At 35.7% G+C, this 57671-nt stretch carries 53 protein-coding genes and 1 other RNA gene; 31 read left to right on the plus strand and 23 right to left on the minus strand.

Annotated features, from left to right (window positions below; all coding sequences use genetic code 11):
- Positions 1-121: 121 nt before the first annotated feature.
- The 4 genes from PVA17_RS11295 (at position 122) to PVA17_RS11310 (ending at position 4619) form a co-directional block, all read left to right on the plus strand.
- Positions 122-283, plus strand: a complete 162-nt coding sequence (locus PVA17_RS11295; RefSeq protein ID WP_274067732.1) for a hypothetical protein — start codon at positions 122-124, stop codon at positions 281-283.
- Positions 284-508: 225 nt separating this feature from the next.
- On the plus strand, positions 509-1477 hold the full coding sequence (locus tag PVA17_RS11300; protein WP_274067733.1) for a quinone oxidoreductase family protein: 969 nt from the start codon (positions 509-511) through the stop codon (positions 1475-1477).
- Between the two features lie 622 nt (positions 1478-2099).
- Positions 2100-3557, plus strand: a complete 1458-nt coding sequence (locus tag PVA17_RS11305; protein ID WP_274067734.1) for an MBOAT family O-acyltransferase — start codon at positions 2100-2102, stop codon at positions 3555-3557.
- Between the two features lie 18 nt (positions 3558-3575).
- Positions 3576-4619 carry a hypothetical protein gene (locus PVA17_RS11310; protein ID WP_274067735.1) on the plus strand — a complete coding sequence of 348 codons (1044 nt, stop codon included), beginning with the start codon at positions 3576-3578 and terminating at the stop codon, positions 4617-4619.
- A 62-nt stretch (positions 4620-4681) separates the two neighbouring features.
- On the opposite strand, the gene pdxR is transcribed toward PVA17_RS11310, so the two are convergent.
- Positions 4682-6049, minus strand: a complete 1368-nt coding sequence (gene pdxR, locus PVA17_RS11315) for a MocR-like pyridoxine biosynthesis transcription factor PdxR (protein ID WP_274067736.1) — start codon at positions 6047-6049, stop codon at positions 4682-4684.
- Between the two features lie 94 nt (positions 6050-6143).
- On the opposite strand from pdxR, the gene PVA17_RS11320 reads away from it, so the two are divergent.
- The 3 genes from PVA17_RS11320 (at position 6144) to PVA17_RS11330 (ending at position 8924) form a co-directional block, all read left to right on the plus strand.
- The gene (locus PVA17_RS11320; protein ID WP_274067737.1) at positions 6144-6740 is read left to right on the plus strand and encodes a GNAT family N-acetyltransferase; all 597 of its coding nucleotides are present in this window, start codon (positions 6144-6146) and stop codon (positions 6738-6740) included.
- A gap of 264 nt (positions 6741-7004) precedes the next feature.
- Entirely contained in the window at positions 7005-7451 is a 447-nt protein-coding gene (locus PVA17_RS11325; protein ID WP_274067738.1) for a MarR family winged helix-turn-helix transcriptional regulator, read from the plus strand.
- Positions 7452-7466: 15 nt separating this feature from the next.
- Complete coding sequence (locus PVA17_RS11330; protein WP_274067739.1) at positions 7467-8924, plus strand: MDR family MFS transporter; 1458 nt, start codon at positions 7467-7469, stop codon at positions 8922-8924.
- 312 nt (positions 8925-9236) lie between these two features.
- On the opposite strand, the gene PVA17_RS11335 is transcribed toward PVA17_RS11330, so the two are convergent.
- From PVA17_RS11335 to PVA17_RS11355, 5 genes are all read right to left on the minus strand, one after another.
- Complete coding sequence (locus PVA17_RS11335) at positions 9237-9944, minus strand: ABC transporter permease (protein ID WP_274067740.1); 708 nt, start codon at positions 9942-9944, stop codon at positions 9237-9239.
- Complete coding sequence (locus tag PVA17_RS11340; RefSeq protein ID WP_274067741.1) at positions 9941-10789, minus strand: ABC transporter ATP-binding protein; 849 nt, start codon at positions 10787-10789, stop codon at positions 9941-9943. Before PVA17_RS11340 ends, PVA17_RS11335 begins: the two co-directional genes overlap by 4 nt.
- A 148-nt stretch (positions 10790-10937) precedes the next feature.
- Complete coding sequence (locus PVA17_RS11345) at positions 10938-11894, minus strand: LytTR family transcriptional regulator DNA-binding domain-containing protein (RefSeq protein ID WP_274067742.1); 957 nt, start codon at positions 11892-11894, stop codon at positions 10938-10940.
- Between the two features lie 3 nt (positions 11895-11897).
- The gene (locus PVA17_RS11350) at positions 11898-12485 is read right to left on the minus strand and encodes a dienelactone hydrolase family protein (protein ID WP_274067743.1); all 588 of its coding nucleotides are present in this window, start codon (positions 12483-12485) and stop codon (positions 11898-11900) included.
- 356 nt (positions 12486-12841) lie between these two features.
- A complete protein-coding gene (locus PVA17_RS11355) occupies positions 12842-13663 on the minus strand; it encodes a methyl-accepting chemotaxis protein (protein WP_274067744.1) in 822 nt (273 codons plus the stop codon).
- A 531-nt stretch (positions 13664-14194) separates the two neighbouring features.
- On the opposite strand from PVA17_RS11355, the gene PVA17_RS11360 reads away from it, so the two are divergent.
- Together PVA17_RS11360 and PVA17_RS11365 are read left to right on the plus strand one after the other, a co-directional pair.
- Positions 14195-15709: a DEAD/DEAH box helicase gene (locus tag PVA17_RS11360; RefSeq protein ID WP_132363775.1), complete on the plus strand. Its 1515-nt coding sequence runs from the start codon at positions 14195-14197 to the stop codon at positions 15707-15709.
- A 17-nt stretch (positions 15710-15726) separates the two neighbouring features.
- Positions 15727-16506 carry a YqhG family protein gene (locus PVA17_RS11365; RefSeq protein WP_274067745.1) on the plus strand — a complete coding sequence of 260 codons (780 nt, stop codon included), beginning with the start codon at positions 15727-15729 and terminating at the stop codon, positions 16504-16506.
- 39 nt (positions 16507-16545) lie between these two features.
- Here PVA17_RS11365 and PVA17_RS11370 read toward each other — a convergent pair whose 3' ends face one another.
- Both PVA17_RS11370 and PVA17_RS11375 read right to left on the minus strand, forming a co-directional pair.
- Entirely contained in the window at positions 16546-16866 is a 321-nt protein-coding gene (locus PVA17_RS11370) for an ArsR/SmtB family transcription factor (RefSeq protein WP_132363771.1), read from the minus strand.
- A complete protein-coding gene (locus tag PVA17_RS11375) occupies positions 16863-17288 on the minus strand; it encodes an SRPBCC family protein (RefSeq protein WP_132363769.1) in 426 nt (141 codons plus the stop codon). The genes PVA17_RS11370 and PVA17_RS11375 overlap by 4 nt, the downstream gene beginning before the upstream one ends.
- A gap of 174 nt (positions 17289-17462) precedes the next feature.
- On the opposite strand from PVA17_RS11375, the gene PVA17_RS11380 reads away from it, so the two are divergent.
- Positions 17463-18101, plus strand: a complete 639-nt coding sequence (locus PVA17_RS11380) for a LysE family translocator (protein ID WP_274067746.1) — start codon at positions 17463-17465, stop codon at positions 18099-18101.
- 556 nt (positions 18102-18657) lie between these two features.
- Positions 18658-18879 (plus strand): TM2 domain-containing protein, encoded by a 222-nt coding sequence (locus PVA17_RS11385; protein WP_132363765.1) that lies wholly within the window; start codon positions 18658-18660, stop codon positions 18877-18879.
- Between the two features lie 439 nt (positions 18880-19318).
- Here the strand turns inward: PVA17_RS11385 and PVA17_RS11390 are convergent, their stop codons facing one another.
- Positions 19319-20632: a short-chain fatty acid transporter gene (locus PVA17_RS11390; RefSeq protein WP_132363763.1), complete on the minus strand. Its 1314-nt coding sequence runs from the start codon at positions 20630-20632 to the stop codon at positions 19319-19321.
- A gap of 296 nt (positions 20633-20928) precedes the next feature.
- Between PVA17_RS11390 and PVA17_RS11395 the strand changes: the two genes are divergently transcribed.
- The 4 genes from PVA17_RS11395 (at position 20929) to PVA17_RS11410 (ending at position 24036) form a co-directional block, all read left to right on the plus strand.
- Entirely contained in the window at positions 20929-21807 is an 879-nt protein-coding gene (locus PVA17_RS11395) for a LysR family transcriptional regulator (protein ID WP_274067747.1), read from the plus strand.
- Between the two features lie 107 nt (positions 21808-21914).
- On the plus strand, positions 21915-22622 hold the full coding sequence (locus PVA17_RS11400) for a CoA transferase subunit A (RefSeq protein WP_132363759.1): 708 nt from the start codon (positions 21915-21917) through the stop codon (positions 22620-22622).
- Positions 22622-23263, plus strand: a complete 642-nt coding sequence (locus PVA17_RS11405; RefSeq protein ID WP_132363758.1) for a 3-oxoacid CoA-transferase subunit B — start codon at positions 22622-22624, stop codon at positions 23261-23263. Before PVA17_RS11400 ends, PVA17_RS11405 begins: the two co-directional genes overlap by 1 nt.
- Positions 23264-23622: 359 nt before the next feature.
- Positions 23623-24036, plus strand: a complete 414-nt coding sequence (locus tag PVA17_RS11410) for a VOC family protein (protein WP_132363756.1) — start codon at positions 23623-23625, stop codon at positions 24034-24036.
- 168 nt (positions 24037-24204) lie between these two features.
- On the opposite strand, the gene PVA17_RS11415 is transcribed toward PVA17_RS11410, so the two are convergent.
- Together PVA17_RS11415 and PVA17_RS11420 are read right to left on the minus strand one after the other, a co-directional pair.
- Positions 24205-24660 (minus strand): hypothetical protein, encoded by a 456-nt coding sequence (locus PVA17_RS11415; RefSeq protein WP_132363754.1) that lies wholly within the window; start codon positions 24658-24660, stop codon positions 24205-24207.
- A gap of 296 nt (positions 24661-24956) precedes the next feature.
- Complete coding sequence (locus PVA17_RS11420; protein ID WP_132363752.1) at positions 24957-26087, minus strand: CamS family sex pheromone protein; 1131 nt, start codon at positions 26085-26087, stop codon at positions 24957-24959.
- 328 nt (positions 26088-26415) lie between these two features.
- On the opposite strand from PVA17_RS11420, the gene PVA17_RS11425 reads away from it, so the two are divergent.
- Together PVA17_RS11425 and PVA17_RS11430 are read left to right on the plus strand one after the other, a co-directional pair.
- On the plus strand, positions 26416-26988 hold the full coding sequence (locus PVA17_RS11425; RefSeq protein WP_132363750.1) for a tetratricopeptide repeat protein: 573 nt from the start codon (positions 26416-26418) through the stop codon (positions 26986-26988).
- Positions 26989-27419: 431 nt separating this feature from the next.
- Positions 27420-28598 (plus strand): NupC/NupG family nucleoside CNT transporter, encoded by a 1179-nt coding sequence (locus PVA17_RS11430; protein WP_132363748.1) that lies wholly within the window; start codon positions 27420-27422, stop codon positions 28596-28598.
- A 208-nt stretch (positions 28599-28806) separates the two neighbouring features.
- On the opposite strand, the gene PVA17_RS11435 is transcribed toward PVA17_RS11430, so the two are convergent.
- The 3 genes from PVA17_RS11435 to PVA17_RS11445 form a co-directional block, all read right to left on the minus strand.
- Positions 28807-29055 (minus strand): DUF3923 family protein, encoded by a 249-nt coding sequence (locus PVA17_RS11435; protein WP_274067771.1) that lies wholly within the window; start codon positions 29053-29055, stop codon positions 28807-28809.
- 541 nt (positions 29056-29596) lie between these two features.
- A complete protein-coding gene (locus tag PVA17_RS11440) occupies positions 29597-29818 on the minus strand; it encodes a TM2 domain-containing protein (protein WP_132363744.1) in 222 nt (73 codons plus the stop codon).
- A 504-nt stretch (positions 29819-30322) separates the two neighbouring features.
- Positions 30323-30511 carry a DUF4177 domain-containing protein gene (locus PVA17_RS11445; protein WP_132363740.1) on the minus strand — a complete coding sequence of 63 codons (189 nt, stop codon included), beginning with the start codon at positions 30509-30511 and terminating at the stop codon, positions 30323-30325.
- Positions 30512-31162: 651 nt separating this feature from the next.
- Between PVA17_RS11445 and PVA17_RS11450 the strand changes: the two genes are divergently transcribed.
- On the plus strand, positions 31163-32731 hold the full coding sequence (locus PVA17_RS11450) for a glycoside hydrolase family 10-like protein (protein WP_132363738.1): 1569 nt from the start codon (positions 31163-31165) through the stop codon (positions 32729-32731).
- Between the two features lie 656 nt (positions 32732-33387).
- Here the strand turns inward: PVA17_RS11450 and ssrS are convergent.
- Positions 33388-33580, minus strand: a non-coding RNA gene (ssrS, locus tag PVA17_RS11455) — 6S RNA.
- A gap of 245 nt (positions 33581-33825) precedes the next feature.
- On the opposite strand from ssrS, the gene PVA17_RS11460 reads away from it, so the two are divergent.
- Positions 33826-34164: a zinc ribbon domain-containing protein YjdM gene (locus tag PVA17_RS11460; protein ID WP_132363736.1), complete on the plus strand. Its 339-nt coding sequence runs from the start codon at positions 33826-33828 to the stop codon at positions 34162-34164.
- Positions 34165-34438: 274 nt separating this feature from the next.
- On the opposite strand, the gene PVA17_RS11465 is transcribed toward PVA17_RS11460, so the two are convergent.
- Both PVA17_RS11465 and PVA17_RS11470 read right to left on the minus strand, forming a co-directional pair.
- Entirely contained in the window at positions 34439-34951 is a 513-nt protein-coding gene (locus PVA17_RS11465; RefSeq protein WP_132363734.1) for a zf-HC2 domain-containing protein, read from the minus strand.
- Positions 34952-35053: 102 nt separating this feature from the next.
- On the minus strand, positions 35054-35692 hold the full coding sequence (locus tag PVA17_RS11470) for a YfbR-like 5'-deoxynucleotidase (protein WP_132363732.1): 639 nt from the start codon (positions 35690-35692) through the stop codon (positions 35054-35056).
- A 359-nt stretch (positions 35693-36051) separates the two neighbouring features.
- Between PVA17_RS11470 and PVA17_RS11475 the strand changes: the two genes are divergently transcribed.
- Complete coding sequence (locus PVA17_RS11475; RefSeq protein WP_274067748.1) at positions 36052-36492, plus strand: hypothetical protein; 441 nt, start codon at positions 36052-36054, stop codon at positions 36490-36492.
- 192 nt (positions 36493-36684) lie between these two features.
- Here PVA17_RS11475 and PVA17_RS11480 read toward each other — a convergent pair whose 3' ends face one another.
- The 4 genes from PVA17_RS11480 to PVA17_RS11495 form a co-directional block, all read right to left on the minus strand.
- Complete coding sequence (locus PVA17_RS11480; RefSeq protein ID WP_274067749.1) at positions 36685-38520, minus strand: FtsX-like permease family protein; 1836 nt, start codon at positions 38518-38520, stop codon at positions 36685-36687.
- Positions 38510-39271, minus strand: a complete 762-nt coding sequence (locus tag PVA17_RS11485; protein WP_132363726.1) for an ABC transporter ATP-binding protein — start codon at positions 39269-39271, stop codon at positions 38510-38512. The genes PVA17_RS11480 and PVA17_RS11485 overlap by 11 nt, the downstream gene beginning before the upstream one ends.
- Before the next feature lie 116 nt (positions 39272-39387).
- Positions 39388-40368, minus strand: a complete 981-nt coding sequence (locus PVA17_RS11490) for a sensor histidine kinase (RefSeq protein ID WP_274067750.1) — start codon at positions 40366-40368, stop codon at positions 39388-39390.
- The gene (locus tag PVA17_RS11495; protein ID WP_248718699.1) at positions 40365-41054 is read right to left on the minus strand and encodes a response regulator transcription factor; all 690 of its coding nucleotides are present in this window, start codon (positions 41052-41054) and stop codon (positions 40365-40367) included. The genes PVA17_RS11490 and PVA17_RS11495 overlap by 4 nt, the downstream gene beginning before the upstream one ends.
- A gap of 971 nt (positions 41055-42025) precedes the next feature.
- Between PVA17_RS11495 and PVA17_RS11500 the strand changes: the two genes are divergently transcribed.
- Positions 42026-43048: a GGDEF domain-containing protein gene (locus tag PVA17_RS11500; RefSeq protein WP_274067751.1), complete on the plus strand. Its 1023-nt coding sequence runs from the start codon at positions 42026-42028 to the stop codon at positions 43046-43048.
- Positions 43049-43294: 246 nt separating this feature from the next.
- Here PVA17_RS11500 and PVA17_RS11505 read toward each other — a convergent pair whose 3' ends face one another.
- Entirely contained in the window at positions 43295-44410 is a 1116-nt protein-coding gene (locus PVA17_RS11505) for a response regulator (protein WP_274067752.1), read from the minus strand.
- A 559-nt stretch (positions 44411-44969) separates the two neighbouring features.
- On the opposite strand from PVA17_RS11505, the gene PVA17_RS11510 reads away from it, so the two are divergent.
- The 8 genes from PVA17_RS11510 (at position 44970) to nhaC (ending at position 54425) form a co-directional block, all read left to right on the plus strand.
- Positions 44970-45752: a 3D domain-containing protein gene (locus PVA17_RS11510; RefSeq protein ID WP_274067753.1), complete on the plus strand. Its 783-nt coding sequence runs from the start codon at positions 44970-44972 to the stop codon at positions 45750-45752.
- 186 nt (positions 45753-45938) lie between these two features.
- Positions 45939-46490, plus strand: coding sequence for a superoxide dismutase family protein (locus PVA17_RS11515; RefSeq protein WP_132363714.1), 552 nt, complete (start codon positions 45939-45941; stop codon positions 46488-46490).
- A 427-nt stretch (positions 46491-46917) separates the two neighbouring features.
- Positions 46918-47910: a TAXI family TRAP transporter solute-binding subunit gene (locus PVA17_RS11520; protein WP_274067754.1), complete on the plus strand. Its 993-nt coding sequence runs from the start codon at positions 46918-46920 to the stop codon at positions 47908-47910.
- A 405-nt stretch (positions 47911-48315) separates the two neighbouring features.
- Positions 48316-48831 (plus strand): DUF1850 domain-containing protein, encoded by a 516-nt coding sequence (locus tag PVA17_RS11525; RefSeq protein ID WP_274067755.1) that lies wholly within the window; start codon positions 48316-48318, stop codon positions 48829-48831.
- A complete protein-coding gene (locus tag PVA17_RS11530; protein WP_274067756.1) occupies positions 48828-50867 on the plus strand; it encodes a TRAP transporter permease in 2040 nt (679 codons plus the stop codon). The genes PVA17_RS11525 and PVA17_RS11530 overlap by 4 nt, the downstream gene beginning before the upstream one ends.
- Positions 50868-51161: 294 nt before the next feature.
- Positions 51162-51305 (plus strand): hypothetical protein, encoded by a 144-nt coding sequence (locus PVA17_RS11535; RefSeq protein ID WP_274067757.1) that lies wholly within the window; start codon positions 51162-51164, stop codon positions 51303-51305.
- 284 nt (positions 51306-51589) lie between these two features.
- Positions 51590-52705, plus strand: a complete 1116-nt coding sequence (locus tag PVA17_RS11540) for an amidohydrolase (RefSeq protein WP_274067758.1) — start codon at positions 51590-51592, stop codon at positions 52703-52705.
- A gap of 274 nt (positions 52706-52979) precedes the next feature.
- Positions 52980-54425 (plus strand): Na+/H+ antiporter NhaC, encoded by a 1446-nt coding sequence (gene nhaC / locus PVA17_RS11545; protein ID WP_274067759.1) that lies wholly within the window; start codon positions 52980-52982, stop codon positions 54423-54425.
- Positions 54426-54532: 107 nt separating this feature from the next.
- Here the strand turns inward: nhaC and PVA17_RS11550 are convergent, their stop codons facing one another.
- Positions 54533-55774, minus strand: a complete 1242-nt coding sequence (locus PVA17_RS11550; RefSeq protein WP_274067760.1) for a hypothetical protein — start codon at positions 55772-55774, stop codon at positions 54533-54535.
- A gap of 85 nt (positions 55775-55859) precedes the next feature.
- Here PVA17_RS11550 and PVA17_RS11555 point away from each other — a divergent pair, with 85 nt between their 5' ends.
- Together PVA17_RS11555 and PVA17_RS11560 are read left to right on the plus strand one after the other, a co-directional pair.
- A complete protein-coding gene (locus PVA17_RS11555) occupies positions 55860-56972 on the plus strand; it encodes a mandelate racemase/muconate lactonizing enzyme family protein (protein ID WP_274067761.1) in 1113 nt (370 codons plus the stop codon).
- Between the two features lie 12 nt (positions 56973-56984).
- The gene (locus PVA17_RS11560) at positions 56985-57665 is read left to right on the plus strand and encodes a GNAT family N-acetyltransferase (RefSeq protein WP_132363700.1); all 681 of its coding nucleotides are present in this window, start codon (positions 56985-56987) and stop codon (positions 57663-57665) included.
- Positions 57666-57671: the final 6 nt, after the last annotated feature.

The raw sequence follows: 57671 nt of genomic DNA on the forward strand, positions 1-57671 counted from the left end.
CGACGGAAGGAAATCAGAGTGACGGAAAGAAGAGCCCGGGCGACGGAAGGAACAGTCAGAACGACGGAAAGAAGAGCCAGAGCGACGGAAAGAGCGGTCAAAGCGACGGAAGGAAATCAGAGTGACGGAAAGAAGAGCCCAGGCGACGGAAGGAACAGTCAGAACGACGGAAAGAAGAGCCAGAGCGACGGAAAGAGCAGTCAAAGCGACGGAAGGAAATCAGAGACGGAAAGAAGAGCCCAGGCGACGGAAGGAACAGTCAGAACGACGGAAAGAAATCTGAGCTACGGAAAGAAGAGCCAAAGATAGATAGAATCGTCAAAATCGTGGATAGAGCGGTAAAATACATGGATAGAACAGCCAAAATCATGGATAGCCCCGACAAAGCGGCAGTTGGAGTATAGAGATTCTGTTGTATTGTTCTTTCACCATTTTCATTTCAATGGAAATACCTACTATTTATTCCTTTTTATTTTATAATGTAACTATAACAAGGAGGGGGAAATTTATGAAGGCTGTGATCATTAATGAGTTTGGTACTTCTGATGTTTTAAAGTATGTGGAATGTCCAAAGCCCACTATTTCAGCAGGGGAAGTATTAATACGGACGACGTATACGAGTGTGAATTTTGCTGATATTAAAAATAGAAAAGGTAATAAAGCAAAAGCAAATTTCCCAATGATACTCGGCTTAGATGTAGCTGGTGTAGTTGAGGAGGTTTTTGATGGGAACAGTAATTTTAAAAGGGGAGACCAAGTTATTGCATTCCCGAAAAATGGAGCATATGCAGAATATGTGGTGGCCAAAGAGCAGCTAGTCTTTAAAGTTCCGAATGATGTTCCTTTGGAAAAGGCAGCCGCTGTGCCAACGGTTTTGTTTCTATCCTATCTTTTGGCACATCAAATCGCTCCAATTAGCTCAGAAGATAGCGTATTAATTCATGCTGCATCTGGTGGGGTAGGAACGATGCTCATTCAAATGGCAAAAAAGCTAGGTGCCAAGAAGATTATTGGTACTGTTGGTGATATGAGGAAAGCGACAATTGCCCTTGAACTAGGTGCCCATCATGTACTGACATACGATAATTTTAGTGCGAAAGTGAATGAATATACGGATGGTCATGGTGTTAACATTATTTTTGACTCCATTGCCGGGGATATTACGGAAGAGAGTTTTAACTGTTTAGCTCCGTATGGTACGCTAGTGCAATTTGGAAATAGCGGTGGTAAAGCCGGGAATATAAAAACATCTGACTTGCATAGTAGCTGCCGCAATGTGAAAGGCTTTAGTCTTGGAACGACTCGAGCTTCTAACCCTGAAATGCTACAACAAGTTGCACAGGAGATGTTTACCTTATTGAAGGATGAAAGTTTCCAAGTACCAATTGCTAATATCTTTGCATTAGAAGATATGCAGAAAGCGCATGATTTGATGGAAAGTCGTCAGCATCAAGGGAAGATTTTAATTAAAATATAAATAAAAGTAACCTCTGTATAGTGATCAACACGCTATACAGAGGTTATGTTTGTTTTAGATCTTTTAGCTTTAAAAAAGCATGGTTGTGAATCAAACCCACCCATTAATAGAATGAATGCAAACTAGTAAAAACCCTATTAGGAATCACCACATTATTTGTAGGTATTATTCTAACTTTCATTTTTCGACTACAAACAAGAATTTCCTTTAAACAATTGTTAAAATGAGGTATTATTATATAGGTTTTTGTCTTTCTCTACCTTATTTTGAAATCGTTATTTGTTTTAGCTTAACTTTTTAGTATAATATAATATTTGGCCTCTTTAAATACATAATGAATATAACAATGGTATTTATTTCATTTAGATTTTGCGAGTGTATCAATGTTAAAGTGTTATATGGCTAATTTAAGTGATGTAAATATAATATTAAAACATTAAATTTGATAGGCTCTTCACTAAATATTTGTTTAACGTGTGTCGTGTTTTTAGGTTGATTTGTTGGTCCTTTGGATGATCCCTGAGCGCAAGCGAACGCCTTCAGATAAGCGCGGAACGGAAATGTTGTGGTGAGGGGTCTTAAATTTTGAATATAAAGGAATGGCAATTAGGGGAGTGGTGCAATGCTTTTTAATTCCTTTGAATTTATTTTCTTGTTTTTACCTATAACATTTATTATCTATTTTTTATTAAATCGTTTCAGAAACCAGCAATATGCGATCTATTGGTTGGTACTGAGCTCTTTGATTTTTTACGGCTATTTTAAGTTAACTTATTTAGCAATCATCACAATCTCAATAGTTGTGAACTTTGCTTTAAGTCGGATAATTAGTCGTACCAATAGTCGTTGGAGAAAAACGTATATGATAATTGGCGTTATCTTCAATATTATCATTCTCTGTTACTATAAATATACCGATTTCTTTATTGGTAATATAAATAGTTTATTTGGTACAAATTTTGCACTGTTGCACTTATTGCTACCATTAGGACTTAGTTTTATTACATTCCAACAAATTGCTTTTATTGTTGATAGTTATCGTGATGGAACAGCTCATTATAAATTTAGCCATTATGCGCTGTTTATTTTGTTTTTCCCGCAGTTAATTGCAGGACCAATTGTTCAGCATGATGAAATGCTTCCGCAGTATGATACTAAGGGAAATCGTAAAATTATTCATGAACATGTTGCACGAGGTTTATTTATTTTTGCAATTGGTTTAGTCAAGAAGGTTGTTATTGCTGATACGGTAGGCATATGGGCGAATGAAGGCTTTGCCAATTATAGTAACTTAAGTTTTATAGAAGCTTGGATTACCTCATTATCGTATACAGTGCAACTTTATTATGATTTTAGTGGATATTCTGATATGGCGATCGGTTTAGCATTATTATTTAATATTAAACTGCCAGTAAATTTCTACTCTCCTTATAAAGCACGTAATATTCAGGAGTTTTGGAAAAAGTGGCATATGACGTTGAACCGGTTTTTAACTACATATGTCTATTTTCCATTAGGTGGTAGTCGTAAAGGGGCATATAGAACCTATCTAAATATATTAATTATTTTCTTCATCAGTGGATTTTGGCATGGTGCAGGATGGAATTTCATTTTGTGGGGACTGATGCATGGCTTTGCGTCTGTAGTTGTGAGACTTTTTAGTAAAACACGTATTAAGCTTCCGTATTTACTTTCATGGTTTATGACTTTCCAATTTGTTAATATCGCTTGGGTATATTTCCGTGCAACAAGTATTGAGCAAGCAAATACTATTATAGCCAAAATGTTTACGCCAAACATGACAGCTATTACTAATTTCTTTACGGAGCCGCACACGAATTTTGCGCAAGCGGAAGCTTTTAATATTTTGGGACTATCATTCAGTGATCCAATAGTGATTGTTGTAGGACTCTTAATCACACTTGTTATTGCATTTACGGCATTAAATTCTATTCAATTAATGGATAAGATGAAATTTAATTGGGGAGCAATTATTTATACGCAATTTATGATTGCACTAGTGCTAGTATCCATTTACTATATGCAAAAAAATAGTATATTCTTATATTTTAATTTCTAAATAAAGGTGTGAATGAACTTGGATCCGAAAAAATGGTTAGTAAAATTATTTGCCACATCTTTCGTAGTAATAGGATTACCTGTTTTCGGAATTATGGGTTTCAATTATTATATTGACCCTCTTTGGAATTACACACATGCGAATGACTTTAACGACTATCAGCTTGGCTTTGATGAAAGACAATTAAAAACAAATTATATCAATAGCCATGATTTTAACTATGATAGTTTATTAATGGGAACGAGCAGGATTACGTATCTTGATGAGAGGGCTTTTACAAAAGAAAATGTTTATAACTATTCATTGAGCGGGCTGCATATTACAGAATATTTGCCTTACATGAAATATGCTGAAAAGAAAAATGGTAAGCCGTTTAAGAGAATTTTTATTGAGTTATATTTTGATTCGGCAAATGCTGGCAAACCTAGTACATCGAATCCGCCGCAAACTTATATCGAGACGTCGGAGGCACCTTTTTATGCAATAAAGTCCTTATTTTCAGCAAGCACAATGCATTATGCTCTTTTTAATTATGATATTTCAAAAGCAAATCATTACGACGGTGCGCGCAGTTACACACGTCATAATATTGCACAAACTACGTATCCAAATGATGGTATGGAGCTGGGGTGGAAAAAATTCCAGAAGAATTTTAAAGCAGAGACAGCTAAGCCTTTTATGTACGATACCGACTATCGAAAAAGGCTTCAAGCTATAAAAGATGCATTCCCGAATACAGAACTAGTGGTCTTTACAGAATTAATGCCTGCTAAACGGCTTCAGACCATTTTGCATAATGAAAATCGTTACGAGGCTTATAGTAGATGGATGAATGATATGGTAGGTGTGTTTGGTACCGTGTACAGCTTCCATGGTGTGAATGAAGTAACGGCGAATGAGAACGACTTTTTCGACTGGTTGCATTACTACCCAAACGTTGGTAATTTAATCATTGAAGCTTTAGAGAACAGGGAAAAACGATCAACTATTATGCAGACTGTAAATAAAGGGAATCTTGATGAGTACCTTAAAAATGTAGTGGTAGATATTAATATTGACTAAATGATGAAAAGATGACGCTGATATGTACTGTCAGGGTCATCTTTTTTTATCTATAAAAAGGTTTATGGGGATTTCCAAACTGTTGCAAGTAATGCAATGCTTTCGTTAATTTGCTCAACGGTTAGCCCACCATAACCCATAATGACCATAGCATGTTTAGAGCCTTGCTGATAGGAGGATGAGCATGGATAGACTTTAATTCCTACCTCCTGTGCCAGCCTAATGGCATTATGTTCAGATAGCCTTTTTGGTAACTTCATTACGATGTGTAGCCCAGATTTTTCACCAATTACTTCGAATTCCTCAGAAAATTGGGTGTTAATAGCTGCTAGTAACGTCTGTTGCTTTTTACGATAAATGGTACGCATTTTGGCTAAATGCTTATCGAATAAGCCTTGGGCAATGAAATCGGCTAATACAAGCTGATCTATTTTTGAGACAACAGATTTTTGCTCCTGATTAAAAAGCATAAATTTTTCGACTAACGATTTAGGCAAAATCATATAACTAATACGGAGCGATGGGATAAGTGTTTTAGAAAAGGTTCCGAAATAAATAACACGTTGCAGCTGATCCATCTTTGCTAAAGAGGGGATAGGGAGCCCCTTATAACGAAATTCCGAGTCATAATCATCCTCAATAATAAATGCCTTCGCAGAATTAGCCCATTGTAGAAGTTCTGCACGCCGTTCAACCGGCATGACCATCCCGAGCGGAAACTGGTGTGCAGGTGTTGTGTATAACATGTGGATGAATTCTTTCGGTATTGATACCCCTAAGTTATCAACAGGAATAGCATGAGTTATTAATCCACATTGTTGCAATGTTGCACGTACTCTTCTAAAGCCAGGCTCCTCTAAGCCAACATGCGCTTTTTGGCCAAAAAAGTGACAGAGAGCCTGAAGCTGATTTTGTGTACCACTATAAACGAACACCTGTGATGCTTCACAAGTAACTCCTCTTGATCGTTCAACATAGCGAGCGATTTCCGTACGTAATATAGCTTCTCCAGGCCAAGGACTTGTTGTTAAATTATCCACATTAAAGTGCTTTTTCAACAGCTTATGCCAGATTGAAAATGGAAAAGCGTCCTTATCCACATGTCCGTTATTAAAATCAAATTTTATAGTATATGTAGTTGGTGTTATAGCTGGGGATATGTGCTGATTTTGCTGCTGTTCCCATTCAAATTCAAAGGGCGCTATAAAATAACCAGAGCGTTCCTTACTATAAATATAGCCTTCAGCTAGTAATTGTTCATAAGCTTCTTTAATCGTATGGACACTAACACCAAGCGTTTTAGCCAGCGTTCGTTTAGATGGCAATTGCTCATGGGCCAGTATTTTCTTCCCTAAAATGGTTTGTTTTAATTCCTCGTAGATTTGCACGTATTTCGACGCATCTCCAGTAAATGAGATCGATAACTCCAAAATATTGCACCTCCTGGTATGGTGTATTTTAAAAAAATTGGTTCTACCTATCATATCAAAAATATCGTTAAATAATAAAAAAGGAGTGAAGCATATGAATTTTAAAGCATTAGAAAATGAGGTAGTATTACTGAAGCCGTTAGAACAACAGGACACGCAAGGGTTATTGGAAGCAGCTAGTTATCCAGAGATATGGCCCCACATGTCCACAACAATTGAGAAAATGCTCGATGTGAATAACTTTGTGGACAAGGCATTAGCAACAAAGCGTGAAAAAACTGAGTTTCCATTTGTAATTGTGGATAAAAAATCTGAGCAAATCATTGGTTCGACTCGGTTTATGGACATTGATGAAACGCATAAACGACTTGAAATAGGTACTACATGGATAACACCGGCTTTTTGGCGTACGGCCATTAATACGAATTGCAAATATTTATTATTACAATACTGTTTTGAGGTACTCAACTTACAACGTGTTCAAATTAAAACAGACCACGAAAATTTACGTTCTCAAAAGGCGATTGAACGTTTAGGGGCAACAAAGGAGGGGGTCTTACGTAATCATATGGTACGGAAGGATGGTACGACTCGTCATACTGTGATGTACAGCATTACGCTACAAGAATGGCCACAAGTGAAAAAACATTTGCAGCAGTTGCTAGTTGATACTACAGAGAAATTGGGGTAAAAAGAATGGTCAACCCTGTAGCGCTAAAGACAAGTAGTTGTACAAAAGGATTGATTTCATCCTTACTAGTTTAATATGTTGTACATTTTTTATTTTTTACATTAATAACAGGATTTGTAAGTTTATACTTTGAATATAGGTACAGCATTAGTTAGAGTCCGGTAGTAGAGGTTATCATACCTTTTATTAGTTCGTATATTGACTATTTTTCTGGACTTTGCTACAATCCAATTGTCAATATATTGACTTTATGGAGGGTACGATATGAAAAAAGAACGAGATGAAATGTATTTGGATATTATGTTAGACGTTTTTCGTGCATCTAGTTTACTTAGAAGAATTGGAGGCGGATTGGCACAACAAGTTGGTTTAAAAAGTGCACAACAATGGATGATTTTGGGGACCATTCTGCGCGAGGAAGAAGTAACCTTAAAAGATCTTCGCTTAGATACGTTAGTTACGAAACAAACAATTACTGGGCTTGTTGAACGTTTACAAAATGGGGAGTATCTCGAGACATTTCCAGACGCTGAAGATCGACGGATTACTAGAACAAGATTGACTTCAAAAGGAAAAGATACTATGAGACAAATCAAACCATTATGTGAAGAAAGTAACCGAAATTCATTTTCAGTTTTAACCGACGAGGAATTAGAAAGTTTATCCAGCTCCTTAAGCAAACTTGTTCAACATTTAAACCTTGAGGAATAATTAAGGAGGGTATTAATGAATAGAAAGACGAATACAAGAAATGTTACGGTGGCTATTTTCATTGCCACTTTTTTATCTGCAATTGAGGGTACTATCGTAGGAACCGCGATGCCGAAAATGGTAGGTGATTTAGGTGGTATAGAAATGATGAGCTGGGTTGTTTCTGCCTATCTAATGACCCTATTAATCACTACCCCAATATACGGAAAGCTAGCGGATTTATTTGGTCGCAAAATGATGTTTAATATAGGAATAACAATATTTTTAATCGGGTCTATTTTATGTGGCTTATCCGAAAACATGTTACAGCTTATTATTTTTCGAGCACTTCAAGGCATTGGAGCCGGTGCTTTATCCAGTATAACCTTTACGATCATCGGAGATATTTATCCCTTTGAGCAACGAGCAAAAGTACAAGGTTGGCTCAGTAGTGTATGGGGAATCGCAGGAATTGTCGGTCCTTTAGTTGGAGGAATTTTAGTTGACTATGTTTCTTGGCGATGGGTATTTTATTTAAACATTCCATTTGGGTTCATTTCTATGTTTTTATTGTTTATTTCTCTGCATGAAACATTTGAAAAGAAAAAACGATATATTGATTATAGCGGAATTATTACTTTTACCATTGCAATTATCTCTTTATTGTACATATTAAATCGGCCATGGGAATCAATGCTTACTCTACTAACCTTATCCGTAAGTATTATAAGCTTTATACTTTTTATTATTATTGAACGTAAATCCCCAGAGCCACTTATTCCATTACAACTTTTTTCGCTTCGTCCCATTACAGTAGCTAACTTAGCTATTTTCTTATTAGGCTCTGTGTTTATTGTTATTTCATTCCACATTCCTTTATGGATTCAAGGCGTTTATGGTGGTGGAGCAACCGAATCAGGATTAGTTATGATACCAATCTCAATAATGTGGCCTCTATGCTCCATTATAGCTGGCAGGCTTATCTCTAAAAAGTCTTTTAGATTTATTACTTTGTTGGGTTCTATTATTATTTTTATCGGTTGTTTAGGATTGTCATCAGCTTCAATTGAAACGCCTGTATGGTTATTTATGATTTATACAGCGTTCATTGGTGCAGGAATGGGATTCGCTACCACAACATATACAGTAGTGGTTCAGTCTGAAGTTGACTGGAAATTAAGAGGAATATCAGTTGCATCTTTTCGATTTATGCAGAGTTTAGGTCAAACAATCGGAATTGCAGTATTTACAGCTATCTCTATGACACAAGCGACAAAATATCTAAGTAAACAGCAAGATTCATCACATATAGATGTTAGTCAGATATTCAATAATAACCATGATACTGCACTTTCAAACTCAAATTTACAAAGCATAAAAGAAGCCATTGCGTTTGGATTACATAAGGAATTTTTGATTTTATCAGTAATTATCATAATTACTTGTTTCGTAGCAACACGAATAACACAATCGAAATCTCCTTTAGAAAAATGAAATTAACAACGGATTAAACTTTTTATTACATCGGGCTTTATTTTATCAAGACTTCAAACTAACCTACATCCTTACATATATTTTCTCAGCAAAAAAAGTAAACCGCCCCAGCATACGAGTAGTTTAAAACCTTGATGTACTAAGCCCTTTGAAGCGAATTGTCTTGTTACGGTTCAGTTAGAACGCACATCTTTTAACACGATTTTATAAATAAAAGCTGAACTAAATTGTTTGAATTAGTTCAGCTTAAAAATACCTCTTTATAATGTTATAAATTATGGTATTACTCTAACTCTTGACTTTTAATTAAAATTAGTCGACCATTCTCTTTTTATAAATAAATCCTGCTACAATCCAAGTTACTAGTGACCAAACGATGATTGAAGCTATTGGAATAATGACATCCGGTGTTGTGTATGATCCTTCTAAAGCTTCAGCTAATAGTACTAATTGAGAGCTTGGTAACCATTCAGCAATCTTTACAATCGGACTAGCAGAAGATAAAGCTAGTGCAAGAGGGCCGCATGAGAAAATAAGGACAACAGGTAGAGTGATAAGAGATCCTTCCATAATCGTTTTGGAGAATAATCCACATAATGTTCCTAGTGCAATATAAAACACAGTTGAAAGTATTAAAGCGATAGCTAAGATGAAAAGGTTAGCTGGGTTATAGCCAGCGATGAATATAGTTAAGGCTACAACTACCATTGTAATGATAAAGACAAACAAGCTTTTACCGATTAAAATATCGCCAAGTGAAGCAGGGGAAAGCATGAGACTGCGAAGCGTATTTTTTTCTTTCTCTTCTGCAATTAGACAGCATTGTACGTAGGTAGTCACCATAGAAAATGCCATATTAATTGAAAGAATATAGATGGCGATAGTAGCGGAGCCCGATTTATTATACAAAAATGCAAAGACAAGTGGCATAAATACCATAACGGATACCGCGTAGTTACGTGAAAATTCCTTATAATCCTTCATAAAAATAGCCTGAATACGTGACATTGAAATGTTCATACTAAATCACTCCCTGTTATTTGCATAAAAATATTCCCTAGTGTAGGCTCGTTCGTATATATCCGAGAAACTTCGTTAGATTGCATCCAATGAAACAGTTTTTCAGCATCCTGTGTTCCATTTTGAATGACCTCACTAGCACCATTTTTTAGTTCAACTGTAATAGAGTCATCGCCAAACTCCTTTTTCAAGTCCTTTGGCGCACCAATTGCTCGAATTTTACCTTTATGTAAGAAGGCTACACGATCACAAAGTATTTCGGCTTCACTCATATCATGTGTTGTTAAAAATATTGTCGTACCCATCTCGTTTAATTTGCGCAAGCCATTATAAATATGCTGTGTATTAACAGGATCGAGAGCAGAAGTTGGCTCGTCTAAAAATAATAATTCGGGTTTATGCATGATAGCACGTGCAAGTGTAACACGTTGCATCATTCCTTTAGAAAGCTGACTAATCTTCTTTTTACGATCGCCGTATAAGTTAACAAAATCCAACGCTTCTTTTATGGATGATTTAGGTAATTGATATAAATTACTGAATAGTAATAAATTCTCCTCGATTGAAAGACGCGTATATAGTCCGCTATTATCCGTTAAAATACCGAAGCGTTTACGATTATTACTTTGTTTCATCTCATTTGCGGGGCGGCCAAACAATAAAACGTCGCCAGCAGTTTTTTCAGTTTGTGCTGTTAATATTTTTATAGTAGTAGTTTTTCCGGATCCGCTAGGTCCAAGAAAGCCGAATATTTCACCTTTTTGAATGGAAAATGAAACATCTTGTAATGCTGTTTCCTTATTAAATGTTTTTTTCAAATGCTGAACATCGATTACTGCGTTCATTTGAAAACCTCCCTATGTTGTTGTTCATATCTACACTATAAGGGACAATAAGGGTCTCAACATTAAATTACAGGTGAAAGGCTGTGAAATGACCTTTAGTGGCGAAATATATCAGCTGACAGGAGTCGTTTATTTCCTGGGAAATCTACTAAATTCCGAGTATTTCCTTTAAATCTGCGAGTTTATTTTTCGACAAAGGTACTACGGTCTTTTCATTGCTGTTTAAGGCTAAGCTATAGCTATTGCGAGTCCACGTAATGATTTCCCGTACCTTTTGTAAGTTCACGATATAAGAGCGATGACTTCTAAAGAAGCCGAACGGTGTCAGTTTTTGCTCAAGATCATTTAATGATAATGTACATGGAAAGGCTTCACCTGCAACATATAGTGAAACAATACCCTCAACACTTTCGATATAATCGATTTCCGGGGGATTAAATAAAATAATCTTATCATTTTTCTTTGTAGGGATTTTATCAAGTCGAATCGGTACGTTTTCTTGAGAGGGGGGAGTTGGTTCAGTTCCATCCTCTTTAACGTCTAATGCATGTATGCCCGTAATATCCAGTCTATGTACTTCTGTACTCGAAATAATTAAATCCTCAAGATTGTTAGATAATAAAATGACTGTTTTATTCTTTTTTCGAAGTGCATCCAATAGCTGAATGACGTTTTGCTTAGAAAATTCATCTAGGTTTTGGAATGGCTCTTCTAAAACATATATGTGTGCCTGATTGAGATATGTATGAATCAATTTTAAACGTTGCTTTTCTCCATTCGAAAGCTTGCTAATTTTAATGCTTTTTTGCTCCATTAAAGCAAATAATTTTAATAGATCCTCCATCTTTTCAGAAGAAGCATTGAAAAGCTTTAAGCAAAAGTTAATATATTCTCGAACCGTCAGTCGCTCATACAAGGCATTTTCACGAAAATGTGTATACGTATTACTTTGCTTCGAAAACCATTGTGTTAATGTATGTATTTTTGACACATCCGTATGGATGCCGATAATAATACCTGGCTGCATAGATAGGTGAAAGTTTGGATAAATTACATTTCCTCCTTCTATATAAGGGTCAATAATTATGCTTTCATTTTGGTTCATTACTTAGTCCTCCTTGCCTTCATTTGATTCCAAAAATAGCGAGATTTCAGTTTGCGATTGTAAAAAACTACCATGCAGATAGTTTGCGTTATGAAAGTCCATAAAACCGTGCTGACCTTTATATTGTTTCGTTTGAACAAATGGAAATGTATCGAGTATTTCTTTTAATTCGTGGACATTAAAACTTTTCTCATAACTTGGTAAAATAACGAGCGTCGGACAGGAGGGGCTTATATCCAAGTATTGGCGAATGCGTGAACCATAAACGCAAATGATACCTTGTAATGGTAGCGAGGATAGTCTCCAAGCTAATGTTGCACCTACACTAAATCCGATTAAAAGTACTTCATCAAAATGTGTCCTAGCGTCTAATATTTTTTCGGTTAGTTTACCGAGAGGAGCATCAAAGCCAACTTCACTTATGAAATATTCATAGGCTTCCTGTTCTTGTTCATATTGAAATATTCTATCGTCTGAATATAAAGAAATGCATTCAACAGTAGTGTTAGCATTGCAGTATGCTTCAGCTTGCATTTTTATAAAATCGTTGACGCCATAAATCTCATGTAGAATGAATATTTTCCTTGTCATGTTGACCTCATTTTTTGTTTTTTTTCAATAGTGTACCAAAAAGTAATCATACAGGGTTCATCACCAAAAGTTGTGGCTGACTTTTTGTTAAAACGTCTACTATGTAAATAGTTGACCTTCGTTCCGACTGGGCGACTCCTTGGGGGTCAGCAATAGAGGAACGAAGGATAAAAGCATCACATCCTGTGATAACGCCTTCGTGACCAACATCGTGCTGCTGCCGCTACGTTTCACTCACGCTTTCGCGCAAAAGACATCTGTTGGCCCGCCTAAAAGTAAAAAATCCGCGCAGACTTATGTGGTTCTAGATTGACCACAGAAAGCGAGCCGGATTTTTCCGTTGATATATGCCTTTATTACATTACGTTAGACATAAAACCCTTCATTTCGATACTAAGCGTATTAAGCTCATCAATGATTTCACTAAAGTCCTGAACAAGTTGTGCCTGTTCGTTTGTGGCACCATTTATTTGAGTCATGTTTTGCTTTAAATTTTCAAGATTATGATTGATGCTTCGAAGTGAGGTTTCAATGTTATCAGTAGCAATAGTTGTTTCAGTAGACAGCTTGCGAACTTCTTGTGCAACTATATTAAAACCGGCACCATGTTGACCTGCACGTGCTGCCTCAATTGATGCATTTAATCCGAGTAAATTGGTTTGACGAGAAATATTTTTTATCAAATCCGTAATACCATTTGTTTTTTCAGCATCCTCTAAAGCAAATTGTGTCTGCTTATTAATTTCCTCACTAGTTGCAGCTAGCTCCTCCGAATGAGAGGCGATTGTATGTACTTTATCCTGTAGATTCTGGATAATATCATTCATAGTAACAATATATTTCTCCATTTGTAGAGAATGGTCATTAGGTATTCCAAAGGCTAGCGCGCCTACGATTTGTCCATTTTCACGAACTGGAAAAGAAAATGCGTTAAATTCCACACCATAAAATTCTTTTGGTACAGGTGCATCAGTACTTTTGCCTTTAAGTGGGAGATGTAAAATTACATCACCTGGGAGAATTTTTTGTCCAATTTTATACCCAGAATCTATCCGTTTCCCAGGTAAATAAGCAATAATACTCTCACTCTCTTTATCTACTAATCCAATCATGGACTCGCCTTTCATAGCTGAATGAATGTAAGGCATTGTCAATGTCAATGCTTCAAGAATTTTCATAGTAACCTCCTCGTTATATGTAAGCCCTATTAAATTAGGCATAATCTCGTTTTTAAAGCGTTATTTTTTGGAAAAGTGATACTTCTTTAATTGTATGAAAAAAGGAAGTAAATAAAAAGACTATCTTAATACCATTATCCTTTTAAATTGTACGAAATTAAGGCAATATATTATGAATTTGCTAAAAAAGGAGTAGGACTTTTGCGCAGTGCAAAACGTGGGGTTGATTTCCGTTCATGCTGTCGCTTCACTGTAAGGTTCCATCTTTGACGCTGATCCCCAAGGAATCACCCAGCCTCCACTACAATTAACTACTTCGCTAAGAATATATCTTCAGCAATGTTTTACCTTTGCGAAAGCGATAACAGAGGTCTTAGCATCTATTTTTGAAACGCATAAAATTGATAAAAGTTCTAAGCTTTATTGATTGAACTGATGGAAAAACTCATCAGAAGTTTTTCTTTCGCAAAAGTTTAACATAGCTTTTTCTTTTTTGGACAACCTAAACTTTAGAAATAATGGTATGAGGTGATGATCATGAAAATAGAAAGGTCGTCCGAATGGGAAGAAGGCTTTATCAATAAACTGCATGAACATGGAAAATGGGATAGTTGGACATTGTACAAGATGAATTATGACATTGTGAAAATGAAGCTAATTCCTGATTTCACAGGTTTACAGGCAACGAAGTATTTACCAAATTTAAAGCCGCTTAAGCATCAGTTGGAAGCAGCAGAGACAGTCATTGAACGTATGAATGGTAAGGCGATTTTAGCTGACGAAGTAGGTCTAGGTAAAACGATTGAAGCAGGTTTAGTTTTAAAGGAATATTTGATTCGTGGCCTTGTAAAAAAAGCATTAATATTAGCGCCAGCATCTCTTGTTAATCAGTGGGTTGAAGAATTAAATATAAAGTTTCACATTCCGGCAGTAGCTTATAAGAAAAATGTTCAGATTGAGCGCCATGATGTCCTTATTATGAGTATGGATACGGCAAAGAAGAGTCCTCACAAAGAGCGAATTTATGAGCAGGGTTACGACATGATAATTATCGACGAGGCTCATAAATTAAAAAATCATAAAACACAAATTTATGAATTCGTCCAAAGCTTAAAGAAAAAGTTCTGTTTATTATTAACGGCTACACCGATTCAAAACGATGTCTTTGAATTATTTTATCTTATTTCCTTACTTAAGCCTGGTCATCTTGGCAATTATGATACATTTCAAGCTGCATTTTCGGCAAGTAAGCATGATTTAGAGCATGATGATTTTTTAAAGGAATTAGTGAATCAGGTGATGGTGAGGAATAGGAGAGAAGACACGGGTATTGAATGGACAAATCGCCGTGTTCAAATTATTCCGATCGAATTCACGAAGGAAGAAGAGGAAGTTTATAATCTGCTTGGAACGCTTCAAAATACAGGCTCATTTTCAATGATTACATTGCAAAAGGAAATGTGTAGTAGCAAGGAAGCAACAGGTTTAACATTAACTAAAATGCTTGAAGACAATGCACAGCCACAAGAAATTGAAGGAATACTAGCAAAATTAATGGCTTTAGAAGTGAATTCAAAGGCGAAAAAGACCCTTGAAATAGTCGAACAGGCCAAAGACAAAGTAATTATATTTACAGAGTATAGAGCTACGCAAATTTACTTGCAGTGGTATTTACATTCTAACGGTATAACGAGTGTCCTATTCAACGGTAAATATAATAAAAGTAAACGTGATTATATGAAGCATCTTTTTAAGGAAAGGGCACAGGTTCTAATCGCAACAGAGGCAGGCGGCGAAGGGATTAACCTTCAATTTTGTCATCATGTCATTAACTATGATCTGCCCTGGAATCCTATGAAGCTAGAGCAACGAATAGGGCGCGTACATCGATTAGGGCAAGAGCATGATGTCCATATTTATAATCTGGCTATTGTCAATACGATTGAAGAGAACATATTAGCATTGCTTCATACGAAAATTGATGTGTTCGAAAAGGTAGTAGGCGATTTAGATGCGATTCTATCTAACTTTAAAGAATCTGTTTAGTGTAAGGGAGAAGGACCATGTATCCACAGCAAGTTCATAGTTATTTACGCCAATTTTTTAATGAAACTAATTGCCCTATATTAGGAGAAGATCAGCATTATCTTACTGTACAATTAACGGTTGATATTGATAAAAGAATAATGAATCGCCCTTTTTATTGGCAATACGTAGAAGCTACAAACAGTGAGGCAAATCCAGCTCAAGTAACTTTCATTACAAATCAAACAGCATCAGCAGGGAACCTTTATGGAGAAGCTATTCATTTTGGTTCTCCAAGAATGAACCAGCTTTTTCAAGCAACAAGGGAGCTAGGAGCTTATGTTCAGCTTTTTGAAAAGGTGGATAATGAAATAGGGCAAGTTATCCTAACGCCTTGGCTAGGTGTCAACTTTAAAGTGTCGTATTGCTGCGATCGAACGAAAGAAACACTTTATTCATTTGGCATAAACTTGTTAACCGGGATCATAAAAGAGGATTTTCAAGAGACGATTTGTACATCTGAATTTGACACTGTCCCAGCAGACAATGCTTTTCATGTTCAATATATCATTAAGCCTCTTAGAGCACTCGAAAGATTACATGCTACTATTGAACAGATTATTGAACGGGATGACCATTCATGGGCTACCGAAGCAAAAAAACGATGGCAGCATGATCAACGTGTACTTGATTATTTTTATGAGGAAGAAGAAGAGAAGCCAGAATGCTATGACATCGAAAAGAAGGCGTTAGAGGAACAATACGATACAAAAATTAAAATAGAAATTATTAATGGTGGTTTATTTTATCTTTATTAAACGAGGAGCTGTCTAATAGTAGGGACAGCTCCGTTACATTTAATTTTCTTCAAAAATACTTTGTAATTGTGCCAATTTATTATCCCAAAATAAATCAAAGTACTGAAGCCAGTCTTCAATTTCTTTTAGTTTTTCGGCATGTAATGTGTATATTTTTTCTCGTCCCTTTTTCTGAGCAGACACTAGCTCAGCTTGCTCTAAAATTTTCAAATGCTTTACAACAGCAGTTCTGCTTATAGAAAAATTCTCAGAAATAAGTGAGATCGGTTTATCACTTGCGGCAAGTAGCTGTAGGACATGACGTCTTGTTGGATCAGCGATTGCTTGAAAAACATCATACTTTACAGCAAGTTGTGTCATTGTGATTCCACAACTTCTTTTAATTTTTTGCCGATCAGCATTGTCCAGCCGCCCTCCATTGTTGTACGAATGGCTTCAGCAGGCATGTTAGCTTTAGGAATGATATGTGAAGCTTCTTTCCAGCCACCATGTGTTAATGTGAATTCAGTTTGCTCACCAAGTTCTTTCAGTTCAAAAGTGACAAACCATCCATCTGTATCCCATGCAAAACGAACAAAATGTGGAGCATCTACTTGTTCAACTCGACATGGTGAAGGACCAAACGGTGATTGAATTGTAAACTCATGACCTTCAACAGGCTTAAAATCATTTGGCATAAGCCAAGAAGCAATCTTTTCAGCATCCGTTACTGTTTCCCATACTTTTTCAATCGGTGCATTGAGTGTAACTGTTTTAACAATATTCTCTAGTTTTTCTGTCATTTAAAATGAACTCCTTCGCTAAAATATAACCTTAAGGTGTTACGAATATATAACACCTTAAGGTTATATGTCAATTATAAATACATTGGATAAATTTTCACTGTGTCTTTTTGTGAATCCTTATTTATGTTAAAATTATTTTTATAATTTTCTGACTAATAGGGGGGCGTTAAAGTGGTGAACATATCTGTGTTTTTATTAATGTGCATTTTATTAATTATTTTGCCTGGTCCGGATACCGCCATTGCAACAAAAAATACACTTACCGTAAGCAGAAAGGGAGGCTTACAAACTTTACTCGGTTCGTGCTGTGGATTATTGATCCATACTTTTGCAGCGGTTATTGGACTTTCCGCGATTATTGTAAAGTCAGCATATGTATTTACCATTTTAAAATACGTCGGCGCGGTTTATTTATGCTATTTAGGTATTAAAACTTTATGGGCACTACGATTAATACGTACACAGTCTCCAGTTGTACAAGACGAAACCCAAATTGAACATAAATATTCAGAGCAATCATGCTTTAAACAAGGCTTCTTAACGAACGTTACAAACCCAAAGGTGGCTGTATTTTTTCTAACATTTTTACCTCAGTTTGTAGATGGTAAAAGCGGTACATTTATGCCATTTCTTATAATGGGGCTTATTTATACTGCATTAACGGGATTTTGGTTTGTATTTTATGTTTACTTGTTGGATAAAATTAGCGCATTTATGAAAAAGCCAACGACGAAAACGGTTATCGAAGGATTGACAGGTGTAGTACTAATTGGGTTTGGCATTAAGCTAGCATTCGAGAAAGCCCACTAATGTTAAATGGACTAAACTAATAAGAGGATATTATGTTCAATATAAGAGCATATATCCTCTTTTTTTATATATTAGATTTGTTAATTAGGAGGCGTAGTGATGTCTTTAGACCGAGCGTTAAATATTTTTTATGGGTGAAGTGCTATGAGGGAACAAGAGGTTCTCATGAGAAAATCCATTCTTATGTATAACTAATGCGATTGAAAAATGTATTACTCATCAGATAGAAGTTATATGGTAACGATGTTACTTTGCTTCTTTCTATGTTATTTCGGAGTTCACCACTTCTAGGCTAGAAAGATAATAATGATTGTAACTTTAGATAGATTGCTTGGGTATCTAGGTATTAATCAATGTTTATGATTGTTTTCGGCAAAATCACATAAGATCTACATAATAAATAGCAATGCATAAGGGCTGATCAACTATGATTGAAAGGCACTTTTTTAGCCATAAAAGATAGATTAAGGTGTTGAGAAAAACGTCAAAGAATGGTAGACTTTTGGATGGAAATTGAGTAAATTCTTTACATAATAAAAGAAAGGAGATTGATAAAATGCAACAACAAACTTCGGAAAAAAACTATATAGCAATGATTTTACTATGTTTCTTTTTAGGCAGTCTAGGAATACATCGCTTCTACGCAGGTAAAATTGGTACTGGTATTTTAATGATTATAACTTTGGGTGGACTAGGTATCTGGACATTGATCGATTTAATTATGATTATTGTCGGCAAATTCAAAGATCAAGAAGGACTGGAAATAAAACCTTCTTAACAATAATGAATGAGGCGTTGGCTAACTGCGGTTACCTAGCGCTTTTTTTTATGGAGAACATTGAATGTGCTAGCCAGTTAACCGATATCCAAAGTCGTTTATTTAAAGAGCAGCTTTTTGGTCATCGTCTTGCTGGCTTGTTGTTTTTGTACTTCAATTTGATTTTTAATGATTTCTTCGATGTCGTCCATAGCAATGTTGCTGGCTGCATTTAAGTCTGCATTAGCTTCGTGTTTGCAGTTAATACATTTGAATGGTTCTTAAGTTGATCGATACACTTCTTTCTTCATTTTGTTGTGAATCAGAGTTAATTTGTGCGGTGCAACATTACCTCTTAACAGCATTTTGAACTAACGAGTGTATTAGTGAATTACACCCGGAGGGTAAATAAAAAACTTCACGGATAAACATCCAGTGAAGTTTAAAACTCTATATTTAGTTAGAAGAAAAGGAAGCCGATGCTAATAATAATGCCTGTAAAGATTAAAACGAATAAACAGAAGCCCATTATATCCCTAGCTTTTAAGCCAGCGATTGCAAGGGCTGGTAGTGCCCAGAACGGTTGAATCATATTCGTCCAAGCATCACCCCACGCGATTGCCATAGCAGTTTTAGCGTAGTCGGCACCTAAAGTGGTTGCAGCGTCTAACATAATAGGAGCTTGTACTGCCCATTGTCCACCGCCTGATGGTATAAAGAAGTTAACAAGTCCTGCTGAGAAAAATGTAAACAAATAAAATGTATGTTCATTGGAAATATGAACGAACCATTGTGAGAATACGGCAGCTAAACCAGAAGCGGTCATCATGCCCATAATCCCTGCATAAAACGGGAATTGAAAAACGATACCTGTTGTCGTTTTAATGGCATCTTGTGCAGCAGCAAGGAAGCGCTGTGGTGTCCCGTGGAAAATGACCCCTAATACAATAAAAATCGTATTAATCACATTTAAATCAAGAACAAAGCCTTTCGTCATAAAATGATGTACTAAATAAACAAGTCCGATAATAGCTATTAAAATCGTTAAAATATAACTACGTTCAGAGCGGCTGGCAAAGTTGTTTTCGGGCTTAGGTAACTCTGTTTTTTCTTCAACTAATAAAGCAGGGTTAACTACAACCGTATCTTCTTCCTTTGGCATCATCCAACGATTAAACAACGGTAAAGTAAAGACGATAACGATGACTATAAATAAGTTATATGTTGAAAAAAGTGTAACATTTGTTGGTATGATCCCCATAATGTCAGCGAACTTATGACCTTCAGTTGCTATGGATAACGGAATTGAGCCAGCTAATCCCCCATGCCAAATTACGAAGCCTGAGTAGGCACTAGCAATTAATAAGCGATAATCTACCGTTTTAACGTGACGAGCAATTTCCTTTGCAAAAAGGGCACCAATGACAAGTCCGAATCCCCAGTTAATCCAGCAAGCTAATAGTGATACGAATGTAATAATAATAATTGCCATACCTGGTGTTTTTATTTTACTTGCAATGGCTGCTAAGCCCTTTTTAAAGACTGGGCTATTCGCCAAAATGTGACCTGCAGCCAAGACAATCACCATTTGCATTGTAAATTCCAATAGTTTCCAAAAACCATCTCCCCAATAAATTACCATATCGAGCGGAGAAGAATCTGTTAATGTAACCCCTAATAATAACGTCAATACGGTGAGTATAGTGACAAATATATATGGATCAGGTAAATATTTCTCCATAATAGCATTTGAAATTCTCGTTAACGTTTTCATGTTAAAATTCCCCCTTCCTTTTCGTCCATCCCTTACTGCTAATTGTACATAGAAATACGAATTAGAAAAGATAAAATTGGTATTAAGTACGATAAAACAAGCGTAATGTAGAAATAAAGTCGCTGTTGTTATTGCTGAATTAAATACTATTGAAATCATAACAAAACCTTAGCGCTATTGTTTTGATCTACTTATTTTGAAGAAGAAGGATTGCTAGAATATGAGGAGAATTTATTATTACATAGCGGTTTGGGGAATATTTTTTATAACAAATTAGAATAAATGGGGGTATGTATATGGAGTTGCGAGATTTACAAGCATTTATGACTGTCGTTGAACATGGGAGCTTTACAAAGGCAGCTAATGAATCCTTTGTATCACAACCTTCATTAAGCAAAAGCATTAGAAAGTTGGAGAATGCGCTTCATGTAGAGTTATTAAACCGATCTACACGCAATATAGAGTTAACAGACGCAGGTAGTATCGTCTATAAACAAGGACAAAAAATAATACGTTCTGTACACGATTTACATATATTATTGGATGATTTATCGAGCATCGAAACAGGTACGATTAAATTAGGGATACCACCATTAATTGGCACACTATTTTTCCCTGAAATCGCGCGAAAGTTTCATAAGCAATATCCAAAGGTGCATTTAGAGCTCGTGGAACGTGGAGCTAAAATGATCGGAACATTAGTAGAAAATGGCGATGTTGATATGGGGATTGTTGTCATACCTACAGACGAAAGGAAATTTACCATCCAATCATTTGTGGAGGACCAATTTTTTGTCTTTATTAATGAGTCCCATCCATTGGCTCAGCAGGACCGTATTCTATTACAAGATTTAAAAAATGAATCATTCATTATCTTCACAGAGGAATTCACACTGCATGATTATGTTATAAAATCATGTAAAAGCGCAGGATTTACACCAATAATCGGCTATAAAAGCTCGCAATGGGATTTAATAGTGGAACTAGTTTCCTCGAATTTAGGGGTGACACTTTTACCATATTCAATAGCTGCAAAGCACACGAATAAAAATGTCAAAATTATTCCGTTACTTCATTTTGACATGCCATGGCGTTTAGGTGTTATTACGAAGAAGAATACATATCAATCTTTTGCCTTAAAGCAGCTACTCAATACAATACGTTCTGAAAATTGATTTATGCACTTTTAGAATAAATAATATTCTAATTTATTCCTTTACTTATAAAATAGTATTAAGGTAGAATTTTTCTTAATAACTGAGCAATTTTAGGGGGTTTCGATATGGGGAAGGGGAAAGTATGGAATTCGTTTGAGGAAGCCGTCGCTGATATTAAAGATGGGGATACATTAGCTGTAGGGGGCTTTGGGCTATGTGGTATCCCTGAAAAATCAATTGCGGCACTAGTCCAAAGGGGAACGCAGGACTTAACAGTTGTAAGCAATAACTGTGGTGTGGATGATTGGGGTTTAGGGCTTTTATTGGCAAATAAACAAATCAAAAAAATGATTGCATCCTATGTAGGTGAAAATAAAATTTTTGAACAGCAGTTTTTAAGCGGGGAGCTTGAAGTAGAATTGACACCACAAGGTACGTTAGCCGAACGTATGCGGGCTGGCGGAGCTGGAATTCCGGGCTTTTACACAGCTACTGGTGTTGGAACACCTATTGCTGAGGGAAAAGATGTAAAGGTTTTTGATGGTAAGGAATATATTTTAGAAAAAGGTATTGTGGCAGATTTTGCCCTTGTCAAAGCATGGAAGGCAGACAAGCTAGGAAATTTAGTTTTCAGAAAAACATCGCGTAACTTTAATCCTCTAGCTGCCATGGCAGGAAAAATTACGATTGCAGAAGTAGAGGAAATTGTTGAAGTAGGAGAGTTAGATCCGGATCATATTCATACTCCGGGAGTGTTCGTGCAACGCGTTTTACTAGGTGGCAATTATGAGAAGCGTATCGAGCGTTTGACGGTGAAAAAGGGGGATGTGTGATGGCTGATACAAGACAAAAAATCGTAAATAGAGCGGTAAAAGAAATACAAAACGGCATGAACGTCAATTTAGGTATTGGTATCCCAACGCTAGTGGCCAATGCAATTCCGTCTGATTATGACGTTCTTTTACAATCGGAAAATGGTCTTCTTGGTATTGGTCCATATCCAGTAGAAGACGCAGTCGACCCTGATTTAATTAATGCAGGTAAAGAAACGGTAACAGCTGTTCCTGGCGCTTCCTTCTTCGATAGCGCCGAATCATTTGCCATGATTCGTGGCGGTCATATTGATCTTGCTATTTTAGGTGGCATGGAAGTATCGGAAACGGGTGACCTTGCGAACTGGATGATCCCAGGGAAAATGGTGAAAGGTATGGGAGGTGCCATGGACCTTGTAGTCGGGGCAAAAAGAGTAGTCGTTGTAATGGAGCATGTCAATAAAAACGGTGAGTCAAAAATAAAAAAACAATGTGAGCTACCGTTAACAGGAAAGGGCGTTGTGCATAGATTAATTACAGATATGGCTGTTTTTGATTTTACCGATGAAGGGATGCAGCTTATAGAATTAGCAGAGGGTGTTACTTTAGAGGAAGTAAAAGAGAAAACAGCTGCTTCCTTTACTGTCGCCATAACAGTATAAAGTGAAATTAATCAGTGGGCATTTTCTTCAACCTGACTGATTATTAGTCTTCTCCAATCGGGCGTTTCCGGGCAGTTAACCTCTCATAACTAGTTTGCTTCCGATTCATCTCGAGGTTGTACCTGTCGCTGCTCTTTCGATACGCAATTATTGCCCGTTAATGCGGGGGAAAGTGATTGAATGTAACCAGTTCTTTCATAGGGCCGGTTTTTTAGTAGGAGAGTCAATCACTTCAGCAATATTCCCTCTTCGCGGGTATTTCTGAAGAGCGTGAAGGTTGAAGGTTATTTTTCAGACTATTGGCGGTTCTCTAGCTCTATTTTGCAATTATACAATGATTGAAAAGGAGAAAAATAACTATGAGACAACAATGGTCAGATGAATTACAAGTAGCACAGGTACGCGTTGCACGGCCAACTGATAAATTAAAGGAAATTGAAGAATTTTATTGTGAAGGCGTAGGGTTAGAAAAAATCGGCTCCTTTTCAGGACATCGAGGCTACACAGGTATCATGATCGGTCTTCCGAATGCTAGCTATCATTTAGAGTTTATAGAGCATATTAAAGGAAGTCCTTGCCCAGCACCAACAAAGGAGAATTTGCTCGTATTATATATTCCAAAGCGTTCAACGATACAGCTTATTGCTGAACGCTTATTGCAAATGGGTTACCCTGAGGTAGAGCCAGAAAATCCATATTGGGTCGAAAAAGGTGTCACAATTGAAGATCCAGATGGCTGGCGTCTCGTATTGATGAACACAGAGGGTATTTAAATCGGTATGAGCCTACATTTTCATACCCTGCGCGGTATATGATTGCGGCGTTTGATATCGAAAGATGGAAAAGGGCATCCTGTAAAAAATTTTTTCTGAAGCAATAAGTAAATAGAAAAAAGATACCCCTTTGTTATACGCAGAGGGGTATCTTGGTGTTGGAATATTCTATTGTCCTAAAGAAGCATCTTGGTGATAATGAGTAGCAATGGATTCGATATTTAACTGAGTATAGTTTGCCCAATTAGTCTTTTTAAAATCTTCTTCACTAAAATAAATATTTAAAAGCTCAGTCATAGATTTGCCCCCGTTAGATCCTGTTAATGGGGCATACCAACTAATAGCTGGCGTTTTAACATTTTGAAGCTTAGATAGCTCTGCAAATATTTTAGTGGAATCCTTCAGCATTTGATTTTTCATACCTTTTTTCACATCATTGTCCTGTATAGCGATTGAAACGATACCATCCTTTTCTTCAACCGTGAATTTGCTTTTAACGATAGCTCCTACTATATCTTCAACAGAAGTATTTTTATCGACTGCAACCTCCTTAGGAGCGGTATTTTTCCCGCAAGCGGATAATAGTAGTGTGGTTAATAAAAACAAATAAAATAATTTCTTCAATGTAATAACCTCCCTTGTTACTACCATATATGCGCAAAATGGAGGTGAATTATACAAAAAGAAGGAAGGTAATAAAAAAACCAAATTATGTTCCTGCAAAATAGCTTCGGGAATCGGCTTTGGCTCAGGCTTGCAAAAGTTTTTGCGCAAAAGCGTAGTGCTAATATTGTAGCAACAAGAAGTCATTTTTGCTGTCGCTTCGCTTTCGCACAGAAAAATTGCCACAGGATGTGGCGTTTTTAGACTGAGTTCTCTATTTCAGCGGATTTTTGTACACTCGTTGAAAAGAAGTTAAATTATAATGGAGCTGCATAAATCTGTTTTTCAATTGGATCCCAGAGGACAATCCCGATATCTTGATTTTGATCTATAATACGAATAGAAATAGGAATGTAATCGAACAAAGTAGTACTCAATTTGGTACTAATTAACTGTAGAAGACCTATCAATTCAGTATCATTTATTAAAGGCGCATTAACTTCTATTTTTAACTCGGTTAAATTCCCGTTTTCATATCGAAGTTTACCAACGATTTTAGGATTTAGATGTTTAAAGCCTTCTCGGATATCTTCTTTAAATCTTAATAATTTACTATAAGTATCTTTGTCTAAACTATAAAGTGCATCTGAAGGGAATGTATAATTTTTTATATCTATCCCAGCCCATTTATCTATTTTATCCTCGCCTTCAGGAATAAATGTTTGAGCTAAAAATCTTCCTGGAATTATATCGTTTTTATTGGATTCTTGATATAAGGTTAAATAAATAGGGACGTTGGGTATTTTATTATTATTTCTTATATTTTTTATTATAGTTCCGGCTATTTTCTTACCGTATTTTTCTACGTCATTAACCTTATCTTCATTCGTATCGACTTTAACTTGATCTGTATAAGTTAAGCCTTTATCATCATGTACTCTAATGTCATAAAATTCATTTAAGGATATGGCTAATGACATTCCTTCTACTTTTCCACTTTCTTTGTTAACGAAATTTTGTTCTAAGACATGAGATAATATTTTAGGATTATTTTTCTCATCCTCTAATACATCTCCAGTACTTTTTTTAATAGGTGGGTTTAATCCTAAACCTTCTTTTGATTTTCTATCTAACCATTTATTTATAATTTTACTATCTAAATATTGACCTTCCTGCATATAAAATTTCTTTGTAGGAAAGTAATTGACTGATAAATCCATTAATCCTATTTCAATTTCACTGACATTTAATGAATTGTTCATATTACTAAGTATCAACCCTCTTGAAACATTAGATTTTGCAGGTTGTTTAATTTCATATATTTCCTTTTGTTGTATGGAGGATACATACATTTTCTCATCCTTTTTACCAGCTGGATCATCATCACTACAAGAAGCCAAAAGAAATAGTGGTGATATAAAAAACAACATACTCTTCTTTATTTTCATTTAAAATACTCCTTACTGATTCTTATGTAATCGCGTTTCGAAAGTTACGCTAATTTCAGTTTGGCTAATCTAAAACTGAAAATTGTTCTGTTAAAGCTTAAAAGTATTCCTATAAAAATGAATTCATCACAATAACGTGGCAGCCTCTCATCTATCCCCAAGAAGCACCTATTATAACTTTTGGTAATACAACTTTATATTTACATTTTAAGTTTGATTCTGGTAAAAGTATATAATAAAAAAACCGATATTTATTTCGTACGTCATAAAATCAAATTTCGCCTTACGCCACTGCTTTAATTTTTAATAAATTGGGGGTATTGATAAAATGAATTTTTCAGACTTTAAAAACTGTCTTTTGACAATAAATGAAATAATTTATTTTGATAGCAATGAGTTTCTTCGAGAAAAAACTTCTAATCCTTGTAGATTAAAAGAAATAATAGATATAGCTGAAAATTTACTGGCGAATATTTCGAATAAAGATCAGAAATATTTTCTAATGGGGACGCTGGGGAACTTATATAGAATTTACGGGGAACCACAAAAAGCCGTTAACATTTTAACTGAATGCGTTACTATTGCTAGCAGTCAGCATAACAGCAATCGAGAAACCGTGTCATTAATACGTCTTGGAGAGGCAATAAAATATAACGGTAATCCAATGAAAGCATTAGGGATCTTCAACGAAGTTTTAGATAAATGTAAGGCAAAAAATAATTTGTTATATTTGGACTTCGCCATACAACATAAAGGTAAGTGTTTGTTAGAATTAGGGGAAATTGCTGAGGCAGAAAAATGCTTTAAAGAAGCATTAAAGTTAAGAGGAAATAAAGGTGATGTATCGCTTATTGAATCTACTCAACAAGCATTAACTTTTATAAAGAAATTGAAATGCTAATGAATAATTATCAAAAATTTCTATAGGTGATGGGTAGTTTAATAGTCGCTTAGGTTATTGAATATTAGTATTTTCGTGTTTAAGGAAAGCGATAGATTCTTATAAGTACATTAAAAGTAAAATTTGAATAAAGATTACAAAAATTTGTAGCATCCAGAGACTATCATATATATGATGGTCTTTTTTTATAAAACGTAATTTTGTAAGCGTATACACTTTTCACGAGTTTTTTTCTTTTAACTATTGAATTGCTAGTGAAAACAATGTATAGTGAAGTGATTTGTCTGACGTCTGACTAACTACATATTTTCAGTTATAAGATCTATAGCTGTTATTCAAGTTTCAATAATGGAACATAATGAGTGAAAGAAGGATTTGTAGTTTCGGATATCGATCGCAAAAAAAATTTCAATATATTTATGGAGGAACGCATGAGATACTTAATATCCTTTTGTGGATTGTTACTTGTTTTTGGTTTGGCTCTGTTAATGAGTAAAAACAAAAAAGAAATAAAATATAAAAACATAATTATTATGCTAATCATCCAATTTGTATTTGCAGCTATACTGCTAAATACAAAGGTTGGTTATGTTCTAATCAAAGGATTTACAAAAGTATTTGATCATTTATTGGCTTACGCAAGTACGGGCATAACTTTTGTTTTTGGTGGTTTAGCGAATGAAGGGGAGTATTCCTTCTTCCTAAATGTGTTATTACCTATTGTTTTTATATCTGTATTGATAGGGATCTTACAGCATTTTAAAATTCTTCCTCTCATCATGAAAGGGATAGGTTTTCTTTTAAGTAAAGTAAGTGGTATGGGGAAATTGGAATCTTATAATGCTGTTGCTTCTGCAATGGTAGGTCAATCTGAAGTATTCATTACTGTTAAAAAACAATTAGATAAGATTAGTCCACAACGAATGTATACATTATGCGCATCAGCAATGTCGACTGTTTCTATGTCAGTTGTTGGAGCATATATGACGATGATTGAACCAAAATATGTTGTAACGGCGATTGTCTTGAACTTGTTTGGCGGTTTTATAATTGTTTCGATCATTAATCCGTATACAGTAGAAGCAAGCGAAGATATTTTAAAGATAGATGAACAAAAGCAATCGTTCTTCCAAATGCTTGGAGAATATATCATGGATGGATTTAAAGTAGCCATCATTGTTGGTGCTATGCTGATCGGTTTCGTAGCATTAATGGATTTAATCAATTCACTATTTGATATGATTTTCGGTATATCCTTCCAAGATATTTTAGGTTATATCTTTGCACCAATTGCTTTCCTAATGGGTATCCCTTGGGCAGATGCTATTACTGCTGGAGGAATTATGGCAACAAAATTAGTAACGAATGAATTTGTTGCAATGATTAGCCTTGGAGAAGTAGCTAAGTCTATGAGTGCTCATACATTGGCTATTATTTCAGTCTTTCTTGTATCCTTTGCAAACTTTTCATCTATCGGTATTATTGCCGGAGCAGTTAAAGGTTTGAATGAAAAGCAAGGGAATGTAGTTGCTCGTTTTGGCTTAAAGTTGTTGTATGGAGCTACACTTGTTAGTATTTTAACGGCTACAATTGTTGGTTTCGTTATTTAATTTAGAAAAAAGAAGCAGCTGACTGCACTCTAACTACTGGAGTGCAGTTTTTTTATGATCAAAATACGTGATTTTTGCACTTCATAGATGGCTAAGGGTACAGTCTAATTGAAGAGTAGCAGGGGAGTTGCACAGGCACTTTTACATTTGTACAAATTAAAAAAGCCACTTTATTAAAGTGACTTAGAAAACGACAAGCCGACCTTGATTAAGATAGCCTTTTTGTTTTTGTGGAAGTATTGGTTGTACCTTTTCGAACAAAATGAATAAAGATGAGTAGCATTAATTGAAATAGTACAACAAATAAAAATAAAATACCCAAAATAATAAATGAGACCATTCTAACTTCCGGAGTTTGAACTACCCCTGCAAAATCAACTTCTCGTAAGCCAATAAATATAGCCCCAGCAGCAAAAATGAATAGCCATACAATATTTAAAGCCCACCATATTTTCATACTCAAATATAAACACCTTCTTCTATTCGTAATTGTTTATGGTTCGCTACCATAACTTGTTTAACCTCTCTTTAAGCGAATGTCCAATGTGCCACTTTGGAGAAACAGAATGTGGTCATGAAGGAATCACATAGTTGGAACGAGAGCGGTTAAAAGCATTCTAAAAGCAATGCGCTCTTTAAATGGATTCCCGACTTCTGAGGATAAATATTAATACTCTGATTAATGTATTTTAATGGTAACACTTTTCCTCTTTGCTGGAAACAAACTTTGGGCGGTGTCACTTCTCAGCCTTAAGACGGATTAAATGAACAAAACAGTAATAAAGACGAGGAAGTCTTAGGTATGAAAAAAGAAAACGGCGTTAATATGAGGATAAGAGGGGTTCACTAAACAAATTTAATTAAGAAAACGCTATTTAGAACTGAAGTTACAAGGTGAAATAGATCATAGAGCGCATATCAACCCTCCCTGATATAAACAACATTGCTCTATGCAAAAAAGCGCCAGCTAACAGAAGTTAACTAACGCCTTTCTATTGTTAAGAAGGTTTTATTTCTTTTCCTTCTTTATCTTTGAATTTACCGACAATAATCATAATTAAATCGATCAATGCCCAAATACCTAGTCCACCAAAAGTTATAATCATTAAAATACCAGTACCAATTTTACCTACGTAGAAGCGATGTATTCCTAGGCCACCTAAAAAGAAACATAGTAAAATCATTACTATATAGTTTTTTTCAGAAGTTTGTTGTTGCATTTTTATCAATCACCTTTCTTTTATGTAGTAATAATTAACTACATTTCCATTGAAAATTCTATCATTCTTTTATGTTTTTCTCCACTTGAAATAAGTGCCAACCATAGTTAACCAGGGTGTCATTCATTGCTGTTTAAATGAAAGTTTGGAAACACAGAAAACCAAACTTCAACAATCTGGCGCGATTCTGTAACAAGAATCAGTGCTCGTTTTCGTTGAAGGGCCATTTAACGGAATAAAAGTTTTAAATAAAATTGGATATTTATTTTAATATTTAGGTGGGATTGTGAAGAATACTTGAATTAATGAGGAAGGTTTGTTCAATAAGAAATCACAAAAGGAATGAGCATTTGCTGTAAAATAGATTAGTTTATTAATGTCTAATAAAAAGTAATGCAAAAAATGAGGCACATTAGAACAAAACTGTTCAGTGATAAAAAGCTGATGAGTTTAAGGAAACAGAATTCTACATTATGTTCCCAAAAATAGAAATACCCCTTAAATCTAATTAAGGGGTCTCTCGAAAATTAATTCAAAATAGGCTGCGGAACCATATCCTTTAGTTGAAGGAGCAAAAATTTGAACAAATCTCCATCCGTCAGATGCGTATTGGTGAATTATATTTTGATAATCTTCTTTTGGTTTACTACCCCAAGCATTTAGTTCCACTTTAACGAAATTGTATTCGTACATTATTATCACCTCGAGAATTAGTTGACTTAGTTAATATACGAAGAAAGTAGAAGATAGTTTCATAATTGTTGATGTAGTTTATTGAACAATATGTAGACATTATGCAGTTGTTTATTCAACAAGCTGTAGCTTTGTAAAAAAGATTGAACGTTTATAAAAAAGATTGATAATTTGTAATAAAGTTTGATAAAAATCATTTCTTTAGTTATTCTTTGAGATGATTTTTTTATTGGACATTTATGTTAAAACTGATGTTTATCTTGTGAAGAATTTCTTCTAATCCTTCCACCGTATGGTCCACTTTATCAAACGAACTTAACAAATGATTGCTATTCAACGCTATCATAAAATTGGCCTCAAGAATTTAAATAAATGGAAATTGAAGGTGGAGGGAGAATAATTGGAGATTTGTGGTATTATATAGTGAGCGAAGAAACAGAATAAAATTTTCCAACGAGCTTCGCAAACAATTGAAATTACCACTAAAGGGTCCTGCCGACAAAATGCTACAGATCTAATTACTGTAAGACACTTTTTGGAAGGATAAATCAGTTCCTACTTTTATAGAATAGGCTGAAATGGTATTCACTTAGATTATAGTAACAGCTAGGTTTTAATAGCTGAGAATTAAAAGGAGAGATTTCATTATTTATGTTTAAAAATTTTTTTGGAAAGTACTTAGTAACTTTTTTTGTTTTACTTTTACTTATTCCTGTTTTTACAAATCAAAAGGCTACAGCTAATTCACTACCTCAAAATGAAATGCGTGCAGCCTGGATTGCAACAGTATCAAATATTGATATGAAGGCAGGTATGAGTAAAACCCAATATACTCAATGGGTTCAAAGTACCTTAGACAAATTAAAAGCTGATAACTTTAATACAGTTATTTTTCAAGTTAAGCCATTAAATGATGCACTGTACCCGTCTAAGCTTGCTCCATGGTCATCGTATATAACAGGCAATACACAAGGGACCAATCCGGGTTTTGATCCATTGCAAATAATGCTGGACGAAGCACATAAGCGTGGATTAGAACTTCATGCTTGGGTAAACCCATATAGGGTCACTATGCCTTCGCAATCTTTGACTAATCTTGCTGCCGATAATGTAGCCCGTAAAAATTCTAATTGGGTAGTGAAATACGGTAAACAATACTATTTAAATCCTGGTTTGCCGGAAGTTCAAAATTACTTATTATCAACTATAGAAGAATTAGTAAGCAACTATGATATCGACGCTGTACATATGGATGATTACTTCTATCCTTATAAAATAAAAGGAGAGACTTTTCAAGATCAACAAACTTTTAAAAAGTATGGTGGCTCATTCAAGAATATTGAAGACTGGCGCAGAAATAATGTTAATCAATTAGTAAAAAAGGTTTATGCAAGCATTAAGGCAATTAAACCCCATGTTCAATATGGAATATCTCCGTTTGGAATTTGGCGAAACAAAGGGCAAGATTCTACTGGTAGTAACACGAATGGAATGAGTAACTACGATGATCTTTATGCTGATACAAGACAGTGGATTAAAGATGGAAGTATCGATTATATTGCGCCTCAAATCTATTGGTCCAGAAATTATAAAGCAGCAAATTACTCTGTTTTATTAGATTGGTGGGGAAAAGAAGTTCAAACGTACGCCAAAGTCCATCCTGTTAATTTATATATTGGCATGGCCAATCATAAAGTTGGAAATGATTCTGATACTGCATGGAATAATAAGACAGAACTTATCAGCCAAGTAATCGCCAACAGAGCAAATAAAAATGCTCAAGGACAAATGCATTTTTCTCTAAGAAGTATTAACAATAACGCTCTTGGATATGCTTCTTATCTAAATCAGCAACTATACAATTATAAAGCTTTAACACCTACAATTTATTGGAAAGGCTCTGCAATCCCTTTACCTCCAACTGATGTTAAATTGAGCAAAGAGTCTTTCGGCATGAAGCTTATTATTACAGATGAAAATAGTACTCAACCAAGGAAATATGTAATATACCGATTTGATGGAACAAAAGAAGGATCATATGAAGATGTTAAAAATATAGTAGACGTGGTTTATAACACACAAGGTAATACTGTTTATGTAGATACTATTGCAAATAAAAGTAAAGTATACACATATGGTATAAAGTCTATATCTGCTACAGGTGTGGAAAGTAAAACTGCTTTTGTTGTAAAAGACGGAAATCCTCTTGGTAGAAAATAATCGATCTTTTTTATAAAAACCAATCTTAAACTTGAGGGATAAGAATCCATTTTGATCAATCTTTTTTCAAAATGGATTCTTTTTATTTATCGTAAGATGCTGGCTTGTGAAGAATTTTTGCTTTATTTTAAAGCAACACAATCGGGCGTGATTGTTGAATAACCTTCACTTTTCTTCTTCTACAAACGGGGCAGTTTAGTGAAAGAATAGATAGGAGGAAGAGTAATGACAAAAAATAAATTAAAAGGTTTAATTTCTTTAGGTTCTGTAATAACTGCAATTGGTTTTATATTGCTATTTTTTTCAGTGTTGATATTGGATTATCACTTGCTGAATATCGGATAGTTACACAAGGTGGGATGGACACTTCTCAATACCTAATTGTCATTGAAGGTTATACAAATAATTTCTTAGTTGCTGGAAGTATCCTTTTTGGGATTGGGATCTCCACCATCATTTTTGCTTATTACAAGATACTTAAAATCAACGAAATAGTAATAAATATTGTTTTTCTTGACAGGAAACGTGATAGATATAAACCATAGAATGAAAACTTATCTCTCCCAATTTTCTCCCAAAGTTGCCCAAACAAAAAATCTCCCATAGTTTTCACTATGAGAGAAATGCTTCAAAGCCGTGTGGCTGTATAATTAAATTAAAAAGCCGCGTATGCCGTAGTTATTATAGAAAGTTTTAAACCACCACTCCTCAAAGTGGGTGTTCGCAGAAGCTTTCCTGCTTATCCTCATGCACCTTAGTGTGAGGCCCGTCATTCCAACTCCAATAATAAAACTCCCTTTTACAGCTTAAAGGTTAAAACTTAATATTATACGAACAATGCAGCCTTTAAGGATATAATAAGGCATGTTAAACAAACATGCAAGTAAGATGGTTTGTACAAAAAAGTCAATGGGCGAGTGTCCCAATTCATGAATATCCAGAATGAAATATCTCCAAAAGCATTTAACAGATTCAAATATTTTTCACAAATACGAACGAAAAATACGAACATTCTTTACTTAATAGGGCTAAGTATGTAAAGATAGGAGAATATATAGGTTTACCTAGCAATAAAGTCTAAGGAGGAAGCAGAAATGGCAGCTTATCCAAATTGTCCAAAATGTAATTCTGAATACACATATGAGGACGGAACAAACTTTGTATGTCCAGAATGTGCGCATGAGTGGAGCACTGATGTCACGGAACAGGAGACAGATACGTTAATCGTAAAGGATGCTCATGGCAATCTACTTGCAGACGGTGATTCTGTTACAATTATTAAGGATTTAAAGGTTAAAGGCAGTTCTTCGACGCTAAAAATTGGGACAAAGGTGAAAAGCATTCGTCTCGTTGAAGGCGATCACAATATTGATTGTAAAATCGATGGCTTTGGTGCCATGAAATTAAAGTCAGAGTTCGTAAAAAAGGCATAATTACTAAAAAAAGAGTCGTGAAATGGGGCACTCCAACTAGGTTTGGAAGCTATTCAAAATCGACTCTTTTTTATTTTTATTTAGTAGGTGTCTAATCACCGACTGAATAAAAATAAAGCTTCCGGCGGATGTATGGCGCTGCTGTAACATGGCCGCAAAGCAACTATGGATGATTCAAGGTCTAGAGGGGATATCTAATTATGAATGGGTATAATTGGTGATAAAAGAAGTTGTCTTAGTTGTATTGAGACAACTTCTTTCTACTGGTGTAACATTATTTTGTAAACCTACGAAATAGAATTGCAAAAGCAGCACCGAATAGTGCAAAAATAGTATGTAAAATGGCTATGAAGCTAGCGCCAATTAACAGCGTACCAATTTCCGTTAAGGAGTAGTGGGTGACATAGAGTGAATTATTGATATTGTTAATAATAGCCCATACGAATACAGGTACCGAGCTGATGGCAAAAACAATCCAAATATTTTTGTAAAAGAAATAAGTAAGATAGCCGAAAATCGCGTAAGATATAGCAAAGCTTGTTTGATTGCCAAGTAAGGAAGAGTTAATAGCAAACATAAAGGATAGTACGATAAAAACAAGATGGAAAAGTGTTATCGTTCTTTTCATTAATAAATGATAGCCCAGTGATTGCTTTGAAGTAGCGAGCTGCTGACAATGCTCACAAGTAGTTAAATGTTGTTCGACAAATTCTACAGTAGTTGCTTGGAGCACCTGTTTTTTATACAAAGGTAATAAATCCTCTACAATTGAACAATTCTGTGACAAAAGCTTCCCTCCAATCGATCTCCTTCCATTATACGACTTTTTTGAGAAAATAAAAAAAGCCTTCCGTGAGTTAATTCGTTCGGAAAACTTACATGCACACTATTAATTTGATGTTAATACTTCATTGGTTAAAGCTTGAATATCAATATGTGTTTTTTCCTTCACAGCATCCTTTAGAATCTCAGTACGGAAATAGTGAACTGACGCTTCAAGAGGAATAGTTAAAATCTTGGAAAGGGCTGATTGATACATATGCACGAATTCTTTATCTGTGTTTCCACGTTTTAACTCAGCGAAGGCTTCGTAGAATTGGTCAAGCTTATCAGCAAATTCAAGTAGGCGACCCTCTATAGTTTTATCCTTACCTTCTTTCATACGCTCAAAGAAGACGGCCTGAAACTCTTGCGGAATCTCATCAATAATAAATTTCTCCATCATTTTTTCTTCCACGTGTGCAAGCATTTGTTTAAGCTCTGGGCTAGCATGTTTTACCGGTGTTTTAATATCGCCGATAAATACTTCAGCAAAGTCGTGGTTAATGGTTTTTTCATATAATGATTTCCAATTGATTGTAGCTCCGTTCATTTCTTCAAGTGTGGCGAAGAACATCGCATACTGCGATACCTTCCAAGAGTGAGCAGCCACATTGTGCTCTTCAAATTTGAAGCGACCAGGGCAACGAATAATACGCTCTAAATCGTTAAGGCTTGTAAAAAATTGATGAATTCCTATAAAAATCACTCCTTTTTGGTTTATATGTGCATGTTACTATAATCCATACCCTCTTTGTGCAAATTTCAAACAATTTAACAATGATTCATTTTGCGTTTACAAAGGATTCACAATTGACGCTAAAGCACGCCTATGTTGGTGCTATAATGAGGGGAACTGAATAAATAATGCCTCGGCATAATGTAAGTAACTGATACCCACATTTATCTCACCATATATATAGGTGGGAGACATTTGCCGTTTCACTTACGTTACATAAAACAATTGTAGCTGCCGCTTTGCTTTCGCTACAGAAAACATTTGTAGCTGTCGCTTCGCTTTCGCTACAGAAAACATTTGCTGAAAAAAGATAAAAAGGAGTTTGCACCATGATTTCGATTTATACACTTCTTCTTTACATACATATTTTAAGTGCCATTCTTTCGATTGGGCCTTTGTTCGTTGTTTTAACAATTGTTAAGAAAATGCGTACAGCATCTCATATTGAAATGTCACCATATATTGAGGCTTTTAAAGGAGCAATTACGATCGTCAAGCATTCGGGGCATGTTCTTGTTGCATCTGGTATTTTATTAATGTGGCATGCGGGTTATCATTGGAGTACCTCGTGGATTGTTCTAACATTTCTTGTGATGTTGGCCTCTATTGTTTTTTTAGCAAGAGCGTTCAAACCGACTTTACAGACATTTAATACACCCGCCTATGACCAGCGAAAATTTGCTTCATTGTTACATCGCAAAGCATGGATGTACATTTTATTATTGCTAGTTATGTTATGGCTAATGGTAGCAAAGCCTGTACTTTGGTAAGAAGCTGGCTCATTACCATAACGTGTCCGTTCCGACTGGGCGTTTGTAGCTGCAGGGTCTCGTCTGTGGCTCTTATCCGGAAAGGAACCCACCCAAACTCAATGCGCCACAACATTCTCAAAGATCATCTTTAATTTTGTTTTTCAACACTATGAAAATCCGCACCCTAAAGAGGAGTGCGGACTTTTTTCATTAATTGCTAAGCAAGCGTTTGAAATAACTTTTGCGAATAAATATAAAACTAACGAAGAACAGGGCAAAGAAGCATAAAGAGCTCATCATTGAAACTTGTAAAAATGCTGCTGAAACCATTGTTCGCATGGCAAATAATGTAGCGCATAACATCGTAATAGCTATCGTGAATGGTACAAATATAAGAATTGCCAATTCTTTAGAAACAACAGTGAATAACTCTTGTTTAGATAGCCCAAGTTTTCGTATACCCGCATACTTTTCTTTTTCCTGAAGAAGTGTCGTTTGTAAATAGAAGTAGAGTATGCTCATAGCTGCACTTAAGAAAATTAAGCTCAACATAGAGCCGATAAAGAACATAACACTTTTTATGAACATCTCTGCGTCATACAATTCGATTTTTGAAGTTACATAACGTTCCTCATATATATGTGGGAAATCCTCTATAATTTTTTTTGCTAAAGCTGTATGTGCCGTCCAATTGTCTAACTCAAATAAATAGGTTTTGTAGACAGGGTATTTGATGTTGTTATAAACTTCATCGGGCACAATAAAATACGTTTGTTGGAAACCTGTTGTTAATAGATTTTTTTCATTTACAGATACAAGCTTAAATTGCTTTAGATATTTGTCATCACTTACATTAGTAATGGGTAATGTTTTACGATTGCCAGCAACTGCTATAAATTCATTTGCACGTAAGCTAATCTTTTCATTGTGTAACAAGTTATAATCGGAAATTGACATATAGCCAATTCTACGTTCTTCATTCGATTTGAACTCAATAAAATAATTTTGTGAATCCACTGTGGATAATTGTTTTTCAATATTTTCAATATCAGCTTCTACTTTACTTGGACTAGCCTTAGGAGTGGCAATATACTGAAAACTGTATGGATAATTTGCCTCACTATCCTTTTCAACATTGTAGTAAGAACTAAATAAAATGCTTGTACATAAAAATACACCGCTTAATAAAATAGTGATTAAAAATAGCATATTTGCATGTGATTTCATTTTTGCATTCAGATTAGAAGCAAGTAGCATATTTGTTTGTTTCATATAGGCTGACGATCTCTCAAAAGCCTTTAGCAGGAAGCGCATCCCTTGTGAGATGATTAAATATATTGTACAAAGAACACTCACGAAAAAAGCTACATAGAAAAGACTACCGCCAATATCATAATCTGTATTTAAAAAATAACCTAAACCGATGGAAATCATAATGCTTAAGAATAATAAAAGATAATGTGGTTTTATCGATTTCTCGATGACAACATCACTTTTTAATAGTTGAATGGAAGCTTCTTTATTAATAAATCTTGTCATTACTTTTGAAATAACAATGAATAATACAAGGAATAAACCAATAGTTAACATGATTGCTTTAATAGGGACATACATACTGAAAGTTTCTGCATTTAAAACAACTTTGGCACCCATTAAGAAGAGAGGTGAAATGACAAGCCCAAGAATGACTGCTGTAATAATAGCCAATACACCGATAAGAATATTTTCACGAAAAACGAGCGTACGAATTTGTTTCATGGATGCACCAGTAATCATAAAAATACCTAGTGTTTTTGTTTTCTTCTTTAAAAAGGCCATGATGGAATAGGCAATATAAATAAACGAAAACAAATAGACGAGCAAACTTGCTAACATTAATGCAAGGCCGAGTGTTGAGTCGGGATCTAAATTTGTAAGACTTGGATGAAATACAATAACTGAAAATAGAAAGAAAATAATGATAGAGAACATACTGCTAAGGAAATACGAAACGTAAGTCCATTTATCACGTAAAATATTTTGAATAACGATATGATTAAAGCTCATGCTGTCCACCACCTAAAAAAGCAAGTGTGTCCATGATTTCCTGGTAAAATTGTTTGCGATTATGACCACGAAGAATTTCGTTATATAATTTACCATCCTTAATGAAAATAATACGATTTGCGAAACTTGCTACATAAGGATCATGTGTCACCATTAAAATGGAAGTTTTCAGTTCTGTATGAATAGAACTAAATAAGTTCATAACATCATTTACTGCTTTTGAATCGAGATTTCCTGTAGGCTCATCGGCCAACAATAAACTCGGTTCGTGAATAACCGCACGAGCAATAGCTACACGTTGTTTTTGCCCACCAGAAATTTCGTAAATTCGTTTTGCCAGAAGCTCTTCAATTCCGAGAAATTGAGATATTTGTTTAAGTTGATGCTGCATTTTATCGGCAGGTAAACTATCTAAAGTTAACGGTAATAAAATATTTTCTTTTACCGTTAATGTGTGTACAAGATTAAAATCTTGAAATACAAAACCTAATTCTGAACGACGAAACTTTGCAAGCTCTTCATCATCTAATGAATATGGATTTCTACCATTTATAAGAATTTCACCAACAGTAGGACGATCGATTGTTGATATGCTATTTAAAAATGTAGTTTTCCCACTTCCTGAAGGCCCCATAACGGCTACGAATTCGTTCTCACCGAGTTGGAAATCTATGCCATTCAATGCCTTATATGTGATTTCTCCGATATATTCTTTTTGCAGATTGGTCACTTGTAGGATTGATTTTCCCATCTTTGAACAACTCCCTTACTTCGATTGAATAGCTTAAGTATAAAGAAGGAGCAGCATTTTACCTATTTGGATAAATGACGTCAATATGACAAAGTTGTCATATTACGAACTTACAATCATGATTTTTTCACGCTATTTGAAAAATCTATGGAGAAGGTAGTGACGCACTCATGAGACTGTATAGTAAAGGGGTGTTCTAATTCGATTAAGATCTTTTTTACTAAATACAAGCCTATACCTGTTGCCTCACCGTTTGTTCTTCCCTTCACACCTGTATAAAATAACTCAAAGACACGTGAAATTTCACTCTCCGGAATCGTATCTCCATAATTTTGAATTCGTAAAGTAGCTTCGTCATAAATAATTTTAATAGAGCTTTCAAACTCTCCGTATTTAATGGCGTTATTGATAATTTGATAAAGCACAATTTTTAACCATTTTCGATCTGAATAAATAATGGTGTTTTCAACAAGCATCACTTTTGGAAAAACTTCTTTGGCAATGAAATAATCCTTTAAATCGTTCACAACTTCTTTAATAAGTTCTTTTAATGAGAGTGCTTCTATTTTTAAATCAGCCACAAGATTGGACGTGCGTTCATAGGTTAGTAGCTGATTAAGGGTAAACGTCAGCTTATCGCATTCTAGATTAATTGTTTGCAAATGCTCGGATGGGCTATTTGCGTTAGATTGGATAATCAGTTGAATAACTGACAATGGCGTTTTCATTTGATGGGCAAAATGTGAAAGAACAAGCTGTTGTTCTTTTCCTTGCATCTCTAAAGCTTGCTGCTGTGTTAAGTATAAATATTGCATTTGTCGTAGTTTTTCACTGTAGGCTTGCTCAATCATAGCCTGTGGTTCATACAGATGGAGGTCATCGCTTGTTAATGTGTTGTTCTGTAAATGAGCATAAAGTTTTTTTCTGCGATAATAACGTCCAATCAGCCAAATGGTAAATAGGAAGCTAACTAGAAAGATAAAATAAAAATAATGCGAAGATAAATCATCTAATGACTGAATGATCCAAGGTAATAATAGAAAGCTTACACAATAAAGAATGATGACACTTACATGATCTCGAAAGAACAGCTTCATTCTTCTGCCTCCACTAATTGATAACCAAGCCCACGAATTGTTTTAATTTCTAGTCTAGATTGGATAGCCTCGAATTTTTTACGTAATCGGCCAATATTAACAGATAAAGTGTTTTCTTCAACGAAGGATTCATCATCCCAAATAGCACTTAACAATTTTTGACGAGGAACAACATTAGGATAAGCTTCAAATAGTAATTTGCTAAGCTGCATTTCTTTTAACGTTAACAAGCTCTCGTGTTTCTCAGTGTAAAGTCGAACGGTATTTGAATTTAACGTTGTATTAGTAATGGATATTGAATTAGACTCGGAGGAAGCATATTCTCCGTATGTACGACGAATAAGCCCATTCACTTTTGCCATAAGCACATCTAGTGAAAAGGGCTTAGTGATAAAATCATCCGCACCATTTTCAATCCCATGCACTTGATCGATATCATTCACACGAGCAGATACAATGATAATCGGGCATTTGGATAGCTGACGGATTTTGCGCGACCAAAAGTACCCATCATAGGTTGGGAGATTAATATCCATTACAACAAGATGAGGCTGAATAGCTTGAAATTCCTCTACTATATGATTAAATTGTTGAACGGTATAACATTCAAATTGATATTTTGATAAATGCTCCACAATAATCTTTAAAATATTGGGATCATCTTCTATTATGTATATTTTGTACATAGTATCGACCTTTCTTTAATAACATACTATTAATGTACCCTAATTTTTAAAAATCCATAAATATAGCCCGTCACCATAACGTAGGGATGATTCCCGTTCCTACTGGACGCTTTGTAGCTGCCGCTTCGCTTTCGCTACAGAAAACATTTGTAGCTGCCGCTTCGCTTTCGCACAGAAAACATTTGTAGCTGCCGCTTCGCTTTCGCTACAGAAAACATTTGTAGCTGCCGCTTTGCTTTCGCACAGAGCAAAGCTTCCTGGGGGCGTCCGATGAGCCGCTTCACTTACTGCGCTTGCTCCAGGGTCTCATCTGTGAAGCTCATTCCTGAGTGGGCGCCCAGTCTTCACTCTAATCAACTTATCTACATAGTGTAATGCCCCTATTTTTGGAAACGTCTTAAAATATCTACATCATTATAATAATTGTAACTTGAAATTAAAGAGAAGAGCCACTAAAAACTCAATTGAGAAGGTGATGGCTCTGTTAATAGTAAGCAACTATTTTTCTTGAATTTGGAAGGTGACAGTTGTTCCTTCGTTTAATATGCTGTTAGTCGGTCAAGACGTAAATCTGTATTACGTACACCTAGATTAATCCCAACGCCATAACTTTGTGCCAAAGCATAATGGATAAGTGGTGCTTTCGAACTGGTCAGAAAGTATTGGGGAAGCTGTTTTCAGCTATAGGCTGCTTGTGGCAAGTGAGAGCCGTTTTCTCCGCTACAACCAACATATCAACAAAAACTTTTTATCGATTAATTATAAAGCAATATTTTCATAAAAATATGACTGAGTGAGTAGGGAGTGTTGGTATGGCGGCATTTTGAGGAGGCGAGTATCCTATTTCCTTTCTAGAGTGGAATGCACATTTTAATACATATTTTTGCAAATACTAAGTTCTTTTTAAGTTTTTTTTAAGAGGCGTGACGTATGATGAAGGAATAAAATCTCAATGGGAGAAATGATCTATTGTGGGTAAATTCAAGTTTAAGTTATCGTTTGTTATTGTTAGTATGACGGTAATGATAGTACTGGCGACTTCTAGTGTTAGTATTTGGAGTGGTTATCAAAATTTTAACGACATCCTTATGCAAAATAATATTGTCATGCAGGAAAATTACGTGAAGGAAGTTTCGAGAATCACGGAGAGCTACGTACAAGAGAAACTGAGGGAACCAAATCGAGATCAATCAATCGAACCTTATATGGTGCAAGTGGTTGAAAAGTTACTTGATGAAAGAGTGGTTTCTTTTAGCGCATTCATAAAAAGTATACTCATGCCTTTACTATTATGGTTAGTCGCAGTACTTGTATTAGCTGTATGGCTTGCTTTCAAAATTGCACGACCTTTAAAACAGCTTTTTATTAGTGTAGAGAGAGAAGAAGTACAGAAACTTGAAGAAATTAATGGCTGGTATTACGAAGCACATTCATTAAAAAAAGTAGTGCAAAACATGGTTATTAGTTCGAGAAACAGAATATTTGATTTAACTAACCAACTGAACTTAGACGCATTAACAGGAATCCCCAACCGTAGAAGAATGGATCAAATTTTAAATGAGTTAATTATTAATAAAGTGCCGCACTCAATAGTTTTAATAGATTTAGATGACTTTAAAAGTATAAATGATACTTATGGTCATACTGTAGGGGATGAAGTTTTAAAAGCTTTCGCGGGTCATATGCAGGAGAACATAGAGAGACAAGGAATGTGCTTTCGATATGGTGGAGAAGAGTTTTTGGTGATATTACCATCCACGACAATAGATGTAGCTTTAGAAATAGCGGAGAATTTACGCATTAAGCAGGCCATGTTAGATACTGCATGTGGAAGACCTGTAACGATGTCTGCTGGCATTACATCATTTACAGCTAATATTAAAACGGCTAATCAAATCATTACAATTGCTGATCAGGCACTATATAAGGCGAAGCAGTCAGGGAGGAATTGTATCTGTGTCGTTGAAGAATTGTCTGAAAAAACTATCAAATAAATCTCCAATAGAGGAACGAAGGCTAAAACTATCACGACCTGTGAACCAACTTTGTGTTGGTCTGAGACCCTAGAGCGAGCAATGCCAGCGAAGCGGCAGCTACAAATGTTTTCTGTGCGAAAGCGAAGCGGCAGCTACAAAAAACTGAAATCAACCCCATGCTAAAGTAGTAAGACGGCCGCTCTTCATTACTGGTGAAATGAATACATAGCTAAAAGGCATCGAGAGTAATCTTCTCGATGCCTTTTATAGATTTTCGACAGATATAGTGTTAAATAGCTCAGTCGTTTCTTGCTCTGGTAAAATATTGAGATCCGCTAACAAGGTACTCTTAAAAGTATTGTAAACCTTTATTGCACTTGCTCGATTATCGACTTCTAAATAGTGCTTTATTAGCTGTTGTACGGTTTTATCGGAATATGGATTATGTTCTATCGTTAAAAGTAAAATTTGCTCTCGTTTTTTAACATCATGTATTGCTGTATAATGGTCTACTAAATCATGAAGTAAAAGAGTAAATTTGTTGTTCATAAAATTTGCTTTACTAGTAATCCAGGGATAATCTAATGAGGCCATATATTCACCTTGGTAGCTTTGAATTAATGACTCAGCCATCTCTACATTAATCTTTCCAGTCTCTGCTTTAGCATTTAAAATATGCTCTAAGTCATGGACATCACATTGAAACGCCTCTAGTTGCAAAATATAGCAGCCATTTGTATACTGTATGACTTCTGAATAGCCCAATGCTGAAAGAGTAGTGCGTAGATAGGAAACTGTTGTATGAAGCTGTACCCTTGCCTTTTTAAATTCTGTATCTGCCCATAAAGCATCGATGATTGAATCGCGAGGTACTTGGCTATTTAGGTTAGAAAAAAGATAGGCAAATAATTCTTTTGTTTTAAGCGTTCTCCAATGGACGGCTTTGTTATTGTGTAAAACAACGAATCCTCCAAAGCATTGTATTGTAAGCGCGGGTTTATTTCGTATTTGTATAGGAGTTGATTTATTTTCCAGGTGAAGGAGCTCTTGGATTCTGTTAATAGTTGTTTCTAGACGAGCCTTTGAAATAGGTTTTAGTAAATAGTCAATGGAGTATATTTCAAATGCTTGGACAGCATAGTCCCGATACGCAGTGACAAATACAATAAAAATATTCTTGTTCCATTCTTTTATTAGACGCGCAATCTCTAAACCGTTCAAGTTAGGCATTTCAACATCTAAAAATGCTACTTGAAAATCCAAGCTCGGTCCCTCTGCCAGCAAATCTTTTGTCGTTGTAAAAGATTTAATGATCTCTATTGAATTAAATTCCTTTAACTTTTTCTCCAAGTTTAAAAGAGCTAATGGCTCATCATCCATTACTATCACTCTAATCAAAAAAGGGCACCAACTTTCGAATATTAATTTTAACTTCTTTGGAGCAAATGTTTTCTGTAGCGAAAGCTACAATTATGACAAGGCATAATTGATAAGTAGTGAAGTAGGTTAAATTGAAATATCAATGACTAACCCTATATGTGGATGTATAGCTACTTGCTGCTATGGTTGATCTTTTAATAATTCGGTAGCAGCTGCAGTATTAAGATTGAGTGCATATTGCATAACACTCATTTGTAAAGTTTTTATTTTATTAACTTCCATCCAATATTCCCCTTTACCATATTATCGGATAAAAACACTAATTTTCCAATACGTAAAAATTGCAAATAGTGTTGCGATTTTCTTCGTAAAATTGTTCGTTTTACCAAAAATATATTCAATATTGTATATTTTTCCTCCTTTATAGTAATAATTCGTAATATCAGGTTCATTAGTCCTGAGTTATTAATTGCATTCTCTAGCATGTTTGCATAAAAGAGCCTAACTCTAGTGTGCTAGCAGCAGATTGCAACATATTAAAATACGGAGGTTTTTAAATATGAAAAAACAAGCTTTAGCTTTAGCTGTAACATTCATCTTGGGATTAGGTGTATGTGCCAGCCCATCCTTTGCTAAGGACACAATTTCTTTTAGGCCATTCGATATGTTATGGGGAGTCTCAAAAATTTACAATTTAACTTTAGGAGATTATGAGCCGCTGGATGAGACAGGCTCGACATGGTTTTATCCAGAGCAAAATTTAAATGTAGTTGAGCCAAAAATTGATAATTCGTTGAAAGATCAACATTTCGTTGAGGCCGGGGATACATTATTTACAATTGCTCGTATAAACGGAGTGTCAGTGCAAGAATTAAAGGAATGGAATAATCTCTCATCTGATTTAATTTATGTAGGTGAAACATTAGCTATTAAAGCATCCGCGGCAAAACCTAAAACTGCCGAAAACAAAACTAAAAAGGTAGCAACGACACCAAGTAAACAGAAAGTAACGACATCAAGCACAAACACAGTGAGTGCTCCAACGAATACGGGCAAAACGTTAACAATGCGAGCAACTGCCTATACAGCGTATTGTGAAGGGTGTTCAGGGGTGACAGCGAATGGCACAGATATCAGAGCGAATCCAAACTTAAAGGTAATTGCTGTAGATCCGCGTGTAATTCCTCTTGGTACAAGAGTTTGGGTTGAAGGTTACGGAGAAGCAATCGCAGCAGATACTGGCGGAGCGATAAAAGGTAATAAAATTGATGTATTTATTCCTACCGAGGGACAAGCTCGTCAGTGGGGCGTCAAACATGTAACTGTAAAAATTTTAAATTAATGTTAGTTATAGGGTATCTCTGAGATTGGAGATATCCTTTTATTTTGCATTGTTTTTAAGAATCAACATTGGTTAAAAGCCAAGTGTACAAAGTTTACTTTGTAACCAACAATTCACAAAATTCTCAGCGAAATTGCATAAGTGGAAGGAATGTTGGCAACCATCTGAAATAGAGGAGGTATTTTTATGAAAAAAATGAGCTTAATAATTATTTCTTTATTAGTATTTGTCGGTGGTTGTAGCTTCTTTGAAAAGAAGGAGCAAAAAGTGGCGGTTAACGCAAGTTCAGGACCAACTGCAACTGCGAAAGTAATTGGTAAAAATAATGAAAGCTATGGCAATGCCTATTTTGAGGAAGAGGATAATGGGGTTAAGGTGACACTCGCGCTATCAGGATTGCCACCTGGAACTCACGGTATTCATATCCATGCAGTTGGGAAGTGTGAACCGCCAACATTTGAATCAGCAGGTCCGCATTTTAATCCGACGCATAAAGAGCATGGGAAGCTTAATCCTAAGGGATACCATTTAGGGGATCTTCCGAATTTAGAAGTTGGAGAAGATGGTAAAGTAGATATGACCTTCTTAGCCGAAGGACAAACATTAGAAAAAAATGCGGCTAACTCATTGTTACGTGATGGAGGTACTACATTAATCATTCATGAATCTGAGGATGATTATAAAACAGATCCTTCCGGTAATTCTGGTGCTAGAATTGCTTGTGGCATTATTCAATAAGGAAAATGAATCGACTGTATCTGAAGCAAAACACTTTAGATACAGTATTTTTGTTTTGGGGATAAAAATCGACAATATTTTGGTTCATTAAAAAAGAATGTTAAGTATATAGGCCGGAACGGAAATCATCCCACATGATGATAAGTATTCCTCTTATAAAAGAAGAATTAAACAGTCATTTTGATCAAAAACATACATTTTTTATACATAGAGAAATCGGGAAAGTTTTCTTGAAAAAAGAATTTAATAGTTTAATGTAGATAAAAATAGTGTGAGGTAGTTATTGATGAACTCCGTGAATAATAGGTATTTAAGAAAAACAGTATAATTATAAAAGACTGAATTTACTATAAATAGATTGACATTATTATACTATGTTTGATAATTTTAAGTAGATTATTATTTTTAACCAAGGGGGAAGGTTACAGTGAAGAAAAAACAATTTAGGCTATTAATGCTATTAAGTGCCTTTGCGCTTTTGATTTTGGCTGCGTGTGGGTCTGATAGCGGAACAGGTTCAAAGGACTCGAATAAGGGCGAATCGGCATCATCTGAAAAGCCGAAATTTTTAAACTTATTAACAGGTGGAACACAAGGTACTTACTATGCACTAGGTGGAACGTTTGCTGATTTCATTTCTAAAGAAACAGGCATTAAAACAACTGCTGAAGTATCCCAAGCATCTGCTGCCAACATGACGGCTTTGCAAGATGGTAAAGGTGAGATTGCCTTTGTACAATCAGATATTGCTTACTACGCTACTGAAGGAAAATTTATGTTTGAAGGCAAAAAAATCGATTCAATTGCTGCTTTAGGTGCACTTTATCCAGAAACAGTACAATTAGTAACGACTGAAGCATCAGGCATTAAATCATACGCTGATTTAAAAGGGAAAAAGGTATCTGTAGGTGCGCCAGGTTCTGGTACTTACGCAAATGCTGAACAATTACTTGAAATTCATGGTTTAACAATGGATGATATCAAAGCGCAAAATCTTGATTTCGGTGAGTCTACTGACGGTCTACAATCAGGCCAAATTGATGCAGCGTTTATTACTGCAGGTACGCCAACTGGTGCTGTAGAGGCATTAAATGCAACAACTAAAGTGAATATTATCGGTATGGATGCTGGTAAAGCAGATGAGTTAATTGCTAAATACCCTTATTATGCAAAAGATACAGTAAAAGCTGGTACGTATGGGATTGCAAATGACACAGAAACAGTTTCGGTTCTTGCTATGCTAGCAGTGAAAAAAGATCTTCCGGAAGATGTTGTTTATTCGATGACGAAAGCTATTTATGATAATTCAGGTAAGATTTCCCATGCTAAAGGGGAGTTTATTAAAGCGAAGACAGGTTTAGATGGTATTAGTATTGATGTTCATCCAGGTGCTCGAAAATACTTTGATGAAAGGAAATAACAGAACATTTGGGTTTGAATTTTATCAAACTCTAGCTTAAAGCAAGTGAAAAGTTATTTTCTTAATACGAAGAGGCTCGGATTGCGTAAAGCTTCGAGTCTCTTTTCTTCCGTTAAGTATAAGCTGTGAGTAATAGCGAATTCAAACACCTGTATCTGTCGCTACGCTTTCGGTACAAAAGACATTCGCTAAATAAAAGGAACTCAGTCTAAGAACGCCACGTTCTGTGGCAATTTATCTGTGCGAAAGCGAAGCGACAGCAACAATGACTGAGTGACCAACATAAATGCTGCTGACGCTGCGTTAGCACTACGCTTTCGCGCAAAAAACATTTGTTGGTCTAAAGCCTCCGGCGACAATCACTGAATTATGCCAGGGCATAATTGATGTGGGGGAACAGTTGCAGTGCGAAAGAGAACAATCATAATTGTTTTAGCTTTTTTATGTATTTGCTTTAGTCTAGTCATTTTTCTGCCTCTTCAAAAGGTATTCGCATTTACGGAAACACGTATAAATGATCCGATAATGCATTATATACCACTGACAACTGAGGATACATTTGAAATTAGATATACTCACTCTATCCATAAAACGGATGTACTCGAACATTATAAATGCATAGACGGAACACGTATTCAAATGTTAGGGATGGAGTATGAAAGTTTAGCAATCGGCATGCCAAGCTATGCAGAAAAAAACCAAACATTAACAGAACGCAATGGTAAATATTTTTTGCAGTTTGACAATGAAGTCATTGAAAATTTTACGATTTATATTGCCGATTTGGATTTAGACCTTGTATTAGATTACGAGAATTATGAATACGATTTAAAAAAAGACTTACAAAGGGGAAAATCCTATTTATTTGAGGTGAAGCGATTATCGCTTTATGAACAATGGAAGGGAGTAGGGATGAAATGACGACACAGCATACATCAAACGACGAAGTAAAAAAAGAAGAATTCGAACAAATATCAGCTGAAGAGCAACAAGCGATACTTGAGAAATATGATATTGAATCCAATGTCCGAACGATATCGGGCATTATGAAGCATGTCATTTTCTTTGGATTACTAGCGTTTTCATTGTTCCAGCTTTACACGGCAATTAAAGGCCAATTTCCAGCGCAAATTCAGCGTACGATACATTTAGGTTTTGGTTTGACCTTAATTTTCTTGCTATTCCCTGCTCGAAAAAAAGCAGCAAAGAATAAAATAGCGTGGTTCGATTATATTTTAGCGGTATTATCCATTGTTGTAGGTTCATATTGGACAATGAATTATACAGAGCTTGTTAATAGTAACGGTACTATTTCGCAAACAGATTTTATTGTAGGTCTTATAGCTGTTGTGTTGGTGCTTGAAGCAGCCCGTCGTGCAGTAGGTATACCGATTACTATCATTGCTATATGTTTCTTAATATATGCCTATTTCGGACCGTATTTCCCAGATTTTATGGCACATAGAGGTCAAGATATTGAGAGTATTGTTAATCTCATGTATTTTACGACAGATGGGATATTTGGAACACCAATTAGTGTTTCAGCCACATTTATTTTTGTGTTTTTGCTTTTTGGGGCATTCCTTGTCAAAACAGGTGTTGGCCAATACTTTAATGATTTAGCGGTATCTCTTGCAGGTAAATTAATTGGTGGTCCTGCAAAAGTGGCGGTTTTTTCTAGTGCACTTCAAGGTACGATTTCAGGAAGCTCTGTAGCGAATGTTGTAACATCTGGATCATATACGATTCCAATGATGAAAAAGCTTGGGTACCGTAAGGAGTTCGCAGGTGCGGTTGAGGCAGCGGCATCTACGGGTGGGCAGTTAATGCCTCCAATTATGGGTGCGGCAGCGTTTTTAATGGTTGAATTTATCGGTCGTGGAATAACGTATTGGGATATTGCAAAGGCTGCGGCGATACCTGCATTGCTTTATTTTACAGGCATTTGGATTATGACTCACTTCGAAGCGAAACGTGTAGGTTTAAAAGGTTTACGTGATGATCAAATGCCAAATCGTCGAGAGGTATTTAAAAAAATTTACCTTCTATTACCGATAATCTCTATCATTGTTTTAATGTTAACAGGTACACCAGTCATGCATGCAGCGCTTTATGGTATTCTTATTTCTATTGGCGTTGCTATGTTTAATAAGGAAACACGTTTAAAACCAATGGATATTATTGATGCATTAGTTGAAGGGGCTCGTACAGCACTTGGTGTTGTAGCGGCAACAGCTTGTGCGGGTATTATCGTAGGTGTTGTTGTGAAAACAGGTCTAGGCTTAAGTTTAGCTAATAGTTTAGTAGAATTAGCTGGTGGTAGTATTATTTTAACGCTAATTTTTGTGATGATTGCTTCCTTAATTCTTGGGATGGGAGCTCCGACAACAGCGAACTATGTAATCACATCAACAATTGCTGCTCCTGCGATCGTAGCATTATTATCACCGAATACACCACAGGAATTAGTACCAGTAGTTGTGTTATTATCGGCACACTTCTTTGTATTTTACTTTGGTATTATTGCTGATATAACCCCGCCTGTTGCACTTGCAGCATTTGCGGCTTCGGGAATCTCTGGTGGAGATCCGATTAAAACAGGTGTAAACTCAGCGAAGCTTGCGATTGCAGCATTTATTATTCCGTATATGATTGTATTTTCACCGGCATTACTAATGATTGATACAACTATACCTGAAATTATATGGGTAGTAATCACGGCCATTACAGGAATGGTAGCGATAGGTGCGGGAGTAATCGGTTTCTGGTATCGCAAATTGCATTGGTTTGAACGCATTATTGCCATTGCAGCTGGTTTATTACTGATCTATCCAGAAAAGTTCTCGGATTGGGCTGGTTTGGCAATCTTTATTGTTATGTTTGTTATTCAATATGTAACGCAACAAAAAGATAACGGTGATGGCGATCAAAAAAGTAAAACGAGCGCTATAGCTTAAGGAATAGGTAAAAAGGGCTTACTCATTTTCTAGGTTAGTAAATGCTTTGCATGTTTACGGGGTAATGGAAGCGTGCGAAGTATATAGAACACTTGTTTTATAAGTTTTACCATGAAGGGAGATGTATCGTAATGATACATCTCTTTTTCTCATTAACGCCGAATTTTAATCTAAAAAGTAGATGGTTTTTATACTTTTTATGCATAAGGAGCATCGTTTATTGTTTTTTTACAAAGGTCATTGTATAATTCTTTTATCAGAAAATTCAATTAAATAAAAAGGAGAGATGATTAAATGAAAAATTTGTTTAACTCAAAATTTGAAACATATTTAATGGATCAGGAATTGGAGCTTAATATGGAAGAGGAAAAAAATGAGGAGCAACTATCGATAGTGCATTATGATGAATATCCAGAAGGCTTTTTTACAAGTTTATAATAAATATTTGTAGGACTGTGCTAAAGGTAGAAATACTTTTAACACGGTCCTTCGCTTTTTTCAGAAAAATTGAAGCGACCCCTTGGAGATCAGCAATAGCGGAGCGAAGGCTAAAACCATCCCGTCCTGTGATAGCCTTGGCCAACATCGTGTTTGCCCAAGACGTGCAGCGAAGCACCCAGTCGGAACGGAGATTAACCTACATGTTATGGTCAGTGTCCTCTTTTTTTTACGAAATAGTTTCCTGTATAATGGGAAACAAAAATGCGTATAGAGGTGTAGTTATGTCAAATGCTGTAATGTTAGAAGAGAAAATTTATCAATGGTTTGATCATTTTCATAAATACCCTGAAGTGAGTTGGAAGGAATTTGAAACTACTAAAAAAATAGCGTCGATTTTAGATGAGTTAAACGTATCCTATCGGTTGTTAGGGGATGTTCCAGGACTTATTGCAGAAATTGGTACAGGTGATGAAATTGTTGCTGTACGTGCAGATATAGATGCTTTGTGGCAAGAAGTGGATGGGAAATGGCGAGCGAACCATTCGTGTGGGCATGATGCAAATATCACGATGGTACTTGGTGCTTTATTACTGTTAAAAGATCGATCATTGCAACATCGCGTTCGTTTTATTTTCCAGCCTGCTGAAGAACTTGGGAATGGAGCTTGTGCAGCCTTTGAACGCGGAGCTGTTGAGGACGTATCGCATTTATTTGGTGTTCATTTAAGACCCATTGAAGAGCTACCACTTGGCAAGGTGTCACCCGCTATCCATCATGGTGCGGCATATTTTTTAGAAGGAACAATACGAGGTACTGATGCTCATGGTGCTAGACCTCATCAAGGTAAAAATGCAATCGATGTTATTATGGCCGTACAACAAATGCTCAATAGCATACATTTATCACCTTTCGAGCCACATTCGGCAAAGTTAACGAAAATTGTTGCAGATGGTGGTAGTACGAATATTATTCCAGGTACTGCTAGCTTCTCTATGGATATTCGCGCGCAACGTAATAACCAACTAGAATTGCTTCGTAGTCGTATTGAGTTTGGCTTAACATCAATCAAGCAGCAGTTTGAGATTGATATGGAGTGGGAATGGTTAGATTTCACACCTGGCGCAGAGGTTTCTTCAGTTGCTGCACGTATGGCTAAAGACGCGATTATTGAAACGCTTGGAGAAACGCATCTAGCTGGGGAAATAACAACACCTGGAAGTGACGATTTCCATTTTTATACAGTTAAAAAACCTGTATTAAAAGCAACAATGATTGGGATTGGTGCCGACCTAACTCCAGGTTTACATCATCCAAAAATGACTTTTGAACGCAATGCACTAATTGATGCTGCAAAGGTACTTGCTTGTGTGCTAGAAAAAAAACCTGAATATGAATAACGATAGCGAGAGGGAGCTATATCAAATGTGCAAAATTCTTTTGATATAGTTCCTTTTTCTTTTCTTTTTTTGTAGAAATGTATGAATATTTTGTATTGTCTCAAATGGCTATTTGAAAGCGTTTTAATGCGCAAAAATAGTCGAAATTGCTAGAGAAGCATAAAATTTTTGCGTTGACTTTTAATTTTTTGAATATTACGCTAAAAAAGCGTAAAAATTATTTGCGCCTTTGACAATCGAGATTAACAATTAGTGCAAAAAAGGGGATGGATTCATGAAAAAAGAGATTAATGCGGGTTGGGCACTTCTGACTTTTGCAATAATGATTATAGCTATGCTAGTTACAGTAGTTGTGTTAAAGCAAAGTCCTCACGTACCACTTATTATTGGAACAACTGTAGCAGCCATTGTCGCTATATTGCATGGATTTAAGTGGATAGAAATTGAGGAAATGATGTATAAGGGGATACGTCTAGCTTTACCAGCCATTGTTATTATTATTTTAGTAGGTTTGACAATTGGCGCATGGATTGGCGGCGGTGTTGTCGCAACAATGATTTATTTTGGTTTAAAATTAATTTCTCCAGCTTGGTTTTTAGTAACAATCATGCTGTTATGTGCCATTGTTTCACTGGCGATTGGTAGCTCATGGTCGACGATGGCGACAATCGGTGTTGCTGGTATGGGTATCGGTTTAAGTATGGGAATCCCTGCAGCAATGATTGCTGGAGCTGTTATTTCAGGCGCGTACTTTGGTGATAAGATGTCACCGTTGTCGGATACTACTAACCTCGCAGCAGGTTTAACAGGTACCGACTTATTTGATCATATTAAGCACATGCTTTATACAACAATTCCAGCTCTAGTCATTGCCATTGTTGTATTTGGTATCATGGGAAGAAGCTTCGCAGATATCTCAATGAAATCCGAAAGCATTTTAACAACATTAAAAGTAATGGAGGAAAGCTTTGTTATTTCTCCTTGGTTATTGCTTGTACCAGTTGGTGTAATTGTATTGGTAGCGAAAAAAGTACCTGCAATTCCAGCTTTAATTATCGGAATAATCTCAGGATTCTTACTACAAATCTTCGTACAAGGCGGCACACCTACAATGGCTGTACATGCTTTACAAGAAGGATTTGTGATTTCAACTGGCAATGACATGGTGGACAATCTATTTAACCGTGGTGGCTTAGATTCGATGATGAATACGGTTTCAATGACAATTGTGGCTATGACATTCGGTGGGGTGTTAGAATATTCCGGCATGTTAAAAGCTCTTATGAATGTCATTATGAAATTTGCTAAATCAACAGGAAGCTTAGTTGCTTCAACGATTGCTGCATGTATTACAACAAATGCTACATGTTCTGAGCAGTATATTTCAATTGTTGTTCCGTCACGTATGTTTGCAAATGTGTATAGAGAGCGTGGCTTGCATTCGAAAAACTTATCTCGTGCGTTAGAAGATGGGGGCACACTAACTTCTGTATTTTTCCCATGGAATACTTGTGGAGTCTTTATTTTAGCAACGTTAGGGGTAGGCGCCATGGAATATGCACCATATGCAATTATTAATTTCCTCGTACCTATTATTTCTATTTTTTATGCCTATATCGGATTTGCAATTGTTAAGCTGACACCGGAAGAAATGGAAGCAGCAGAGAAGCGCAAAAAAGAGGAAGAACTAAATAATACTGATATGGTCATGGCTGACTAAATCTCTTCGGATAGGAATGAAAGTCTCGCGGATGCAAAGGCATCTGCGAGAGCTTTTCAGTTAAATTCCTTTTCAGCGGGAAGCAATATGCCTCGGCATCATTGCTCTTAATAGGTTGCAAAATTCAATTCATATATAGTGCGAGGGCGACCTTGTTGATGTGTCATTTCTTCACCAACAACTTTTGCATAACCGTTATCCACTAATTTTTTAATTATGCGCTCTGTTGTGCGACGAGTAACCTGTAAGTATTCAGAAAGATTATGGGATGTAAATTGCGCTGATTGTCGCTCTCGGCTAAAGTGAATGATCTTGGATATATTTAACGGACTTAAGCTTGTTTGCTTTGCCATTTGTAAAATGTAAGGATCATCTGTTTTTAAAGCTAGTTTTACTTCCGATTTTGGAAATGGACCTAGCAAATTTTTATGTTCATCTAGTATATAAATTTCACAAGGTTTAGCAAATGTTAAAGCATTTTTAGCATTTTGGTTAGCTTCAACTATTGAATGACCATACCCAAAAGCTAGTTTAAATGGCTGATCGGTTTGATGGTACAAGTTTTGTAAGGTCTCTTTTTCGAGTGCCTTTTGCAAATGCCCAGCTGTCGTATATAGCTCAAAAGAGTAAGGTGAAATTTCTTTATAAGTTGCATGTGTAGTAGCGGCGATGTGCGTTAACATATCATGTTCTATAGGTTTATTTTCAAGAGCTTCTAAAAGTCCAACTACAGCTTTGACAGATTCGGATTTTAGAAGAAGTGATTGGGATTTCGTTTCCTCTAAGCATTGTACAATGGAATTAGTTGCATCTAACATGCGCATTGCAGGTATTTGAAGAGCTTGTAATTCATCGAACACATTATGGATACTTGTTATGACAAAATCAATGCTGTTAGCCTCCCATAAAGCTATATGATGCTGCAATATAGAGTGGGTGGGTTTCGTGATAGAAATAGGTTGGATATATGGTTTTGAACCACGATACTCTATTTCTGTTAGAACATTTTCTACAATAGCGGGATTCATAACATCAATGGAAATTCTATTTAAAGGTACTGCATGATTGGCTATTAGCGATAATAAAGTAGTAGAAATTGCCGTCTCATCTTGTTTAATATAATTCCAAGGTATTGGCAGTTCTGACAGTGCAGGTCGGGCATGTAAATAGGGGAGTGTTCCCCCGAATAAAAGGGCATCACATGGCTTCATTTCCTTTAACAAAACGGGTGCTTCTGTAGGTTGCTTGTAAAGGTAAAAATCTATTTGAATATTCTCTATGTTTTGTGCGATACTGTTTATACGCTTCATAAATGCTTTAGAGCAGATAACCGCTATTTTAGTAGACATAGGCAACGTTCCTTTTCTATTCTATATTTTTTCAACAATTAGCGACGTATTAGCGACAACTAAATTATATAGGAGATTGATCAAAATGAAAATCCAACAAGTAGAAATTTTTGCAATTCATTTACCACTTATTGATCCATTTATTATCAGCTATGCTACATATGATACAATGCCTTCTATTATTTTGAAGGTGACGACAGACACAGGAATTGTGGGCTACGGTGAAGCAGTACCAGATGAGCACGTAACAGGGGAGACGTGGGAGAGCACATATGCTGTATTAAAGAACCAGCTTGCCCCTGCAATCATCGGAGAAGACCCAATGGCCTTTGAAAAACTTCACGATAAATTGAATAAAGTCGTGAAGGATGTACCAGCAGCGAAGGCAGCAATTGACATTGCTTGTTTCGATATTGCAGGGAAAGCGTTACAAGTCCCAGTGTATCAACTACTAGGTGGGCGTTATCATGAGAAATTCCCGATTACACATGTACTGAGCATTGGAACACCTGAAGCGATGGCAGAAGAGGCGGTTAATCGTGTAGAGATGGGCTATCGATCTTTTAAAATGAAGGTAGGAACAGAGGTAGGCCGTGATGTTGCTCGAATTAAAGCGGTGCGTGAACGTATTGGTGAAGATATCGCCATTCGAGTAGATGTAAACCAAGGATGGGGCAATGCGTCAACTACTTTACAAGGTTTACGTGCATTAAAGGATCTAAATATCGATTGGCTAGAGCAGCCAGTAGATAGTGAAGATATTGATGGTATGGTAGAAGTGAAGTCGAAAACAGATGTACCATTAATGATTGATGAAGGGCTTCGCGGTGTACGTGAAATGCGTGAAATTATTGCAAAGCGTGCTGCAGATAAAGTCAATATTAAATTAATGAAGTGCGGTGGAATTTATCCTGCGATGAAACTAGCAGTGATGGCTGAAATGGCAGGCATTGAATGTCAAATCGGTTCAATGGTAGAATCATCGGTTGGTTCAGCAGCAGGTTTCCATGTAGCATTCTCTAAAAAAATAATGACAAGTGTAGAATTAACAGGTCCATTAAAATTCTCTAAGGATGTTGGAAACTTACACTATGATGTGCCATTTATTTGTTTAAATGAAAAACCAGGATTAAGTGTAGACGTAGATGAAGAAATCCTTCAAGAATTATGTAAGTTCTCAACAATTGTAACAGCCTAAGGAGGCGGCGGAATGGAAAAAATTTACGAAGGCATGCTTGGAGAAACGCCGTTTTTTGTGACAACATTAAATCTTCAGCATTTGCAAGAGATTGAAAACTTACAGCTTGTAGTTTATCAATCATTAGCGGACCAAAGTGTTTTACAACCACTGAGCACTGAGGAATTTGACTATATTTTAAGCGGCAATGGCATGATGATAGGTGCTTACGTAGGAGATGAGTTAATTGCCTTTCGTGCATTATTGAATCCACCTGTTGATGCCGAACATCTTGGCTATGATTGTGGAATTGCCGAGGATGAATTTCATAAAGTTTTATATCAAGAAATATCGAATGTCTCACCAACATATCGTGGCTATGGATTACAAAAAACATTAGCCCAAATTGTTATGGGACATATCGATTTAGAAAAATATGATTATGTATGCTCAACAGTAAAGCCATATAATATCCCTAGCTTGAAAGATAAATTTTCTCAAGGATTAGTCGTAAAGGGATTAAAGATTAAGTATGTAGATAAGCTACGCTATATTTTTTATAAAGATTTGCGTCAAGAGCTACCGACTTTTACAGAAAAGAAGTCGATATCGATGGGAGATACAGTTAGTCAGCAACAGCTTTTGAAGCAGGGGTATATAGGTACTTCTATGTATGAGGAACAAAATGATTGGTTTGTCGTTTATGAAAAATAAATTCCA

This window comes from Lysinibacillus sp. CNPSo 3705 (genome assembly GCF_028674935.1).
GTDB lineage: Bacteria > Bacillota > Bacilli > Bacillales_A > Planococcaceae > Lysinibacillus.

What these genes read in the sequence shown, in the direction of transcription:
- PVA17_RS11300 (WP_274067733.1), top strand. Translation starts at nt 509, where the DNA reads ATGAAGGCTGTGATCATTAATGAGTTTGGTACTTCTGATGTTTTAAAG.
- PVA17_RS11305 (WP_274067734.1), top strand. Translation starts at nt 2,100, where the DNA reads ATGCTTTTTAATTCCTTTGAATTTATTTTCTTGTTTTTACCTATAACA.
- PVA17_RS11320 (WP_274067737.1), top strand. Translation starts at nt 6,144, where the DNA reads ATGAATTTTAAAGCATTAGAAAATGAGGTAGTATTACTGAAGCCGTTA.
- PVA17_RS11325 (WP_274067738.1), top strand. Translation starts at nt 7,005, where the DNA reads ATGAAAAAAGAACGAGATGAAATGTATTTGGATATTATGTTAGACGTT.
- PVA17_RS11330 (WP_274067739.1), top strand. Translation starts at nt 7,467, where the DNA reads ATGAATAGAAAGACGAATACAAGAAATGTTACGGTGGCTATTTTCATT.
- PVA17_RS11335 (WP_274067740.1), bottom strand. Translation starts at nt 9,944, where the DNA reads ATGAACATTTCAATGTCACGTATTCAGGCTATTTTTATGAAGGATTAT.
- PVA17_RS11340 (WP_274067741.1), bottom strand. Translation starts at nt 10,789, where the DNA reads ATGAACGCAGTAATCGATGTTCAGCATTTGAAAAAAACATTTAATAAG.
- PVA17_RS11345 (WP_274067742.1), bottom strand. Translation starts at nt 11,894, where the DNA reads ATGAACCAAAATGAAAGCATAATTATTGACCCTTATATAGAAGGAGGA.
- PVA17_RS11350 (WP_274067743.1), bottom strand. Translation starts at nt 12,485, where the DNA reads ATGACAAGGAAAATATTCATTCTACATGAGATTTATGGCGTCAACGAT.
- PVA17_RS11355 (WP_274067744.1), bottom strand. Translation starts at nt 13,663, where the DNA reads ATGAAAATTCTTGAAGCATTGACATTGACAATGCCTTACATTCATTCA.
- PVA17_RS11360 (WP_132363775.1), top strand. Translation starts at nt 14,195, where the DNA reads ATGATCATGAAAATAGAAAGGTCGTCCGAATGGGAAGAAGGCTTTATC.
- PVA17_RS11365 (WP_274067745.1), top strand. Translation starts at nt 15,727, where the DNA reads ATGTATCCACAGCAAGTTCATAGTTATTTACGCCAATTTTTTAATGAA.
- PVA17_RS11370 (WP_132363771.1), bottom strand. Translation starts at nt 16,866, where the DNA reads ATGACACAACTTGCTGTAAAGTATGATGTTTTTCAAGCAATCGCTGAT.
- PVA17_RS11375 (WP_132363769.1), bottom strand. Translation starts at nt 17,288, where the DNA reads ATGACAGAAAAACTAGAGAATATTGTTAAAACAGTTACACTCAATGCA.
- PVA17_RS11385 (WP_132363765.1), top strand. Translation starts at nt 18,658, where the DNA reads ATGCAACAACAAACTTCGGAAAAAAACTATATAGCAATGATTTTACTA.
- PVA17_RS11390 (WP_132363763.1), bottom strand. Translation starts at nt 20,632, where the DNA reads ATGAAAACGTTAACGAGAATTTCAAATGCTATTATGGAGAAATATTTA.
- PVA17_RS11395 (WP_274067747.1), top strand. Translation starts at nt 20,929, where the DNA reads ATGGAGTTGCGAGATTTACAAGCATTTATGACTGTCGTTGAACATGGG.
- PVA17_RS11400 (WP_132363759.1), top strand. Translation starts at nt 21,915, where the DNA reads ATGGGGAAGGGGAAAGTATGGAATTCGTTTGAGGAAGCCGTCGCTGAT.
- PVA17_RS11405 (WP_132363758.1), top strand. Translation starts at nt 22,622, where the DNA reads ATGGCTGATACAAGACAAAAAATCGTAAATAGAGCGGTAAAAGAAATA.
- PVA17_RS11410 (WP_132363756.1), top strand. Translation starts at nt 23,623, where the DNA reads ATGAGACAACAATGGTCAGATGAATTACAAGTAGCACAGGTACGCGTT.
- PVA17_RS11420 (WP_132363752.1), bottom strand. Translation starts at nt 26,087, where the DNA reads ATGAAAATAAAGAAGAGTATGTTGTTTTTTATATCACCACTATTTCTT.
- PVA17_RS11425 (WP_132363750.1), top strand. Translation starts at nt 26,416, where the DNA reads ATGAATTTTTCAGACTTTAAAAACTGTCTTTTGACAATAAATGAAATA.
- PVA17_RS11430 (WP_132363748.1), top strand. Translation starts at nt 27,420, where the DNA reads ATGAGATACTTAATATCCTTTTGTGGATTGTTACTTGTTTTTGGTTTG.
- PVA17_RS11435 (WP_274067771.1), bottom strand. Translation starts at nt 29,055, where the DNA reads ATGAAAATATGGTGGGCTTTAAATATTGTATGGCTATTCATTTTTGCT.
- PVA17_RS11440 (WP_132363744.1), bottom strand. Translation starts at nt 29,818, where the DNA reads ATGCAACAACAAACTTCTGAAAAAAACTATATAGTAATGATTTTACTA.
- PVA17_RS11445 (WP_132363740.1), bottom strand. Translation starts at nt 30,511, where the DNA reads ATGTACGAATACAATTTCGTTAAAGTGGAACTAAATGCTTGGGGTAGT.
- PVA17_RS11450 (WP_132363738.1), top strand. Translation starts at nt 31,163, where the DNA reads ATGTTTAAAAATTTTTTTGGAAAGTACTTAGTAACTTTTTTTGTTTTA.
- PVA17_RS11460 (WP_132363736.1), top strand. Translation starts at nt 33,826, where the DNA reads ATGGCAGCTTATCCAAATTGTCCAAAATGTAATTCTGAATACACATAT.
- PVA17_RS11475 (WP_274067748.1), top strand. Translation starts at nt 36,052, where the DNA reads ATGATTTCGATTTATACACTTCTTCTTTACATACATATTTTAAGTGCC.
- PVA17_RS11480 (WP_274067749.1), bottom strand. Translation starts at nt 38,520, where the DNA reads ATGAGCTTTAATCATATCGTTATTCAAAATATTTTACGTGATAAATGG.
- PVA17_RS11485 (WP_132363726.1), bottom strand. Translation starts at nt 39,271, where the DNA reads ATGGGAAAATCAATCCTACAAGTGACCAATCTGCAAAAAGAATATATC.
- PVA17_RS11490 (WP_274067750.1), bottom strand. Translation starts at nt 40,368, where the DNA reads ATGAAGCTGTTCTTTCGAGATCATGTAAGTGTCATCATTCTTTATTGT.
- PVA17_RS11495 (WP_248718699.1), bottom strand. Translation starts at nt 41,054, where the DNA reads ATGTACAAAATATACATAATAGAAGATGATCCCAATATTTTAAAGATT.
- PVA17_RS11505 (WP_274067752.1), bottom strand. Translation starts at nt 44,410, where the DNA reads ATGGATGATGAGCCATTAGCTCTTTTAAACTTGGAGAAAAAGTTAAAG.
- PVA17_RS11510 (WP_274067753.1), top strand. Translation starts at nt 44,970, where the DNA reads ATGAAAAAACAAGCTTTAGCTTTAGCTGTAACATTCATCTTGGGATTA.
- PVA17_RS11515 (WP_132363714.1), top strand. Translation starts at nt 45,939, where the DNA reads ATGAAAAAAATGAGCTTAATAATTATTTCTTTATTAGTATTTGTCGGT.
- PVA17_RS11530 (WP_274067756.1), top strand. Translation starts at nt 48,828, where the DNA reads ATGACGACACAGCATACATCAAACGACGAAGTAAAAAAAGAAGAATTC.
- PVA17_RS11535 (WP_274067757.1), top strand. Translation starts at nt 51,162, where the DNA reads ATGAAAAATTTGTTTAACTCAAAATTTGAAACATATTTAATGGATCAG.
- PVA17_RS11540 (WP_274067758.1), top strand. Translation starts at nt 51,590, where the DNA reads ATGTCAAATGCTGTAATGTTAGAAGAGAAAATTTATCAATGGTTTGAT.
- nhaC (WP_274067759.1), top strand. Translation starts at nt 52,980, where the DNA reads ATGAAAAAAGAGATTAATGCGGGTTGGGCACTTCTGACTTTTGCAATA.
- PVA17_RS11550 (WP_274067760.1), bottom strand. Translation starts at nt 55,774, where the DNA reads ATGTCTACTAAAATAGCGGTTATCTGCTCTAAAGCATTTATGAAGCGT.
- PVA17_RS11555 (WP_274067761.1), top strand. Translation starts at nt 55,860, where the DNA reads ATGAAAATCCAACAAGTAGAAATTTTTGCAATTCATTTACCACTTATT.
- PVA17_RS11560 (WP_132363700.1), top strand. Translation starts at nt 56,985, where the DNA reads ATGGAAAAAATTTACGAAGGCATGCTTGGAGAAACGCCGTTTTTTGTG.